We start from the raw sequence: 55,234 nt of genomic DNA on the forward strand, positions 1-55,234 counted from the left end.
GCTTCCCAGGCTCGGCCGGGTGGCGCTGCGCGAGGCGCTGCGCTGGCCCGGCAGGATACTCGGCGCAAGTGTCGCGCGCGAGGCGGAATACTGGTTTCTCACCGTCCAGGTCGACGTGCCGGACCAGCAAGCGCGCCGTTCCCGGACCGCGGATGGGGTCATCGGCGTCGACCTGGGCGTGAGCAGCGCCGCGACCCTGTCGACCGGCGAGAAGATCGCCGCGCCGCGCCCCTTGAAGGCGGCGCTGCGGCGGGTACGCATCCGCAGTCGCCGCCTGTCGCGCAAGCTGAAAGCGGCCAAGGCCGCGGCCGGAATCAAAGGCCGGATCCCGAAGGACACGCGGCTGCCGGTGTCGAACAACCGGACCAGGGCAAGCAAGGCACTGGCGCGCCTGCACGCGCGCATCGCGCGGGTGCGCCACGATTTCCTCCACAAGCTCACTACCCGTCTCTGCCGCGAAAACCAAGCGGTCGTGATCGAGGACCTGAACGTGAAGGGCATGCTGGCCAACGTGCGCCTGTCGCGCGCGATCGCCGACGTCGGTTTCTACGAAATCCGGCGCCAGCTGCAATACAAGGCGCTGCGCTACGGCACGGAGCTGGTGCTGGCGGACCGCTGGTACCCGTCCAGCAAGCTGTGCTCCAGGTGTGGCGCGAAGAACGGCGGTCTCGCCCTGGGCCAGCGCAGCTGGACCTGCGGCGGGTGCGGCGCCGACCACGACCGCGACGTGAACGCCGCGATCAATCTGCAACGGCTCGCCACCGGCGCCCTCGCGGCGGCAAAGGCGCTACCCGTGGCAAGCCAGGCGGTAACGCCGGGCACTGCCGCCGGCCTGGTGCCGGCGGCAGGCGGGAAAGTCACGCCTGTCAGGCACGAGCCCGGTCAGCCGGACGGCTCGGGGCAGGAAGAGAACGGTGCACACTTTTGTCCACCTTTTCGATAGCAGCGGCGGCCGAACCGACAGGGACGGGCACGCTTGTGACAGAGCGAGCATTTCTACCCCCGGGCACTGTTACCATGCCTGATCAGTCAACGGGAGGAGGCCAGCAGTGTTCATCACATCATTCAGGCGGGATGCCATCAAGCGGTCCTGCGTCGCGCTGCTGCTGGGGGCATTGGCAAGTCCGCTCGGCCATGCCTGCTCTGTCCCTCCACGCGAACAGGTCGTGACACCGGAGGAGTTGCTTGCGTTCGCCACCGATGTCTCCGTCGCCAGGGTGGTCCGAGCGACTCCCACGCCGCTTCCCGCGTATGGCGGACGCCAGTCCGTCGAGTACGAGTTCGAGGTTCAGCAGCGCATCCTGGGGCCTGACGAACAAGGATTTGTCCTCATCGGCGCGAAAGGCGAGACGCGGCGCGCAGCTTCATCGAGCGACCATAGCGACCAGGCATTCTGGCAGCGCGGCGGTGGCCGCCTGCACAACGATTCCGATTGCGTCCTGCGGCCGAACTTCGTGGTCGGTGAACACTACCTGGTTTTCCGCGGCAAACCGGCCACCTGGCGCAGCTTCGAGCATATCGAGACCGTGCGCGGCCGGCCCAACCCGGATGACAAGTGGCTGTCGTATGTCGTGGAACAGCTGAAAGGCCGCCAGCAATAAGGTCCGCGTCAGCGGTCGATATACAGCTTGTCGGTCGCGGCTTTCAAGCCGGCCTGCGGCAGGAACTGATCCGAAATCGTCAGGATCGCGTGCAGGTTATTCCTCAGCTTCTCCAGTTCGATGTCGCCCGGTTTCAACGCCGTCTGCAGCAGGTGGATCGCCATGTCCGCCAGCAGCAGGCGCTGTTTCTCGCGCCAGGCTTCCGGATCGTCCCTGGTGGCCGGGTGGTGGAGGTAGCTGTCTTCCACGGCGCCATGGATCTCCCAAGCCATCCGCCTTAGTTCGTTTCTTCGATTGTCATTCATGTCGGCAATACGCTTGAGGACCAGGGCTTATTCTGGCTTAATCGGCAATGGCTGTACATAACAAGAGAAAAGAGACATGCGGCATACCATGCGCGAACCCTTGATCCTCGCGATCGACAACGGCACCCAGAGCGTACGCGCCATCCTGTTCGACCTGCAGGGCGGCATCGTCGCCAAGTCCCAGGTCGCGCTGCTGGACTACACGAGTGCGCATCCCGGCTGGGTCGAGCATGAACCCGAGGCCTTCTGGCAGGCGCTGTGCCAGGCGTGTCAAGCACTGTGGACCCAGCCTGGCGCCGAGCGCGCCCGGATTGCCGGCGTGGCGCTGACGACCCAGCGCGGCACCGTGATCAACCTCGACCGCGAGGGCAGGCCGCTGCGACCCGCCATCACCTGGCTGGACCAGCGCCGCACCGAGACCGTGCCGCCGATCGGCCCGCTGTGGCGCACCGCCTTCAGGCTGGCGCGGGTCGACGGCACCATCGATTACTTCCGCGGCGAAGCCGAGATCAACTGGATCCGCGCGCACCAGCCCGAGGTCTGGCAGGCGACCGATAAATTCCTGCTGCTGTCGGGCTACCTGAACTGGCGCCTGTGCGGGCGCTTCGCCGATTCGTCCGGCTCCCAGGTGGCTTATCTGCCTTTCGACTACCGCCGGCGCAGGTGGGCCGGCCGGCGCGACTGGAAGTGGCAGGCGCTGGCGGTGGAGCCGCACATGCTGCCCGATCTGCAGGAGCCGGGCACGCAGCTGGGCGTGATCGGCGCGCAGGCGGCGCTAGGGACCGGCATCCCGCAAGGCCTGCCGCTGCTGGCCGCCGCCGCCGACAAGGCCTGCGAAGTGATCGGCGCCGGCTGCAGCACGCCCCAGGTGGGCTGCCTGAGCTACGGCACCACGGCCACCATCAACACCACCACCACCCGCTACCTCGAGGTGACGCCCTTCGTGCCGCCGTATCCGGCGGCGATCCCCGGCGCCTACAGTACCGAAGTGCAGGTCTTCCGCGGCTACTGGATGGTCAACTGGTTCAAGGAGCAGTTCGGCCACCACGAGCAGTCGCGCGCGCTGCTGGAAGACGTGGCGCCCGAACGCCTGTTCGACGAGCTGGCGAACGCCGTGCCGCCCGGCTCGATGGGCCTGATGCTGCAGCCCTACTGGACGCCGGGCATCCGGGTGCCGGGGCGTGAGGCCAAGGGCGCCATCATCGGCTTCGGCGACGTGCACACGCGCGCCCACGTCTACCGCGCCATTCTGGAAGGCCTGGCCTATGCGCTGCGCGAGGGGAAGGAGCGGATCGAGCGGCGCGGCGGCGCCCGCATCACTGAACTGCGCGTGTCGGGCGGCGGCTCGCAGAGCGACGCGGCGATGCAGCTCACCGCCGACATCTTCGGCCTGCCGACCGCGCGCCCGCACGTGTACGAGACCTCGGGACTGGGCGCGGCGATCGACGCCGCCGTGGGGCTGGGCCTGTATCCGGATTTCGCGACGGCCATCAAGGCCATGACGCGGGTGGGCCGGGTGTTCGAGCCGATTGCGGCGAACCAGGCGGTCTACGACCGGCTGTACCGCGAGGTTTACCTGAAGATGTACCGCCGGCTGCAGCCGATGTACCGCGACATCGCCAGGATCACCGGCTACCCGCAGCGCTTCTAGCGCGCCAGCGCGCGCTGCATGGCGTCCCAGGTGTAGCCGCCTTCGACCGAGCGTACCTGGTTGCGCCCGGCCGCCTTGGCGTCGTACATGGCGCGGTCGGCGGCCAGGAACAGCGAGTGGATGTCGTCGAACTGGGTCGGCACGAAGGTGGCCGCGCCCACGCTGACGGTGACGAAGTCGGAGGTCGACGAGCGCGGATTCGGCACGCGCAGGCGTTCGATGTCGGCGCGGATCGATTCGGCGATCTTGGCCGCGCCCGGATGCGGGGTATCCGGCAGCAGCAGCACGAATTCTTCGCCGCCATAGCGCGCCGCCAGGTCGGTCGCGCGCAAGGCATGCGCCTGCAGCGAGCCCGCGACCGCCTGCAGGCAGACGTCGCCGGCCGCGTGGCCGAGCAGGTCGTTGTAGAGCTTGAAGTGGTCGACGTCGAGGACGAGCAGCGACAGCGGCCGCGCGGTGCGGATCGCGCGCTGCCATTCCTTCTCGAGGCAGGCGTCGAACTGGCGCCGGTTGGCGATCCCCGTCAGGGGGTCGGCCAGGGCCGCCTGCTGCAGGGCGGTTTCGGAGCGCTTGTGGTGGCTGATGTCGTGCAGCAGGGCGACATAGAGCTGTTCGCCCGCCGCCATCGGCGACAGGTTGAGGTCCATCGGGCGCAGGCTGCCGTCGGCTTGCTGCAGCAGCACCTCGCGCGTGCCGCGGCAGCGCTCCAGCAGGGCGGCGTCGCGCCGGTCGAAATAGGCGGCGTAGTCGTTCGCGGCAGGCTCCGCCAGCAGCGCAGCCAGGGGCCGGCCGGCCAGTTCGGTCTCCTTGCATCCCAGGAAGCGCTCGCTGGCCGGATTGGCATACTGGATACGTCCGTCCGCGCCGACAAGCATCAGGCCTTCGTCCATGCCTTCGACGATCATGCGCAGGCGGCGGGTCTGGCGTTTCTGGTGTTCGCTGCTGGACTGTGTCTGCAGCTGGGAGCGCACGCGCGCCCTGACTTCGGGCAGGCGCACGGGCTTCGAGATGTAGTCGACCGCGCCGTGGTCGAAGCCGGAGACGACATCGTCGGTGGTGCTGCAGCCGCTGATGAAGATGACGGGAATACCGGTCGTTTCCGGATGCGCCTTGATACGGCGGCAGGTTTCGAAACCGTCCATGCCCGGCATCAGGACGTCGAGCAGGATCAGGTCCGGCTGCACGCGCTCGGCCAGCTCGATGGCGCGCTTGCCCGAGTTGGCGACGAAGGTGTGATAGCCCTCGCTGCGCAGCATTTCGTTGAGCATGTCGAGACTGTCCGGCGCATCGTCGACGATCAGGATCGTCGTCTGGCGGACGGGCATCGAAAACGCTGGGCAAGGGGAATTCATACGATCGCTAAGTTGCCGAAAAGTAAGGCTGCGAACGATGATACTCCCATCGGCGTGACTTGTGGATACTATGTTGCCTAATATCCACTTGTCATGACAAAAAAGCAAAACCGCCGGGCAGGCCGGCGGTCTCGAGCAGATGTCAGGGACGGATTACAGCATGTCCTTGATCAGCTTGCCCAGGATGGCGATGCCTTCGCGGATGCGCTCCGGCGGCACGGTCACGAAGGACAGGCGCAGGGTGTTGCTGGCCGGCTCATTCGCATAGAACGGCGCGCCCGGCACGAAGGCCACGCGGGCCGCCAGCGACTGATCGAGCAGTTTCATGGCGTCGATGCTCTTCGGCAGGGTCACCCAGATGAACATGCCGCCTTCCGGCTTGGTCCAGGTCACGCTGCTCGGGAAGTGCTCGGTCATCGCGTCCAGCATCACCTGGCACTGGTCGCCGTACAGCTTGCGAATGGTCGGGATGTGCTGGTCGAGGAAGCCGTCCTTCACCACTTCGTGCACCACCATCTGGGTCAGCTGGGCGGTGTGCAGGTCGGCCGCCTGCTTGGCCAGCTCGAGGCGGCGCACCAGCGGCAGCGGGGCGCAGACGTAGCCGAGGCGGATGCCCGGGGTCAGCACCTTGGAGAAGGAACCCATGTAGATGACGCCGTCCGGGTTCATCGCGACCATCTTCGGCATCGGCTCGCCGCGGTAGGACAGGGCGCCGTAGGGATCGTCCTCGATCAGCGGCACGCCCAGGCGGGCGCAGGTTTCCACCAGTTCCTGGCGGCGTTCGAGCGACAGGCTGCGGCCGGTCGGGTTCTGGAAGTTCGGCAGCGAGTACAGCAGGCGCGCGCCCTTGGCCACGGCGTCGATCGAGCTTGGGACCAGGCCGTGCTCGTCGGTGTCGACCGACTTGAATTCGGGACGGTAAACCGAGAAGGCCTGCAGGGCGCCGAGGTAGCTCGGGGTCTCGACCAGCACACGGCTGCCTTCGTCGATCAGGACCTTGCCCAGCAGGTCGAGTGCCTGCTGCGAGCCCGAGGTCATCAGGATCTGTTCAGGCTGGATGCGGCTGCCTTCCGTGGAGAGCGAGTTGGCAATCCATTCCCGCAGCGGGCCATAGCCATCGGTCGGACCGTACTGCAGCGCGACCTTGCCGGCCTCGCTCAGGACCTTGTCGTACGCTTCTTTCATGCGCTCGACCGGGAAAGTGGCTGGCGACGGCAGGCCACCGGCGAAGGAGATGATCTCCGGACGCTGGGTGATCTTCAGGATTTCGCGGATGAACGAGCTTTGCAGCTGCTGCGCGCGCTCCGAAAACTGCCACTGGATGGGATTTGGATTCTCGATTTTCATGCTCTATCTCACAGGAAGGGACCGCACGGGTAGTGCCGGACCATTATAAGGCACGCGGGTAGGCGGCCTCGGGATGGACCGGGCCGGGTAGGCCCAGCCCGCGATCGGTATTAATTGAACAAATGTTTAGGCAACTTCAACGATCATTTCGATCTCGACGCAGGTGCCGCGCGGCAGCGAGGCGACGCCGAAGGCCGAACGGGCGTGCTTGCCGGCTTCGCCGAAGACTTCGCCGATCAGTTCCGAGCAGCCGTTGGTGACCAGGTGCTGCTCGTTGTATTCCGGGGTCGAGGCGACCAGGCTCATCACCTTGACGATGCGCTTGACGCGGGTCAGGTCGCCGCCGACGGCTTCCTGCAGGGTGCCGATCAGGTCGATCGCGACCGAGCGCGCAGCAAGCTGGCCGTCCGCGGTGGTCTTGTCCTTGCCCAGGATGCCGGTGTTCGGCGAACCGTCGGCGTTCTTGGCGATGTGGCCCGAGATGAACACGAGATTGCCGGTCTGTACGTACATGACGTAGGCGGCAGCCGGGGTGGCCGGTGCAGCCAGGGTGATGTTCAGTTCTTTGAGTTTGTCGTAGACGGACATAATTTTCATGACGTTGCGGTGAAAGAAGCCGGTATTGTACGTCCACCCGGCCGCCTGGAGCGTGTTTTTACTGCTGGCGTACCGCCATCCGGCGTCCGCCGAACACGACGGCGGCCACGGCCAGCGCGAAGGCGACGTTGGCCGGGGTCAGCGCCTCGCCCAGCAGCAGGCTGGCGCCGACCAGGCTCAGGAAGGGCTGCAGCAGCTGCACCTGGCCGACCCGCGCCACGCCGCCCAGGGCCAGGCCGCGGTACCAGAAGAAAAAGCCGATGAACATCGAAAAGGCGGTGACGTAGGCAAACGCCAGCCAGGAGCGGGCGCCGACCGCGCCCAGGGCCGGGACGCCGTAGCAGGCCAGGGCGGCCAGCACCGCCGGCGCCGCCAGCAGCAGGGCCCAGCAGATGGTTTCCGGCCCGCCCAGGCTGCGCGACAGGCGGCCGCCTTCGGCATAGCCGACCGCCGCCGCCATCACGGCGCCGAAGATCAGCAGGTCGGCCAGGTGCAGGCTGCCGCCGCCCTCGACCAGGGCGAAGGCGGCCACCAGGCCGGATCCCAGCAAGGCCATGCCCCAGAAGCCGCGCGAGGGCCGTTCGTAGCCGCGCAAGGCCGCGTACAGTGCGGTGACCAGCGGCAGCACGCCGACCAGCAGGGCGCCGTGCGAGGCCGGCACGCTGCGCAGGGCGATCGAGGTCAGCAGCGGGAAGCCGACGATGCAGCCGGCCGCCACCAGGGCCAGCGGAACCAGGGCGCTGCGCGGCGGCAGGGGTGCGCGGCGCCAGGCCAGCCAGCCAGCCGCCAGCAGGGCGGCCCCGAGTGCGCGGCCGAGCGCGACGAACACGGGGTCGAGCTCGGCGACGGCCATGCGGGTGAACGGGATGGTCAGGCTGAACATCGCCACGCCGAGCAGGCCGAGCAGCATGCCGCAGTTTTCGTCACGGACGGTGGTGGTTGAAACGGCTGCGGGGCTGGCGGTGCGCATGGAAATCCTTGTCGAAATGCTTGCGGCGGTCATGGAGTCAGGTCTATGCTAGCGCTGCGGACCAACACAGTCCCAGTACACTTCGACACTTAATTTCTTCACTGTGATGGTGACATGACCGATACGCCCATCCTGAACCTGGCGCGCGACGCCGGCGAGCCGCTGGCGGACCAGATCGTGCGTGCGCTGGCCGCGCGCATCGACGAGCGCCTGCTGCGCCCCGGCGCGCGGATGCCCTCGATTCGCCGCTTCGCGTCGAGCCACGGCGTGTCGCCGTTCACGGTCGTGGCCAGCTACGACCGGCTGGTGGCGCAGGGCTACCTCGATTCGCGGCGCGGCGCCGGCTTCTTCGTGCGGGAGCGGGTGCGGCCGCAATCCGGGGCCGATACCAGGGCGCCGGCGCCCAGTGCCGCGGCCACCCTCGACGTCGCCTGGCTGATCCGCAGCATGTTCCGCCAGGCCCCGCTCCAGCATTCGCCGGGGGCGGGCGTGCTGCCGGCCGACTGGCTCGACGGCCCCGCGGTAGCCAAGGCCCTGGCCGGCCTGAGCCGGCAGAACAGCGCAGGCTTCCTCGGTTACGGCGCGCCGCAGGGCTTCCTGCCGCTGCGCCAGCAGCTGCAACTGAAACTGGCCGAGTTCGAGATCGAGGCGCCGCCCGAGCAGATCGTGATGACCGTGGGCGTGACCCAGGCGCTCGACCTGGTCGCGCGCGAATTCTGCCGGCCGGGCGATACCATCCTGGTCGACGATCCGGCCTGGTTCCTGATGTTCGGCTCGTTCTCCGCGATGGGCCTGAACGTGGTCGGCGTGCGCCGTCTCGCCGACGGGCCCGACCTGGAGCAGCTGGCCGCGCTGGCGGCCCTGCACCGGCCCTGCCTGTACGTGGTCAATTCGGTGCTGCACAATCCGACCTCGACCTCGCTGTCGGCGGCCAAGGCCTTCCAGGTGCTGCGCCTGGCCGAGCAATTCGGCTTCACGGTGGTGGAAGACGACATCTATGCCGATCTCCACCCCGGGAATGCGACGCGCCTGGCCGCGCTGGACGGGCTGCGCCAGGTGATCTACCTGGGCGGCTTCTCCAAATCGATGGCCCCGAACCTGCGCGTCGGCTTCATCGCGGCATCCGGCGAACGGGCGCAGCGCCTGGCCGACCGCAAGATGCTGGCCACGCTGACCACCAGCGACATCGGCGAACGCGTGGTCTACAAGATCCTGTCCGAAGGCCTCTACCGCAAGCACCTGGACCGGGTGCGCAGCCGGCTCGACGCGGTGCGCCCGAAGGCGCTGCGCCAGCTGGAGGCGCTCGGCCTGCGGCCGGAACCGGCCCCGAGCGCCGGTATGTTCGTCTGGGTCGACGCCGGCCGCGACACCAACGTGGTGGCCGCACGGGCCATGCAGGACGACCTGCTGCTGGCGCCGGGCAGCCTGTTTTCGCCAAACCAGCTGCCGTCGACCCGCATGCGCCTGAACGTCGCGGCGCTGCAGGACGCGGCCACGATCCGCCTGCTTGAACGTGCCCTGGGGGCTTAGGCGCCCGGGCAGTTGCCAGGCATCGCCTTCGCCATCTCGTCCTGGATTTCCTGTGGCGTCATGTCGCGCAGGTGGGTGGCGATGGACCAGCGGTGGCCGAAGGGATCGACCAGCTGGCCGTAGCGGTCGCCCCAGAACGTATTGTCCAGCGGCATCAGCGGCTTGCCGCCGGCCGCCAGTGCGCGTTCCCAGACCGCGTCGGCATCAGGCACGTACAGGTGAATGACCACGGCCGAGCCCTGCAGGGCGAGCGGCCCGCGGCTGCCGTACTCGGGAAAGTCGTCGCACAGCATGAGCACCGAATCGCCGATGCGCAGGCTGGCATGCATGATCTTGCCGCCCGGGCCGGGCATGCGGTCGATTTCGACTGCGCCGAAGGCCTGGCGGTAAAAGTCGATGGCCTTGGCCGCGCCTTCGCAGACCAGGTGCGGGGTGACACTGTGGAAGCCTTCGGGGATGGGACGCACTGCCTGGTTCATGATCGATCTCCTGTATTCGTTGTGGGGTGCTGCTGTCAGGACGACGAACGGGGAGGCCCGGATTCGACAGGCGGCACAATAAAAAGTCCGGCCGCCGCGAATCTTGCCAAAAAGACCCTTGAAATCGGTCTGCCCACCCCTATATGCCTCCGAGTTGAACCACCCACCCATGTTTTTTACGAGGAACAAGATGGCAGTCGCCGAAAAAGAAACCCTTGGCTTCCAGGCAGAAGTAAAACAGCTGTTGCAGCTCATGATCCACTCCTTGTATTCGAACAAGGAGATCTTCCTGCGCGAACTGATCTCGAACGCTTCCGACGCGGCCGACAAGCTGCGCTTCGAGGCGATCAACAACGACGCCCTGTACGGCAACGACCATGAACTGAAGATCAAGGTCAGCTTCGACAAGGATGCGCGCACCCTCACGATTTCGGACAACGGCATCGGCATGAGCCGCGACGAAGTCATCTCGCACCTGGGCACCATCGCCAAGTCGGGCACCAAGGAATTCTTCAGCAAGCTGTCGGGCGACCAGCAGCAGGACGCGGCCCTGATCGGCCAGTTCGGCGTCGGCTTCTACTCGGCCTTCATCGTGGCCGACCGCGTGATCGTGAATACCCGCCGCGCCGGCGCCTTCGCCTCGGAAGGCGTGCGCTGGGAGTCGACCGGCGAGGGCGACTACAGCATCGAATCGATCGAGAAGCCGGGCCGCGGCACCGACGTGATCCTGCACCTGCGCGCCGGCGAGGAAGAGCTGCTGTCGTCCTGGAAGCTGAAATCGATCATCCGCAAGTATTCGGACCACATCTCGCTGCCGATCGTGATGCAGAAGGAAGAGTGGGACGAAGAGAAGAAGCAGACCGTGCTGAAGGACGAGTTCGAGACCGTCAACCAGGCCAGCGCGCTGTGGGCGCGCTCGAAGAGCGACATCACCGAAGAACAGTACAACGAGTTCTACAAGCACGTCTCGCACGACTTCCAGGAACCGCTGGCCTACACCCATAACCGGGTGGAAGGGCGCAGCGAGTACACCCAGCTGCTGTTCGTGCCGGCGCACGCGCCTTTCGACCTGTGGGACCGCAACAAGCGTGCCGGCATCAAGCTGTACGTCAAGCGCGTGTTCATCATGGACGACGCCGAGCAGCTGATGCCGACCTACCTGCGCTTCATCAAGGGCGTGATCGACTCGGCCGACCTGCCGCTCAACGTCTCGCGCGAGATCCTGCAGGAGTCGCGCGACGTGAAGGTGATCCGCGAAGGCTCGACCAAGCGCGTGCTGGGCATGCTGGAAGAGATGGCCAACTCGGAAGAGCAGGCCGGCAAGGACAAGTACGCCACCTTCTGGAAAGAGTTCGGCCAGGTGCTCAAGGAAGGCATCGGCGAGGACGCCACCAACAAGGACCGTATCGCCAAGCTGCTGCGCTTCGCCTCGACCGCCAATGAATCGGACGAGCAGACCGTGTCCTTCGAGGACTACGTCAAGCGCATGAAGGAAGGCCAGGACAAGATCTACTACGTCACCGCCGACAGCTTCAGCGCCGCGAAGAACAGCCCGCACCTGGAGATCTTCCGCAAGAAGGGCGTCGAAGTGCTCCTGATGACGGACCGCGTCGACGAGTGGATGCTGTCCTTCCTGAGCGAGTTCGAGGGCAAGGAACTGGTGTCGGTCGCCAAGGGCGGCCTGGACCTGGGTGCGCTCGAGGACGAAGCCGAGAAGAAGGAGCACCTTGAGGTCGAAGCCGGCTACAAGGAACTGGTCGAGAAGATGAAGGGCGCGCTGGGCGAGAAGGCCAAGGACGTGCGCGTCAGCTTCCGCCTGACCGATTCGCCGGCCTGCCTGGTCGCGGACGAGAACGAATTGTCGGGCAACCTGCTGCGCATGCTGAAGGCGGCCGGCCAGAATGCGCCGGAATCCAAGCCCATCCTCGAGATCAACCCGAACCACCCGCTGGTGACGCGCCTGAAGTACGAGGATGCGGACGGTGGCCGCTTCGCCGACTGGTCGCACATCCTGTTCGACCAGGCCATGCTGGCCGAGGGCGGGAGCCTGAGCGATCCGGCCGCGTTCGTGAAGCGCCTGAACGAGATGCTGCTCGCGACCGCCAAGTAGCGAAGTAAGTAAATGAGCGACCGGGGCCTGTGCCCCGGTTTTCCGCTCAGAGGTGCCGGGTTTCTGCCGGCGGCGTGGTCCAGTTGTCGTTGCGGCCGTCGAGGTAGCGCACCGGTGCGGCGATCAGTTCCGCGGGCGGCAGGTCGTCCAGGCTGGCCAGCACTACCGCGTGGAAAGCGCCCAGCGAGGGCGAGTCGCCGGTGGAGAAGGTATTGATGCCGCAGTTCCCGCAAAAGTAATGGGCGTCGCGGCGCGTGTGGTAGCGGTATTCGCGCAGCGTCTCGGCGCCGGCCAGCAGCCGGAACGCCGCCGAGGGAACTTGCGCCGCCCAGAAGCGCATCTTGCTGCAGATCGTGCAGTTGCACTTGATGGTGCCGGCGCCGAGGTCGATGTCGGCTTCGAATCGCACGCTGCCGCAGTGGCAGCTGCCGTGGTAAGTCTTCATGCTCTGTTGACGCGTTCTGCGGCCGCCCAGGCTTGCGCGCTGATGTCGTAGACCGACACCGTCTGCCCGTGCCAGGTTTCTTCGCCCCGGTAGCGCATGCCGAGACGCTGCATCACTTTGCTGGAGTCCGCGTTGTCCGGATGGCAGATCGCCGCCAGCAGCGGCGCCTTCAGCTCGCCGAAGGCGAAGGCCGCCATGCGGCGCGCCGCTTCCGTCGCATAGCCGCGGCCCCAGCGGTCCGGGCGCAGGCGCCAGCCGATCTCATGCTCGTTGGCGGGATCGTGGCCGAGGTGCTGGATGCAGCCGGCGCCGACCAGTTCTCCACTGTCCTGTTCGATGAAGCTCCACCACGAATGGCCGAACTGTTTCCAGCGGCCCTGGACGCGCGCGATCATGGCCGCCGTTTCCTCGGGCGTCTCGGGCCTGCCCGCGATATAGCGCTGCACCGCCGGATCGGCGTTCAGCACGCGCAGGCCCTCGTAGTGCGCGGGGCAGATGGGTTCCAGGCGCAGGCGTGGCGTAGCCAGGATCGTCATGTCGTGTGTCCGAGCTCGTCGCAGAATTCCTGCAGCAGGCGCTCGCCCTCGGGCCAGGGGCCGTGGCCCGAATCCGCGTTCACGTGGCCGGCGTCGCCGATCTGGATCAGGCGGCTGCCCCAGGCCTGGGCGAAGGCCGCGGCGCGCTCGTTCGAGACATAGGGATCGTCGGTGCTGGCGATGACCAGGCTCGGGAAGGGCAGGGCCTGGAGCGGAATCGGCGCGAAGCCGTTGACCGGCACCGGATAGGTCGGGGCCTCGACGTCGCTCGGCGCCACCAGGAAGGCGCCGGCCACCTTCAGCGGCGAGCCGCTGAGCGCCCAGTGCGCCGCCAGCATGCAGCCGAGGCTGTGCGCGACCAGGATCGGCGCGCCCTTGCAGGCGCCGATCGCGGCATCCAGCTCGGCCACCCATTCGTCGCGGTCCGGGCAGTTCCAGTCGCGGTGCTGGGCCTTGGTCCAGGCAGGATAGCGCCCCTGCCACTGGGTTTGCCAGTGCTCGGGGCCGGAGTTCCACAGGCCTGACAGGATCAGTACGTCGCACTTCATCGCGCCTCCGTTAATGAAAGATCAACGGCGATTGTACGGCGAAAGCGGCGTCAGAGTGCGGTACGCAGCGCGAACAGCTCCGGGAACAGCACCACGTCGAGCATCTTGCGCAGGTAGCTGGCGCCCGAGGTGCCGCCGGTGCCCGTCTTGAAGCCGATGATGCGCTCGACCGTGCTCACGTGGCGGAAGCGCCAGAAGCGGAAGGCGGTCTCCAGGTCGACCAGCTTTTCGGCCAGCTCGTACAGCGCCCAGTGGTGCTCGGTATCCTGGTAGACGCCCAGCCAGGCCGCTTTTACGGTGTCGTCGGCCTCGGTGGGGCGGGTCCAGTCGGTGGCCAGGCGCTCGGGCGCGATTCCGAAGCCGCTGCGTGCCAGCAGCATCACCGCCTCGTCGTAGACCGAAGGCGTATGCAGTTCGCGTTCGAGGACGGCATGCGCCTCGGGCGACTTCTCGTGGACGGCGAGCAGGTTCGCGTTCTTGTTCCCGAGGATGAATTCGAGCTCGCGGTACTGGAAGGACTGGAAGCCCGAGGAAGCGCCCAGGTAGGGACGGATCGCCGTGTACTCGGGCGGCGTCATGGTCGCCAGCACGTCCCAGGCATGCACCAGCTGGTCCATGATGCGCGCCACCCGCGCCAGCATCTTGAAGGCCGGCGGCAGGTTGTCTTCGCGGACGTGGCGGCGCACCGCCTGCAGCTCATGCAGCATCAGCTTGATCCACAACTCGCTGGTCTGGTGCTGGATGATGAACAGCATCTCGTTGTGGTTGGGCGAGCGCGGGTGCTGGGCCGACAGTATCTGGTCCAGGCCCAGGTAGTCGCCGTAGCTCATGGACTCCTTGAAGTCGAGCTTCGCGCCGTGCCACTCCGCCTTGTTGTTGGCTTGGTCGTTCATATGGGCTCCTCAGGTCACTGCGCTGCGTTCGGCCTGGGTATCGTAGGCCTGGTTGTCGAGGATGTCCTTCAGGATCGCCACCGCGTCCCAGACGTCGGCAAAGCTGGTGTAGAGCGGGGTGAAGCCGAAGCGCATGATCTCCGGCTCGCGGTAGTCGCCGATCACGCCGCGCGCAATCAATGCCGCCATCACCGCATAGCCGTGCGGATGGGTGAAGCTGGCCTGGCTGCCGCGCCGTGCATGCTCGCGCGGCGTCACCAGGCCCAGCGGATGGCCTGCGCAGCTGGCTTCGACCAGCTCGATGAACAGGTCGGTCAAAGCCAGCGATTTGGCGCGGATGGCCTCCATGCTGGTCTCTTCGAAGATCTCGAGCCCGCACTCGACCAGGGCCAGCGAGACCACCGGCTGGGTGCCGCACAGGGCGCGCCCGATGCCGTCAACGGCCGCGAAACCGTGTGCCATCGCGAAGGGCTTCGCATGGCTCCACCAGCCGGTGAGTGGATGGGCGAAGGCCGCCTGGTGGCGCTGCGGTACCCAGATGAAGGCCGGCGCGCCGGGTCCGCCGTTCAGGTATTTATAGGTGCAGCCCACGGCGAAGTCGGCTTCCGCCGCCTGCAGGTCGACCGGCACCGCGCCGGCTGAGTGGGCCAGGTCCCAGACCGCCAGCGCGCCGGCCGCGTGGGCATGGCGGGTGAGGGCGGCCATGTCGTGCTGGTAGCCGGTGCGGTAGTTGACGTGGGTGAGCATCAGCACCGCGCAGTCGGCGTCCACGGCGGCGGGAATCTCGTCCACCGAATCGACCAGGCGCACGCGGTAACCGCGTTCCAGCCACTGAACCAGTCCTTCCGCCATATAGATATCGGTCGGGAAGTTGCTGCGTTCGGTGACGATGGTACGGCGTGCGGAACCAGGGCCCTGGGCCTGCAGGTGCAGCGCGGCGGCCAGCGCCTTGAACAGGTTGAGCGAGGTGGTGTCGGTGACCACCACTTCGCCTTCTTTCGCACCGATCAGCGGTGCCAGGCGGTTTCCGAGGCGCTTGGGCAGGTCGAACCAGCCGGCCGTGTTCCAGCTCTTGATCAGGTCCTGGCCCCATTCGCGGGCCACGACGTCCTGGGCGCGCGCCAATGCCGCCTTCGGACGGGCGCCGAGCGAATTGCCGTCCAGGTAGATGAGGCCTGCGGGCAGGTCGAAGCGCTCGCGCAGGGCGCGCAGCGGGTCGCGCTCGTCGCGGGCGACGCAGTCGGCGCGGGTGACGGGTTGATTCACTAAGATGTTCATGCGCTTTCCTTGGCGGGTAGGGCGCGCAGGATGGCGCGCACCGGGCTGGCGTCCATGCCGGCGAATTTCAGGGGCAGGGCGACCAGTTCATAGTCGCCCTCGGGCACCGCGTCCAGCACGATGCCTTCCAGGATGGCCATGCCGCCGGCGCGCACCGCGTGGTGGGCGTCCAGGGTCTTGGAATCCTGCGGGTCGAGCGAGGGCGCGTCGGTGCCGACCAGGATCGCGCCCTTGCTCGCCAGGAGTTCGATGGCGGCCGGGCTGATGGCCGGGAAGGCCGGGTCCCAGGCCTCCTGTGGCGCACTGGCGTAAGTACGCAGCAGCACGCGCGGTGGCATGCCGTCCAGCTTGCCCGCGAGGTGGGCCGGCTCCACCGCCGCCACGCCGAGGCAGTGGATCACGCGGCAGGCGCCGATATACGGGCGCAGGTCGACCTGGTCGATCGACTTGCCGGCCGGGTCGTAATGGCTGGGGGCGTCGGTATGGGCGCCGAGGTGGGTCGTCATGGTCATGCGGCTGACCTGGACCGGGCAGCCGTCCTTGATTTCCCAGGTCGGGGAGGCCTCGAAGGGGGTGTCGCCCGGCCAGACCGGGATGGCAGCCGAGATCGTCGGGCTGATGTCCCAGAGTCGTAAAGATTCCATGCTTGCCTTAAAGGATAGTTGAGGCCTGAAGTTTATTCAGGGCCGCAGTGTAGCAAGTGAACGAAAAAAACTTCAAAAAATTTTCGACAGACCCTCAAGTTCTCCAAACCCCTGCCGTTACCCCTACCAGAAGCGCAGTAAAGGGTCTTGAAAAATATTTTCAAAAAACCCTAAAGTTCTCCCCAGGCGCTCCGTTAAAGGGTAGAGAGGGCAGCAAAAGATTGAAAAAATAGTTTGCGAAAACCCTAAAGTTCTCCCAAAGCTTGACGTAAATCGTAGCAAGCGCACGACAGAAGCAGATTCGGGCGCCACAATTTGGCCCGGAGTGTCAACTTCGCGGCACCTCCCCCAGCCCCTGTTTTCATAGGGGCGCCAGAGTGATCCAGCAGGGTTTGTCAGACAAACTCCTACGGGTCCTGTCCGTCATTCGCGGACGAAAAATACAGAGTTCGTCCAATATCTAAAAAGTTTCCCCACGGTCAGAATCTATCTCATCGGCAACACGCAAGTCGCCGAACCAACGGATACGGAGATAGAAATGACGATGAACGACATGATGGCTGAAATCCGCGACGCAAACCTGAGCTACCTGATGTTGGCCCAGCAGATGATCCGCGCCGACAAAGTCACCGCCATCTTCCGTCTCGGCGTCTCGGCCGACATCGCCGACCTGATCGAGGGCATGAGCAACGCCCAGATCCTGAAGCTGGCAAGCGGCAACATGATGCTGGCCCGTTTCCGCTTCGACGACACCGCCATCCTGTCGATGCTGACCAGCCATACCAAAGAGCGCAGCCTGGCCCAGTCGCACGCCGCCATCCTGATGGCCGGCCAGCCGGTCGAAGAGATCGTATAAAATCCCGCTAGACGCGATCCCGCCGGGATCGCACATCAGTACTAGTGGCGGGAGCAGGGATGAGCAAGAAAAGTGTCGTGTCGGAAGCGCAGGAAATCCAGCTTGCGATCGAACTGATCAACCTGGGAGCGCGCCTCCAGCTGCTCGAAACCGAAGTCTCGCTCTCGCGCGAGCGCCTGCTCAAGCTGTACAAGGAACTCAAGGGCGTCTCTCCGCCCAAGGGCATGCTGCCTTTCTCGACCGACTGGTTCCTGACCTGGCAGCCGAACATCCATTCCTCGCTGTTCATCAACATCCACAACTTCCTGGTCGAACATGCCGGCGCCACCGGCATCCAGGCGGTGATGAAGGCCTATAAACTCTACCTCGAACAGATGCCGCCCGAGCCGGGCGAGGAGCCGCTGCTCTCGCTCACCCGCGCCTGGACCCTGGTGCGCTTCTTCCAGAGCGGCATGCTGGTGCTGGTCCCGTGCCAGAAGTGCCAGGGCAAGTTCATCGTCAATGCGCTCGACCTGAACGCGGATTACCTGTGCGGCCTGTGCCACATGCCTTCGCGTGCCGGCAAGACCCGCAAGGCCAGGGACGCCAAAGAGGCGCAGGACGCCCAGGATGCCAGGGACGCCGCCGCAAGCCAGGGCGTCAACCAGTCTCCGGAGTGAAACCCGCCGTCGCGGCACTGCTGCTGCAGGCCGCCGCCTTTCCCCTGACGCTCGCCCTCACCTGGCTGCTGGCCACGGCCGGCGTTCCGATGTCCTACCTCGGCGTGGCGGTGATCCAGGGCCTCATCGCCGCCGCCCTGAGCTGGTGGCGCGGCCTGGCCAGCTGGTGGCGCGCCATCCAGCTGCTGTTCCCGGCCGCCCTGGCCGGCGCCACCCGGCTGGCGGTCCCGCCACTGGTCTTCCTCGCCATCTTCCTGTTCCTGTTGCTGCTGTACTGGTCCACCTACCGTACCCAGGTGCCGTACTACCCGTCCAACCGGCGCGTATGGGAGGCGGTCGCCGCGCTTGTTCCGGATAGGAATCCGGTGCGCGTGATCGACATCGGCAGCGGCCTGGGCGGCCTGGTGCTGGACCTGGCAGGGCGCCGGCCCGGCATCGAGGCCAGCGGCATCGAGCTGGCGCCGCTGCCCTGGCTGGTGAGCCGGCTGCGCGCGCGCCTGGCCGGCAGCCGCGCGCGCTTCATCCGCGGCGACTACGAAGACCTCGATTTCGCCGACTACGATGTGGTCTTCGCCTACCTGTCTCCGGCCGCCATGGGGGCGCTGTGGCGCAAGGCCGCGCGCGAGATGCGTCCGGGTTCGCTGCTGCTCAGTTACGAATTCGTCATTGACGATCGTTTACCGAACCGTACCGTCTATCCCACAGAGGGTGGCCCGGCCCTGCATATCTGGCACTTTTAGGCGACAAATGGGGGCTTTGTACTTGCCCATGGGCCATTCTCCCGCTAGAGTGGTTCCCTGCATCAACTTTTCCCGAAATCACTTAATTTGAGCATGCCGGTCTAGTCCGGCCTTTCTGGAGCGGAATTCCCTTGTTAGTCATTGTCGGTTACATCATCGTCTGTGCCAGCGTGTTCGGCGGCTTCGTCTGGTCTGGCGGCCACATCGCGTCGCTTTGGCAGCCGCTCGAACTGCTGATGATCGGCGGCGCTGCGATCGGCGCATTCTTTGTCGGTAACACCATGAAGTCGGTGAAGGCGACCGCCAAGGCCTTCCCGACCATCTTCAAGGGCTCCCAGTACACCAAGGACATGTACATGGAGCTGATGGCCCTGCAATTCGACGTGCTGTCGAAGGTGCGCAAGGAAGGCCTGATGTCGATCGAAGGCGACATCGAGGCACCGGAAGCCTCGCCGCTGTTCTCGAAGTACCCGGCGGTGCTGGCCGACCACCACATCATCGAATTCATGACCGACTACCTGCGCCTGATGGTCTCGGGGAACATGGATGCGATGCAGATCGAAAACCTGATGGACAACGAGATCGAGACCCACCACCACGAAGGCGCGATCCCGGCCCACGTGATCGCCAAGGTCGGCGACGGCCTGCCGGCCTTCGGTATCGTGGCGGCGGTGATGGGCGTGGTCCACACGATGGAATCGGTGGGCCTGCCTCCGGCCGAGCTGGGCATCCTGATCGCGAAAGCGCTGGTCGGTACCTTCCTCGGCATCCTGCTGGCCTACGCCTTCGTCTCGCCGCTGGGGAACGTGCTGGAACAGAAGCTGGAAGAGTCGACCAAGATGTTCCAGTGCGTGAAGGTCACCCTGCTGGCCAGCCTGAACGGCTATGCGCCGGCGCTGGCCGTCGAATTCGGCCGCAAGGTGCTGTACTCGACCGAGCGCCCGAGCTTCGCCGAGCTTGAAGAACACATCAAGAAGAAGAAGTAAGCAGGCATGCCGCTCTTGTCCAATCACTTGACGCCGAACGAAGGGAGGAAGCATGGCTGACGAAAACATGCGCCCCATCGTCGTCAAGCGCATCAAGAAGGTCGCCGGCGGCCACCACGGCGGCGCCTGGAAGATCGCCTACGCCGACTTCGTCACTGCGATGATGGCCTTCTTCCTGCTCATGTGGCTGCTCGGCTCGACCGCCAAGGGCGACCTGGAAGGCATCTCGGAATACTTCAAGACCCCGCTCAAGGTGGCGATGGCGGGCGGCTCGGGCGCGGGCGATTCCTCGTCCGTGATCAAGGGCGGCGGCACCGACCTGACCCGCCGCAACGGCCAGGTCAAGAAGGGCGACGTCGACCCGACCTCGAAGACCTACAACCTCGAAGCCGCCAAGGCCCAGGTGGCGAAAGCGGAAGCCGAGCGCCTGCAGTCCCTGAAAACCAAGATCGAATCGGTCATCGAGGTCAACCCGCTGCTCAAGAAGTACAAGAACCAGCTGCTGCTCGACATCACCAGCGAAGGCCTGCGCATCCAGATCGTGGACGAGCAGAACCGCCCGATGTTCGCGCTGGCCAGGGCCGAACTGCAGCCCTACACCAAGGAAATCCTGAATATCATCGGCATGGTGCTCAACGAGGTGCCGAACAAGATCGGCCTGTCGGGCCACACCGACGCCACCCCGTATTTCAGCGACGCCGGCTACAGCAACTGGGAATTGTCGGCCGACCGCGCCAACGCCTCGCGCCGCGAACTGGTACGCGGCGGCCTGGGCGACGACAAGGTGCTGCGCGTGGTGGGCCTGGCCTCGGCCGCCCACCTGGACCGCAAGGACCCGTTCAACCCGATTAACCGGCGCATCAGCATCATCGTGATGAACAAGAAGACCGAGGAGGCCGTCCAGCGCGACGCCGCTTCGCTCGACGTACCGGCGCAACAACCCGCAGCGGCGGCCGGGGCGGTCGCCGCCGCCGGCGCTGCGACCGTCGCACAATGATCCAGGACTGGAGACTGGAATGAAAAGAAAAAAGATCCTCGGATCGCACGTGAAGCGCCTGCTGTCGGGCGTGGCCATCCACGGACGCCGTCACCTGACCGAGGTCGAGACCGACCTCCTGCAGACCGAGCTGCTGCTGGAAGAAGCCATCGACAAGCTGACCAGCAGCTTCATGGCCATCCACACCGCGGTCGGTACGCGCCAGGAAGCGATCAACCGCCTGCTGGCCGGCGAGACCCCGAGCGCGGAAGACAGCGCCCGGCTGTCCGACATGTCGGGCGAGATCGGCCAGCACGTGAACTCGGCCATCACCAGCATGCAGTTCCAGGACATGACCAGCCAGCTGATCGACCGTACGCTGCGCCGCGTGGCCGGCCTGCGCGAATTCCTGGGCACGCTCAGCGAGCACGGCGCCGAGATCGCACCGGAGACCGACAGCGACGAGATCGTCGATCGCCTGGGCAAGGTCAGCATGGCGCTGGCGATCCAGTCGCTCGAACTGCGCAGCATGCTGCGCAAGTCGGTGGAACAGCAGCACCTCGAAAGCGGGGACATCGAACTCTTCTGAGTTCGCTGACCGACCATTCAGCCACTTCATTTCAACCGGAACATACCGGAATAAAACAGCAGGAGCAAAACATGGCAAAAACGATTCTCGCGGTCGACGATTCCAGTTCGCTGCGCCAGATGGTGGCCTTCAGCCTGAAGGCGGCCGGCTACAACGTGGTGGAAGCGGTCGACGGCCAGGATGGCCTCGACAAGGCGAAGCTGCAGAGCGTGGACCTGGTCCTGACCGACCAGAACATGCCGCGCATGGACGGCCTGGCCCTGATCAAGACCCTGCGCACGCTGCCGAACTATGCAAAGACCCCGATCCTGATGCTGACCACCGAATCCTCGGACGAGATGAAGGCCAAGGGTCGCGCCGCCGGCGCCAACGGCTGGCTGGTCAAGCCGTTCGATCCGCAGCGTCTCATCGAAGTGGTCAAAAAGGTCATCGGCTAATGGACGCACCGAAAAACCTACTGCGCGTCGCATTCGCGGTTTTTCGATGCGCCCTGACACCGTAACGCAGCGGGCTTCAGAACGGATTTCATCATGACGATCGACATCAGCCAGTTTTACCAGGTCTTTTTCGACGAGGCAGAGGAACTGCTCGCCGAAATGGAGCGGCTGCTGCTGGGCGTCGACCTGGCATCGCCCGACCCGGAAGACCTGAACGCGATCTTCCGCACCGCGCACTCGGTCAAGGGCGGCGCCTCGACCTTCGGCCTGACCGACATGAGCGAAGTCACGCACGTGCTCGAGTCGCTGCTGGACCGCATCCGCAAGGGCGAGATGGCGCTCACCTCGAACCACGTGGACGCCTTCCTGGCCGCCAAGGACAGCCTCAAGATGCAGCTGGACGGCCACCGCCACGGTGCGGCCGTGGACCGGGAAGCGGTCGCCAACGTGCGCATGGTGCTGCACGACCTGGCCGAGGGACTGGTGCCGCAGGCGCCGGTGGTGGCGCCGTCCTACCTGACGGCGGAAGCCAAGGCACATCACCCCACCGAGGGTGCGCACCGCTACAAGATCGAGCTGCCGGCGGTGGAACCGCGCGACATCACGGCCCTGGTCGACGAGCTGGGCCTGATGGGCCGCGCCAAGGTCACCCCGCTCGACGGCGGCCGCAGCGCCATCATCATCACGACCCACGAGAGCCTGGACGACATCATCGCGATCTGCTCCTTCGTGCTGAACCCGGACGACCTGAAGATCTTCGAGGCGCCCGCGCTCACGCCCGAGCAGCGCGCCATCGAGGCCGCGGAGCGCAAGCGCATCGAGGACGAGCAGGGCTACGGCTTCTTCGACTTCGACGACGAGGGCGCCGCCGCTTCTAGCGAAGACGAGCTGTCCGAGGACGAGCGCGGCTACGGCTTCTTCCAGCCGATCGAACAGATCCGCGCCGCGGCCGGCATCACCAACGAGCCGAAACCGCAGGCTGCCGCGCCGAAGGGCCCGGAGCCGATCGAACTGTCGGAGCTGGCCAGCGAACTGGCCGCCGAGAAGAAGGCGGCCAGGAAGGACCCGCATGCCGAATCGTCCTCGATCCGCGTGTCGGTCGAGAAGGTCGACCAGCTGATCAACCTGATCGGCGAGCTGGTGATCACCAACGCCATGCTCGAGCAGAGGAGCGGCAACCTGGACCCGATGGCGCACGAGCGCCTGCTGAACTCCATCAGCCAGCTCGGACGCAACACGCGCGAGCTGCAGGAAGCCGTCATGTCGATCCGTATGATGCCGATGGACTTCGTGTTCTCGCGCTTCCCGCGCATGGTGCGCGACCTGGCATCGAAGCTCGGCAAGAAGGTCGACTTCATCACCAACGGCGCCGCCACTGAACTGGACAAGGGCCTGATCGAGCGCATCGTCGACCCGTTGACCCACCTGGTGCGCAATTCGATCGACCACGGCATCGAGATGCCGGCGACGCGCGTCGCCGCCGGCAAGTCGGACGCGGGTCGCCTGTTCCTGTCGGCCGGCCACCAGGGCGGTAACATCGTCATCGAAGTCTCGGACGACGGCGGGGGACTGAACCGTGAACGGATCCTGGCCAAGGCGGCCCAGAACGGGCTGCCGGTGTCCGACGACATGAGCGACGAGGAAGTCTGGCAGCTGATCTTCGCGCCGGGCTTCTCGACCGCCGAGCAGGTGACCGACGTCTCCGGCCGCGGGGTCGGCATGGACGTCGTCAAGCGCAATATTGCTTCGATGGGCGGGACGGTCGACATCCGCTCGGCGCGCGGCTTCGGCACCACGATCTCGATCTCGCTGCCCCTGACCCTGGCCATCCTGGACGGCATGTCGATCCGCAGCGGCGAAGAGATCTACATCCTGCCGCTGTCCTTCGTGGTCGAGTCGCTGCAGCCGGCGCCGCAGGACATCCGCGAGATCGCGGGCCGCGGCCAGGTGCTGAAGGTGCGCGGCGAGTACCTGCCGCTGATCCCCCTGTACCAGATGTTCGACATCGCCCCGCGCATTACCGACCCGTCCGAGGGCATCGTGGTGATCCTCGAGACCGAGGGCAAGAAGACCGCGCTGTTCGTCGACGAACTGGTGGGCCAGCAGCAGGTGGTGGTCAAGAACCTGGAAGCGAACTACCGCAAGGTAGCCGGCATCTCGGGCGCCACCATCCTCGGCGACGGCGGCGTCGCCCTGATCCTGGACGTGGCCGCCCTGGTGCGCTCCTCGCGCCAGCTGCTCGACGACCCCGTCGTCTCCAGAAGCCTTTAATACATCTACAACCAAGAGGACGTGACCATGTCTACTGTACAGAACACCAAGCCGGCCGACGGCAGCGCCATCGAAGGCGCGGGCAGCGAGTTCCTGGCCTTCACCCTGGGCTCCGAGGAATACGGCATCGACATCCTCAAGGTGCAGGAGATCCGCGGCTACGAAGCGGTCACCCGCATCGCCAACGCCCCGGAATTCATCAAGGGCGTGATCAACCTGCGTGGCATCATCATCCCGGTGGTGGACATGCGCATCAAGTTCAAGCTGGGCACCCCGGTGTACGACCAGTTCACCGTCGTGATCATCCTGAACATCGGCGGCCGCATCATGGGCATGGTGGTGGACAGCGTCTCGGACGTGACCACGCTCACCCCGGACCAGATCAAGCCGGCCCCGGAAATGGGCACCGCCTTCAACTCGGACTACATGATCGGCCTGGGCACCGTGGACGAGCGCATGCTGATCCTGGTCGACATCGACAAGCTGATGTCGTCCAGCGAGATGGGCCTGATGGACAAGCTGGCAGCATGATGCCGTGGGTGGCCGGCACAGCCGCCACCCACGCACGGCCGGCACGAGCAACGCAAACAGCAACAGCAAGAAAGAGGCAAGGACGTGCCGCAGCAAAGAACCGACACGGTCAAGGAATTCGACTTCACGCGCAGTGATTTCGAGCGGGTCCGCGCGCTGATCTACCAGCGCGCCGGGATCTCGCTGGCCGACAGCAAGCAGGAAATGGTCTACAGCCGCCTGGCGCGGCGCCTGCGCGCCACCGGCATCCAGTCCTTCGTGCGCTACCTCGACGATCTCGAGGCCGGCCGCATGGGGGCCGAATGGGAAGCCTTCACCAATGCGCTGACCACCAACCTGACCTCGTTCTTCCGCGAGGCCCACCACTTCCCGCTGCTGGCCGAGCACCTGGCCGGCCTGCGCGGCAAGGGCGGCGGGCCGTTCACCATCTGGTGTTCGGCCGCCTCCACCGGCGAGGAACCGTATTCGATCGCGATGACCGCCTGCGAGGCCTTCAATACCCTCACGCCGCCGGTGCAGATCGTCGCGACCGACATCGACACCAACGTGCTGGCGGTCGGCGCCAGCGGGGTCTACCCGATGGAGCGCATCGAGAAGGTGGGCCAGGAACGCCTGAAGCGCTTCTTCCTGAAAGGGAAGGGCGCCAACGAAGGCATGGCGCGGGTGCGCCCGGAGCTGCGCCAGCTGGTCAGCTTCCGCCAGCTCAACCTGCTGGCCAACGACTGGCCGGTGGACGGAGCGTTCGATGCGATCTTCTGCCGCAACGTGATGATCTACTTCGACAAGGACACCCAGCGCAAGATCCTGTCCCGCTTCGTGCCCCTGATGAAGCCCCATGCCCTGCTGTTTGCCGGGCATTCCGAAAACTTCCTGTACGTGTCGGATGCGCTGCGCCTGCGCGGCAAGACCGTGTACGAACTCGACCGGGCGGCGCGCCGCTGACCGACATGAACAACCAGTTCGCCACCAACGTCTACTACGACCGCACCTTCGACTGCGACGCCGCCAAGATCCTGCCGGGCGAGTACTACTACACCGGCAAGAACATGCTGATCGTGACCGTGCTCGGTTCCTGCGTGTCGGCCTGCATCCGCGACCGCATCACGGGCCTGGGCGGCATGAACCACTTCATGCTGCCGGACGGCGGCGGCGACGGCGGCAGCCCGGTGTCGGCCTCGATGCGCTACGGGAGCTTCGCGATGGAGATCCTGATCAACGACCTGCTCAAGGCCGGCGCGCGCCGCGAGCATCTGGAGGCCAAGGTATTCGGCGGCGGCGCCGTGCTGCGCGGCTTCACGGCGATGAACGTGGGCGAGCGCAACGCGGCCTTCGTGACCGACTTCCTGAAGACCGAGCGCATCCCCGTGCTGGCCTCCGACCTGAACGACATCTACCCGCGCAAGGTGTACTTCTTCCCCAAGACCGGCAAGGTGCTGGTGAAGAAGCTGATGCAAACCCAAAACGATACGCTGGCAAAACGCGAGCTCGATTACGCCAAGCGACTCAAGGTCGAACCCGTCGGCGGCGACATCGACCTGTTCTGACCAGTTCCGACAAGAAGAAAATGACCTGAAAGAGGCGACTCATGACAATCAAGGTACTGATCGTCGACGACTCTGCGCTGATCCGCAGCGTGATGAGCGAAATCGTCAACTCCCAGCCCGACATGGAAGTGGTGGCCACGGCCCCCGATCCGCTGGTCGCGCGCGACCTGATCAAGCGCCACAACCCCGACGTGCTGACCCTCGACGTCGAGATGCCGAAGATGGACGGCCTCGACTTCCTGGAAAAACTGATGCGCCTGCGCCCGATGCCGGTGCTGATGGTGTCCTCGCTGACCGAGCGCGGCTCCGAGATCACGATGCGCGCGCTGGAACTGGGCGCGGTCGACTTCGTGACCAAGCCGAAGATCTCGATCCAGACCGGGATGCGCGAGTACACCGAGCTGATCGCCGACAAGATCCGCGCCGCCGCGCGCGCCCGCGTCAAGCGCGCGGTCCCGGGCACGGCGCCGGCGCCCCAGCTGTCGGCCCTGCGCAGCCCGCTGATCTCGTCGGAAAAACTGATCATCATCGGCGCCTCCACCGGCGGCACCGAGGCGATCCGCGAATTCCTGATGCAGATGCCCTCGGACTGCCCGGGCATCCTGATCGCCCAGCACATGCCGGAAGGCTTCACCAGCTCCTTCGCCAAGCGCCTCGATTCGCTGTGCAAGATCAGCGTCAAGGAATCCGAGGGCAACGAGCGGGTGCTGCCCGGCCACGCTTACATTGCTCCTGGGCATTCGCACCTCTTGCTGGCCCGTTCCGGCGCCAACTACATGACCCGGATCGAGCAGAGCCCGCCGGTCAACCGGCACCGTCCCTCGGTGGACGTGCTGTTCCGAAGCGCGGCCGAAGCGGCGGGCAAAAATGCCGTTGGTGTTATCCTGACAGGCATGGGGAAGGACGGCGCCGCAGGCATGCTGGACATGCGCAATGCGGGAGCGCACAATTTTGCCCAGGACGAGGCGAGCTGCGTCGTGTTCGGCATGCCGCGCGAGGCGATCGCACTGGGCGCGGCCCACGAAGTCGGCAGCCTGCAGTCCCTGCCGCGCATGGTGCTCGAGCACCTGTCCTCGCAGGGGAGCAGGGCGTTGCGTGTTTGATCCAGCACGCCTTGTATTGATGCCATTTTATCGCCGTACGGCAACAAAAATGCTATTCTGGAGGCTGTTATGCAGTCTTCGCCCAATAAACCAAAGTACAAGATTCAAAACGGAGTAATTCATGGCTGATCCAAAGATGCGTTTTCTGGTTGTTGACGATTTCTCGACGATGCGCCGCATCGTCCGGAATCTGTTGAAGGAACTGGGTTATGCCAATGTCGACGAAGCCGAAGACGGCGTGATGGGCCTGGCCAAGCTGCGCAGCGAGCAATTCGACTTCGTGGTGTCGGACTGGAACATGCCGAACATGGACGGGCTGACCATGCTGCAGAACATCCGTGCCGATCCCGCACTGGCCAAGCTGCCGGTGCTGATGGTGACCGCCGAAGCCAAGAAGGAAAACATCATCGCGGCCGCACAGGCGGGCGCCAGCGGCTATGTGGTCAAGCCGTTTACGGCCGCCACGCTGGACGAGAAGCTGAACAAGATCTTCGAGAAGATGGACAAGGCAGGCTGAGATGATTGAGCAGACTGCTGTCCAGGCCGAAGCCTCCCACGAAGAGGTCCTGGGCCGGATCGGCCACATGACGCGCGCGCTGCACGAAAGCCTGCGCGGCCTCGGCCTCGACAAGCTGATCGAGAAAGCGGCGAGCGACATCCCGGATGCGCGCGACCGCCTCGACTACGTGGCGCGCCTGTCGGAACAGGCCGCCAAGCGCGTGCTGGACGCCACCGATGCCGCCGGCCCGGTGCAGGACGCCATCGAAACGCGCTCGGCCGAGCTCTCGGGCGCATGGCAAGCGCTGCTGGACAAGGGTGCGTCGGAGCTCGAGTGGCGCGCGTTGGCCCAGCGCACGATCGCCGGCCTGGACGAGTCCCGTGCCGGTGCGGTGGCGACCCGTGGCCAGCTGATGGACATCATGATGGCCCAGGATTTCCAGGACCTCACCGGCCAGGTGATCGGCCGCATCACGGGCATCGCCCAGAACCTCGAACAGCAGCTGGTGCAGGTGCTGATCGACTTCGCGCCGAGCGAGATCAAGCGCGAGCTGGACAATGGCCTGCTGAATGGTCCGCAGATCAACCCGGAAGGCAAGAGCGAAGTGGTAGCCGACCAGGGCCAGGTCGACGATCTGCTCGACAGTCTCGGTTTTTGACGGGTCGGTCCGTCGGCGTCCGGGCCGCGTGCTCGTTTTAGTTTCTTCTCCGCGCCCACATGCACCAAACCAACTTCATCGTTCGTGAACCGCTGCTCGACCCGAAGCAGCGCGTCATCGGTTACGAGCTGTCGTGGCAGCACCACGACGGCAAAGTAGCGACCGACCAGGAGCTTGAAGACCTGGTCGGCTTCGTCGCCGAGCACGTCAACCACCCCGAACAAGGCTGGCTGCTGCGCGACAAGATCCTGTTCCTCGACGCGGTGCCCGCGATGCTCTCGACCGATGCGCTGCATGCGCTGCCGCCCGAGCGTACCGTCCTCACCCTCAACATCCGCAGGCTGACCGACCCCGACGTGCGCGCGGCGGTCCAGGCGGTGCGCGCGGGCGGCGTGGGGGTGTCGATCCGCGGGGCCGACCTCAACCTGCTGGGCCGCAACCTGTCGCCCTATGCCTCCTATGTGGAGGTGCAGTTCGCCGGCACCGACGTGGCCAGCCAGGCGCGCACCTATGCCGCCGCCAAGAACGCGGCGGTCCGCATGGTGGGCCGCCCGGTGGCCACCTGGGCCGACTTCGACGCCTGCGCCGCGCTGGGCCTGGACGCTTTCGTGGGCAAGCTGCACCTGACCCCGCGTCCGGGCAATCCGGTCAAGGGCATGAACCCGACCCAGAGCGTGATCCTCCAGCTGATGCAGATGGTGCAGAACAACGAGGACGCGCCCAAGCTCGAGAACGTGCTCAAGCGCGATCCGGCGCTCACCTACAAGCTGCTGAGCTACATCAATTCGGCCGGATTCGGCGCCGCGCGCCAGGTGCAGTCGCTGCGCCAGGCCATCGCCCTGATGGGCTATGCGCCGCTGTACCGCTGGCTGGTGCTGCTGCTGGCCACGGCCAGCTCGAGCGGCTATTCGCCGGTGCTGATGGAAACCGCGGTGGTGCGCGGGCGCTTGGCCGAGCTGCTGGGCCAGAAGGCGCTGCGCGGGGAGTCGGAGAACCTGTTCGTCGCCGGCATGTTCTCCTTGCTCGACCGCCTGCTGGGGCTGCCGATGCTGGAGGTGCTCGAGTCGGTGCAGCTGCCGGAAGAGGTGGTCAGGGCGCTGGTGGCGCGCGAAGGGAAATACGGGCCTTACCTGGCGCTGGCGGAGGCCTGCGAGCTCAATTCCAAGCTGGTGGCCTCGCTGGCGGAGGCGCTCGATATCAGCCCACTGGAGGTCAACAAGGCGCACCTGTCGGCGCTGGCCTGGGCGCAGAGCGTTGCTGCCTGAAGGCGGAAACTAGCGCGCGGCGGCGCGCCGATCCACGGTGCCGGTCGTCACGAAGCGCTCCAGCGTCTGCTGCATCTGCATCGAAATACTCGCGAAGCTGCACCCGATCTGCACCTGTTCTCCCAGCAGGAAGGTGCGGAAGGGCCGCAGCAGGCGCACTTCGAGGTCGGCCATGATGACCAGGTTCGGCCCCAGTTCCAGGCGCACGCCGTCCAGCTTCTTCCCCACGTGCAGCCCGAAGCACTGCTCGGGCGTTGCCCGCATGCCGACGCCGCCCTGCGAGAAATCGTAGAGGGGCAGGTCGATCTGCACGCCTTTGATGCGGAAACTGGCCATGTAGTTGACGCCCACCGGCGTCTCCACGCGGCGCGCGGCGCGCCGGTTCAGCACCAGGCAGGTCGGCGGGAACTCGGCCGCCACGTGCATGCAGTTGTCCGGCGTCGGCTTCCATGACTGGTCGAGCTCGAACTGCAGCTTGGCATTGCCGCCCAGCGAAGCGACCAGGGTGACCTTGCCGGCGGGCGGGCGTTCGCTGCCGGTGAAGTCGAGCACGAAGTGCGGCAGCTCCGGGTCGACCGACTCGACCCGGGCCAGCAACGGCTCGATCCAGCCGGTCGGGAATACCGTGACCGGCTCGCCGGACAGCGACAGGGCCGTGAGCGCCTCGCCGATGTCGAAGGGGTCGCGCATTTCATGGGGCGTGGCGGTGCTGCCGATGCGCTTGAGGGCATCGTCCGCCTTCGGCGGGCCCTTGCGGGTGAGGGGCGAGGTGGTGTCGTTCACGGCGATGCTCAGATTTCCAGGTTGTCGATCAGGCGCGTGTTGCCGAGCTTGGCCGCGGCGAGCACCACCAGCGGCGTGCCCGCTTCCAGGTCGGCAGCGCCGGGAGCCTGCAGGTCGATGCGCTTGCGGATCGAGACGTAGTCGGGCTTCCAGCCGCGTGCGGCCAGGTGCTCCATCGCCTGGCGCTCGACCTCGGCCGGCGTGCGGCCGCCGGCGCGCATCGCTTCGGCGACGGCGTTCAGCTGCTGGTACAGCACCGGTGCTTCAAGCCGCTCCTCGCTCGACAGGTAGCCATTGCGCGAGGACAGGGCCAGGCCGTCCTCGGCGCGGAAGGTCTCGGCGCCGATGATCTCGGTCGGCAGGGCGAACTGGCGTGCCATATTGCGGACGATCATCAGCTGCTGGTAATCCTTCTTGCCGAACACGGCGACGCGCGGCTGCACGCAGGAGAACAGCTTGGTCACCACGGTGCAGACGCCGTCGAAGAAGCCGGGGCGGAACTCGCCTTCCAGCGTGTTGCCGAGGCCTTCGGGCGGGCGCACGCGGTATTCCTGCGGTTCCGGGTACATGTCCTTCTCGGTCGGCGCGAACAGCACGTAGACGCCTTCCTTTTCCAATTTCGCGACGTCGTCCTGGAAGGTGCGCGGATACTTGTCGAAATCCTCGTTCGGGCCGAATTGCAGGCGGTTGACGAAGATCGACGCCACCACCGGGTCGCCATGCCTGCGCGCCAGGCGCATCAGCGAAAGATGGCCTTCGTGCAGGTTGCCCATCGTCGGCACGAAGGCGGTGCGCAGCTGGCCGCGCAGCTGGTCGCGCAGTTCGTCGATGGAGGAGATGATTTTCATGGGGTTGTAATGTACAGATGCAAGAATGAATGTAGCGGCTTTCAAGCCGGGGAATAGGCCAGGCGCACATAGATCGGCGCGAATGGCTCGGCCTGCGTGATCTCGATCAAGGTTTCCTTCGCCAGTTCGAGCATGGCGACAAAGTGTACAACCACTATCGGAACCGTGTGCTGGCCTGCGAAGAGTTCGGAAAATTCGACGAAGCGCTGCGACTGCAGGGTGCGCAGGATGGCCGACATGTGCTCGCGCACCGACAGCTCCTGGCGGCTGATCCGGTGGTGCTGGGTCAGCTTGGCCCGGCGCAGGACGTCGAGCCAGGCGCGCTGCAGGTCCCAGGGGGCGACGTCGGGCAGCGCGGGCGCCAGGCCCTGTTCGACGAACAGCTGCGGGCGCACGAAGTCGCGGCCTTCCTGGGGCAGGGCGCCGAGCGCCAGCGCGGCCGCCTTCATCTGCTCGTAGTCCAGCAGACGCCGCACCAGTTCCGCGCGCGGGTCGCCGACGTCCTCGACCAGGTCGTCCTGCCTTTTGGGAAGCAACATCCTCGACTTGATCTCGATCAGCATTGCTGCCATCAAGAGGTACTCGGCGGCCAGTTCCAGGTTGTGCTGGCGGATCTGCTCGACGTATTCCAGGTATTGCAGGGTCACCTGCGCCATCGGGATGTCGAGGATGTTGAAGTTCTGCTTGCGGATCAGGTAGAGCAGCAGGTCGAGCGGGCCTTCGAAGGCGTCGAGGAAGACCTCGAGCGCATCCGGCGGGATGTACAGGTCGCGCGGCAGGCGCGTCAGCGGCTCGCCGTACAGGCGCGCGATCGTACCCTCGGCCGCTTCGGCGGCCGCGGTGACGTGGGCATCATGCGGGTCGGATCCTGGAGGCGCCCCATCGTGCTGGGGACCGGCCGGCAGCTCGTGCTCGGCCTGCTCGGGCAGCATGGGGGCGCGTCCCTACCTCAGACCTTGGTCTGGTACGGGTAGGCTTGCTGGCGCAGGCGCGACTGCTGGATGCGCTCCTGCTCGTCGAGCGACAGCGGGGCCTTGTCCCACAGCAGGGAACGGCCTTCGACCTGGCGCTCGTCCATGCCGGGGGTCTTGGCCTTGAGCTCCTTGATGAACTTGGTGTGCTCGGATTCGTACAGCGAGTGTTGTTTTGCGAAGAACATAATTTCCAGAAAGTGATAACGAAGAGACCGGGCAGATTCTTCCGCCCCGGCGCCTCCGGGTCAAGTTTACTTGTGCAGTTCGTTCAGCTGGCGGGCGATGATGTCGTGGCTGAGCCACAGCACCGGTGCGATCTTTTCTGAAGCGCCATGGAACATCAGCGGGCCGGCCCCTTCCAGCACCAGGCTGGACAGGTGGTCGGTGATCAGGGCCTTCTTGTCCTTGTGCAGGTCGGTGATGTCTTCCGAGGTGCCGATCATGACGTCCGCCAGTGCCGGGGTGTTGTCCATCGGCCAGGCTTCGAAATTGCGGAATTCGGCGCTGGTAGCGTCGTTGTTGTAGCGTTCGATGGTGTCCAGCAGCGACTGCAGCGACACGCCTTCGTTCAGCAGGTCCTGGCAGATCTGCCATTGCTGGTCGGCCCAGGCGCCGCCGCCTTCCTTCTTCAGCGCGGTCAGGAGCGGGAACAGCGACAGCTCGACGCCGACAAAGATATCCGAGGAATTGGTGCGGATTTCCGGGCAGTTGAACACGGTGGCGTCGATGCCCTGGTTCCAGGCCGCCTGCGCGATCGATTCCAGGCGCATCTTGGCGTAGCCCTGGGTGTAGTTGGTGTAGGTCTGCCAGGTGTACTCGCCGCCGATCAGGATTTCGGTGCCGTGGTAGCCGTAGGCGGTGTAGCGCACTTCGCCGCCGGCCTTCGTGACGCGCTCGCGGATCGCGCTTGATGCGTCGATCAGGTACTTCAGGGTGTTGGCGGTGACTTCGTCGAAGTTCATCAGGATCAGCTTGCCCAGGTCGCTGTCGAGCAGCGCGCGCGAGGATTCGAAGCGCTCGCCGCGGCCCTTGTAGATGCGGTTGGCGATGGCCAGGAAGGCCTTGATCTTCGGGATGCCGCCGGCCATGGTGTGGGCGAAGAAGACGTTCGCACCTTCCGGGATCAGCTTGTCGATCTCGGCCATCGCCTGGGCGGCGGAGGTGGTGAAGCGGCGCACGCCGGCTTCGCGGCAGCGCTCGATCTTTTCCCAGTCCAGCTTGTCGTCCTGCCAGGTCTTGAGTTTGACGTTCGCCAGCAGTTCGGTCGGATTCTGCTCGCCTTCCGGCGCATCCATGTCGAAGCCGGCCATCAGTGGCACGTTGACGATTTTCCCGCCGAGTTTCTCTTCCGCCTCGGCATGCTCTTCCGCGGTCAGGGCGCGCAGGGCGCCGGTTTCGTCGCGGCGGCCGACGGTGATGCCGACGATGCTCATGCCGGCCTTGCGTGCCTCATCGATCAGGCCGTTCACATAGCCACGGCCGAACAGTTCGCCGAACAGGACGAAGACGTCGCCTTTGCGGAACACGTTGGCCTGGGGGATGTGGCGGAGAGGAGTCAATTCGGTCATCTTGTTATCTACCTATTTTTGAATGGTCTGAAGAAGGCCTGCCGGCGAGGGCCGTAGGGGCGCGAGTTTCAGAAAAAACATGCCATTATAACGCCGCAAAAGGGCGGTCCAAACAATTGGGGGAAACAATGCCGGCGGCACTGTTCCCCCCAATTCAGCCAGCCCGGTATCAGCGAATGCGCATACCCGGCTGCGCGCCCGGCATCGGATCCAGCAGGTACAAGCCCGGATTCGCCTTCTCGTCCGCCGCCGACGCACACAGCACCATGCCTTCCGACACGCCGAACTTCATCTTGCGCGGCGCCAGGTTGGCGACCATGACGGTCAGCTTGCCGATCAGGTCTTCCGGCTTGTAGGCCGACTTGATGCCCGAGAACACGTTGCGGTGGCGGCCTTCGCCCACGTCCAGGGTCAGGCGCAACAGCTTGCCGGCGCCTTCGACGTGTTCGCAGTTGACGATCTTCGCCACCCGCAGGTCGATCCTGGTGAAATCGTCGATCGAGATTTCGGGCGCCAGTTCCTCGATGTCGCCCGCGGGCGCAGCTTCTGCCACCGGGGCGGCAGCTGCCGGCGCTGCCGGCTTGTCGAACAGGTTCTCGACCATCTTCGCATCCACGCGCTGCATCAGGTGGCTGTAGGCGCCGATCGTGCGGCCCAGCATGGTTTCGTAGACGGCCGCGCCATGGGTGTCGGCCCAGCTCAGCTCGCCGTCGCCGAGGAATTCGGTGACGCGGGCGGCGATCTGCGGCAGCACCGGCGACAGCATGATGCTCAGCTGGCGGAACAGGATCAGCGCGGTGGTGCAGACGTCGTGCAGTTCAGCTAGCTTGCCCTCGTCCTTGGCCAGCAGCCAGGGCTTGTTCTCGTCCACGTACTGGTTGACGATGTCGGTGATCTCCATGATCTCGCGCATCGCGCGGCCATACTCGCGCGCTTCGAAGGCCGCGGCGATGTTCGCCTGGCGCTCGGCGCCTTCGTGCATCAGGGCCTTGCAGATCCAGCCCTTGGCGGTATCCGACAGGCTGTCGGCCAGCTTGCCCTCGAACTTCTTGGTGATGAAGCCGGCGCAGCGGCTGGCGATGTTGATGTATTTACCGATCAGGTCGCTGTTCACGCGGGCGACGAAGTCCTCGCCGTTGAAGTCCAGGTCTTCGACCTTGGCGTTCAGCTTGAAGGCCAGGTAGTAGCGCAGCCATTCCGGGTTCATGCCCAGCTCGAGGTAGCGCAGCGGCGAGATGCCGGTGCCGCGCGACTTCGACATCTTTTCGTTGTTGACGGTCAAGTGGCCGTGCACCGCGACCTTCAGCTTGTCGATGATCGGGTGCTTCGAGAAGTTCAGCATCGCCGGCCAGAACAGCAGGTGGAAGGACACGATGTCCTTGCCGATGAAGTGGACCTGCTCGGCCGCCGGGTCGTTCAGGAAGGCGTCGTAATCGATGCCTTGCTTGCTGAAATAATTCTTCAGCGAAGCCAGGTAGCCGACCGGGGCGTCCAGCCACACATAGAAGAACTTGCCCGGCGCATCGGGGATCGGGATGCCGAAATAGGGCGCATCGCGCGAAATATCCCAGTCGGCCAGCTTTTCGCCCGACTCGCCCAGCCATTCCGAGACCTTGTTGACCATTTCCGGCTGCAGACGGCCCGGGGTGTTCAGCCATTCCTTCAGGAAGGCGAAGCAGCGCGGGTCGGACAGCTTGAAGAAATACTGTTCCGAAGGCTTGAGGATCGGGGTCGAGCCGGTGAAGACCGAGAACGGGTTGATCAGTTCGGTCGGCTGGTAGGCGGCGCCGCAGACTTCGCAGTTGTCGCCGTACTGGTCCTTGGCGTGGCAGGTCGGGCACTCGCCCTTGATGTTGCGGTCGGCCAGGAACATGCCCTTGACCGGATCGTAGAAGCGGTCGACGGTCTTGGTGACGATCAGGCCTTCCGCCTTGAGCTTGCGGTAGATGCCCTGCGAGAGCTCGACGTTTTCCGGCGAATCGGTGGAATACCAGTTGTCGAAGGCGATGTGGAAGCCGTCCAGGTATTGCGGGCGGCCGGCGGCGATCTTGGCCACGAATTCCTGGGGCGTGATGCCTTCCTTCTCGGCCGCGATCATGATCGGGGTGCCGTGGGTGTCGTCGGCGCAGACGAAGTGCACCTGGCGCTGCTGTCCATTGTCGCGCTGCATTCGCTGGAACCGGACCCAGATGTCGGCCTGGATGTATTCCATCATGTGGCCGATATGGAAGGCAGCGTTGGCGTAGGGCAGGGCGGTGGTGACGAACAGCTTGCGGGTCATGGTGGTCGAAGCGCTTTGGTTATATGGAAAGAAGCATTTTACCAGCGGAAGGCCCCACATGCGCAGGGGCCAGGGCGGGGTTTGCCAAACCAATAAGAAGACCCCCGCGTTTTTTGCTACACTTCGGCCTTATCACTTGGAGAAATACATGAGCATTACTGAGAACGACGTCAAGGCGGCATTGTCGGCAGTTATCGATCCTAACACCGGGAAGGATTTCGTCTCTTCCAAGTCGATCAAGAATCTCAAACTCAGCGGCGCCGACGTCGCGCTGGACGTCGAGCTGGGTTATCCGGCGGCCAGCCAGGTCGCCGCGATCCGCGACAGCGTGGTCGCCGGCCTCAGGGCGCTGCCGGGACTCGGCAACGTAACGGTCAAGGTATACAGCAAGATCCTGTCGCACGCGGTCCAGCGCGGCCTGAAGATCATGCCGAACGTGAAGAACATCATCGCCGTCGCCTCGGGCAAGGGTGGGGTCGGCAAGTCGACCACGGCCGTCAACCTGGCGCTGGCCCTGGCCGCCGAGGGCGCCAGCGTCGGCATCCTCGACGCCGACATCTACGGCCCTTCGCAGCCGATGATGTTGGGGATTAACGGGCGTCCCGAGAGCCGCGACGGCAAGACCATGGAGCCGCTCGAGAACCACGGCGTGCAGGTATCCTCGATCGGCTTCATGATCGATCCGGACGAGCCGATGGTCTGGCGCGGCCCGATGGTCACCGGCGCGCTCCAGCAGCTGCTCGAGCAGACCAACTGGCGCGACCTCGATTACCTGATCGTCGACATGCCGCCGGGGACCGGCGACATCCAGCTGACCCTGTCGCAGAAGGTGCCGGTCACGGGCGCCGTGATCGTCACCACGCCCCAGGACATCGCCCTGCTGGACGCGCGCAAGGGCCTCAAGATGTTCGAGAAGGTCGGTATCCCGATCATCGGCGTGGTCGAGAACATGAGCACCCACATCTGCTCGAACTGCGGCCACCACGAATCGATCTTCGGCGAAGGCGGCGGCGAGAAGATGTGCCGCGACTTCGGCGTCGACTTCCTCGGCAAGCTGCCATTGACCCTGTCGATCCGCGAGCAGACCGATTCCGGCCGCCCGACCGTGGTGGCGGATCCGGACGGCGCCGTGGCCGCGGTCTATAAACAAATCGCGCGCAAGGTCGCCGTCAGGGTGGCCGAGAAGGCGAAGGACATGAGCAGCAAATTCCCGAGCATCGTCGTCAAGAACGACTGAGTTTTTACCAGATGGTCAATTCGCGCCTCGAACGCATGAATGCCCTCGAGGCTGGGGGCCGTCATGGCGAGCTGCTGGCCTTCCTCCAGCAGCTGTACGCGGAGGCTGAACAGTTGCCCGCGCCGGCGCGCACCGAGTATTTCATGACCAACCCTGTTCCTGCGACTGGTCGCCGACCTGATGAATCTGATAAGGAGAACCGCGATCGGCATCGCCGTGCTGCGCGGGCTGGGACGGGAAGCGGAAGCGCAGGCGCTCCGCGCCGCCCTGCTGGGCGGGCTGATCAAAGAAGAGCTGAGGGAGCTGGCGAAACGCGAGCTGGACGAACCCGGAACGATCACCCGCACGCTGGTCGAGCACCAGGTGGCGCAGGAGGAGGCAACCTGAATCTCAGGGGATCCGCGCAGGACGCCCGAACAGGTAGCCCTGCCCGGCCTTGACGCCCAGGCTGCGCAGCACCGCCAGCTCGGCATCCGTCTCGACACCTTCGGCGACCACGGCGCAGCCGGTGTCCCTGGCGAAGCCGGTCAAGGCGGCGGCGAGCGCGCGGCGTCCCGGATCGAGGTCGATCCGGCTGATCAGGCTCTGGTCGAGCTTGATGATGTCGGGCTGCAGCTGGAGGATGTGACGGAAGCTCGCATAGCCCGAACCGGCGTCATCGATCGCCAGTCGGAGGCCGGACCGGCGCAAACGCTCCAGCGCGCCGGACAGGGCTGCATATTCCTCGATCGGGGCATGTTCGGTCACCTCCAGCACCAGCCTGTGCAGATGGACTTCCCGCAGCAAGGCATCCAGCTTGCCGCTCAGGATCGTATGCGGTGAAATGTTCAGGGCGAGGTAGGCCTGGGTGGGAAGGTCGGCAAGCCGGGAAACGGCGAGCTCGATGGCCAGCAATTCGAGTTCGGCTCCCTTTGCCACCTGGTGAGCGTCCGCGAACCATTTATCCGGTCCGCGCTCAGGCGAAACCGGGAAGCGGGCAAGCGCCTCGTAACCGATGACCTCTGCCGTCGCGAGATCGACGATCGGCTGATAGGCGATGTCGATTCTGCGTCCGTGGATGAGCTCGGACAATAGGGCGCAGGTCTTCTCGGTGGCGCGCTCGGCCAGCACCCGCTGTTCCAGCATGATCGCAATCAGGCTGGCGAATCGTCCCATGGCCTCCACCTCCACCTCGCGGATCGTTGAAGACGGCCTGTGGCTATAGCAGCAGAATGTCCCGAACACCGACCCATCGGAGAGCCAGATGGGCACACCCATGTGGCCGCGGATCTGCATGGCTTCCGTGGCACTCAGCCGCTTCAGGACGGGATAGATATGGCTGTCGTCGACGACCGGCGGGATCGTGCCGTTGACGATGTGCTGACAGTAGCTCTCATCCAGCGGATCGGAACGGCCTTCCAGGACCGGCAGTTGGCCATCCATCGCAGCGATGTGCCGGAAGACGCGGCGACCGCCCTTGAACTCGGACACGAATGCCACGTCCATCCGCAGGCAGATGCGTGCCAGGTCGACCGCTGAGTGAATGATGTCGCTGAGTGGTGGTGTCGACTTGTTGTGCACCAGGTCTAGCATGTTGACGGCCTTCGTTCATTGAATCGGGATGCTAAGGGCTGTCCCTCCCAGCATACATCGTCCGCCTTGTGATGGCGATGTGCAGCCACAGTCGCTTTTTACGTGACTTTCTGCTCGAAAATAAGATTACACGAAATTTCCGTGCATACACTCAATGTTGGAGTGAAGTGCACGGGAATCCGATGAGCGACGACAGCAGGCAGCGGTGGCGCGGGCGTTACCTGGACGCGGCTCACCTGTTCGTACCCGCCAGGCTGCGGCACGCCCCCGCCGTGCTGGCGCGGGCCGAGAACGTCGTCAACGCGGCGCTGATGGCGGCCACCGCCGGCCCCCTGTATGCGCTGGCCTACTGGCTGCTCGGCCTGGAACTGGCGGCCGTCGAGATCCTGGCCTGCTGCCTGTTCATGCTGATGGCGCCGCCGGTGCTGCGCCTGAGCGGAAGCATCGCCCTGGCGCGCGAGCTGTTCCTGTGCGCGCTGTTCTTCAATTTCACCTGGCTGACCTGGCACCTGGGCGGCATCCACGCACCCACGGCCAGCTGGCTGATCACGGCGCCGATGGTGGCGATGTTCCTCGGCGGCGTCGGCAGCGGCGTGTTCTGGCTGGCGGCGAGCTGCGTCGCCGCCGCCACGGCCTGGGGCTTGCCGGCCCTCGGCTGGGCCACTCCCGCCATGCCGACCCTCGACATGCCGCTACTGCACCTGATCTGCAACCTGGGCCTGTACGTGGTGGTGCTGGTGTTCGTGCTGCTGTTCGAGCTGACCAAGACCGAAGGCTTCGTCAAGCTGCAGCGTGCCCTGTCGACCATCAACGAACTGGCGATCCGCGACGAGCTTACCGGCAGCCACAACCGCCGCTTCCTGCTCGGCCTGATCGAGCGCGAGAAGGAGCGCAGCGAGGGCGCGTGGACCCGGGCCGCTTCATCCCGCTGGCCGAGGAGACCGGCATGATCGTGCCGATCGGCGACTGGGCGCTGCGCACCGCCTGCCTGCAGAACCGCGCCTGGAGCGCGGCCGGGCTCCCCGAAATCAAGACCGCGGTCAACCTGTCGGCGCGCCAGCTGAAGGAGCCCGGGCTGCCGGCGCGCTGCCTCGACCTCGAGATCACCGAGGGCATGCTGATCGAGGACCTGGTCGCCAACTACGCCCCGATGAACGGCCTGCGCCAGGCCGGCGTCGTGGTCTCGATCGACGATTTCGGCACCGGCTATTCGAGCCTGAACTACCTGTCCGAGCTGCCGGTGGACATCCTGAAGATGGATGGCCTGTTCGTGCGCCGCCTCGGCGCCGGCAGCGGCGCCGGTGCGGCACGCAATCGCCCGTTCGCGATCGCCGAAGCCATCGTGGCGATGGCGCACCGCCTCGGCCTGAGCGTGATCGCCGAGGCGGTCGAGACGCCCGAGCAGCTGGCCGACCTGTGCGCGATGGGCTGCGACGCGGCCCAGGGTTACTTGTTCGCCCGGCCGCTGCCGCCCGCCGACGTCGCCGCACTGCTGGCGCGCCAGGTCGGGACACCCCTGGTGCCGGCCTGAATACCGACCCGATTCACCTGATTTTCTGCCGGAGGACGCCGTGCTGAATGAACCGATTCCCTTTGATCCCGCCCACGACCTGGACGCGCTGGCCGCGTCGGGTGCGCTGGGCGGCAATGTCGCCCTGTTCCGCCAGCCGCGCGGCCCGGACCTGCTGCGCCGCGCCGCGCCGCTCGACGACTGGTGCGCGCTGCGCATGCGGCACGGGGTCTGGCCCTACGGCCGCACGCTGGAGGGGCCGCCGGCGCCGCTGGCCACCGTCGAGGGCGATGGCCTGGCGGCGCGCCAGGGCATCAATTTCGCGTCGCAGGATTACTTGTCGCTTGCCGGCCATCCGGACGTGATCGACGCCGCCATGCGCGTGCTGGCGGAATGCGGCCCGCACAGCGCCGGCTCGGCCATCCTGCTGGGGAACAGCCGCTATTCCGGCGCGCTGGAACACAGCCTCGGCGCGCTGCTGCATTGCCAGCACGTGGTGCTGTTCCCGACCGGCTGGGGCGCGGCCTTCGGCGCGGTGACGGCCCTGGTGCACGGCGGCGACTACGTCCTGATCGACGCCTTGGCGCATGCCTCGCTGCGCCAGGGCGCGGCGGCGGCGACCCGCAACTTGTCGGCGTTCCGCCATCTCGATTGCGACCACCTGCGCGAGCTGCTGGCCGGGATCCGCGCGGTGGACGCCAACGGCGCCATCCTGGTCGTCACCGAAGGCTTGTTCAGCATGGATGCCGACAGCCCGGACCTGCCCCTGACCCAGTACCTGTGCCGCGAGTACGGCGCCACGTTGCTGGTCGACGTGGCGCATGACCTTGGCGCGCTGGGGCCGGGTGGCACCGGCGTGATCGGGGCCCAGGGCATGCTGGGCAAGATCGACATCGTGATGGGGGCCTTTTCCAAGACCTTCGCCTCGAACGGCGGCTTCGTGGCCTGCAACGAGGGCAGCCTGCGGCGCCAGTTGCAGCTGTTCGCCGGCCCGCACATGTTCTCGAACGCCCTGTCGCCGATGCAGGCGGCCACAGTGCTGGAATGCCTGCGCATCGTGGCCGGCAGCGAGGGGGATGTCCTGCGCGCGGACCTGATGCGCAACGCGGTCGAGCTGCGCGCGCTGCTGCAGGAGGAAGGCATGCGCTGCCTCGGCGCGGCGTCGCCGATCGTCCCGCTCTGGACCGGCAGCGAAGCCGCGGTACGGGTGGCCGGCATGCTGCTGGCGCGTGAAGGGGTGTTCGTCAATCCGATGGAGTTCCCGGGCGTGCCGCTGGGCGCGGCGCGCCTGCGCCTGCAGGTGATGGCAAAGCATACGCCGGCCCAGATCCGGCGCGCGGCGAAGATGCTGGCATCGGCGCTGCGGCGCGCACACGATGCGCCGCGGCCGGTGCTGCGCCCATCCGGGGCGGCCTAAGCCCGGCAGGGAAGGGCGGCGCATGCTGCGTGCGCCGCCGGTGGCGGGGTAAAATACCCCTTTTACCTTTTTTGCATCCCGCCATGACCGTCCGCACACGTTTCGCTCCGAGCCCGACCGGCTACCTCCACCTGGGCGGCGCCCGCACCGCGCTGTATTCCTGGGCCTATGCACGCCACTTCGACGGCACCTTCATCCTGCGCATCGAAGACACCGATCTCGAACGCTCGACGCCGGAGGCGGTCCAGGCCATCCTGGACGGCATGCAGTGGCTCGGCCTGGCGCACGACGAAGGCCCGTTCTACCAGATGCAGCGCATGGACCGCTACCGCGAGGTGGTGGCATCGATGCTGGAGCAGGGCACGGCCTACCTGTGCTACTGCTCGCCGGAAGAAGTCGAAGCGATGCGCGAGCGCATGCGCGCAGCGGGCGAGAAGCCGCGCTACGACGGCACCTGGCGCCCGGAGCCGGGCAAGGAGCTCCCGCCGGTACCGGAAGGCGCCAAGCCGGTGGTGCGCTTCAAGAATCCGCTCGACGGCGAAGTCACCTGGGTCGACGTGGTCAAGGGCCCGATCACCATCGCCAACAAGGAACTCGACGACCTCATCATCGCGCGCCCGGACGGCACCCCGACCTACAACTTCTGCGTGTCCGTGGATGACTGGGACATGAAGATCACCCACGTGCTGCGCGGCGACGACCACGTGAACAACACGCCGCGCCAGATCAACATCCTGCGCGCGCTGGGCGCCGAACTGCCGCAGTACGGCCACCTGCCGATGATCCTGGGCGCCGACGGCCAGAAGCTGTCGAAGCGCCACGGCGCGGTCAGCGTGATGCAATATCCGGAGCAGGGCTATTTGCCGGAAGCGATGCTCAATTATCTTGCGCGCCTGGGCTGGAGCCACGGCGACGACGAGATCTTCTCGATGGAGCAGTTCACCGAGTGGTTCAACCTGGAGCACCTGACCGCGTCGGCGGCACAGTTCAATCCGGAAAAGCTGGCCTGGCTGAACAACCATTACATCAAGCAGGCCGACAACGAGCGCCTGGCCGCGCTGGCGCGCCCGGTGCTGGAACGCGAGGGCGCTGCCTTCGAGGGCGCACCGGCGCTGGCGACCGTCATCGCGCTGGTGAAGGACCGCACCAATACCATCAATGAGCTGGCCGATACCGCGATGCTGTTCTACCGCGAGCCGAAGCCGGATGCCGCGCTGCTGGCCCAGCACCTGACGGATGCGGTGCGTCCTGCGCTGGCCGCCTTTGCCGAGCGTTGCAAGGACGTGGAATGGAACAAGGCCGCGATCGCCGCCATGTTCAAGGAAGTCCTTGCCGCGCACGGCCTGAAGATGCCGCAGATCGCGATGCCGCTGCGCCTGATCGTCACCGGCCAGCTGCAGACGCCGGCCATCGATGCGGTGCTGGAATTGTTCGGCCGCGACGTGGTGCTGGCGCGGATAGCCAAGCATCTTTAAGGCCCTGTTTGTGGAGCGCGCATTTTCTGAAAACAGGTATTTGCGAAATGCAAGGCGCTCCGCTATAATGCTCGCACTTCAGCAGCACACGGTACGAAGCAGTAGGCAGTAAGGTACAGTGAAGAGGGGGTATAGCTCAGCTGGGAGAGCGCTTGCATGGCATGCAAGAGGTCAGCGGTTCGATCCCGCTTACCTCCACCAACACTCTGAAGTGCAGTATGGTAGTTCAAGGTCCCCATCGTCTAGAGGCCTAGGACATCACCCTTTCACGGTGAGTACCGGGGTTCGAATCCCCGTGGGGACGCCAGGTTTCTGGCAGCGTGCAACCAGCGGCACGCAGTAGTAGAAGTAAATGCAGTATGTTAGAATGTTGTTTTCCCGTAGGGGGTATAGCTCAGCTGGGAGAGCGCTTGCATGGCATGCAAGAGGTCAGCGGTTCGATCCCGCTTACCTCCACCACGTAGGAAAAACAACAGTTCTGACCGTCCGGGTCCCCATCGTCTAGAGGCCTAGGACATCACCCTTTCACGGTGAGTACCGGGGTTCGAATCCCCGTGGGGACGCCAAGAATTTGGTAAGAGTAGCAGCAGCAAGTACAGTTCAAGGTCCCCATCGTCTAGAGGCCTAGGACATCACCCTTTCACGGTGAGTACCGGGGTTCGAATCCCCGTGGGGACGCCAGCACAAGACCGGAGTAGACCAACGCGCTTGCGCGGAGAGGTGCTCCGGTTTTTCTTTTTGTCCGTCGCTTTTGCGTGATCGACATGCCATCCAATCCAGCTCTGACCCTCGCAATTTTCTGCAAAGTCGTCGACAACTACGGCGACATCGGCATCTGCTGGCGCCTGGCGCGCCAGCTGTGGAACGAACACGGCGTTCAGGTCACGCTGTGGGTCGACGACCTGGCCAGCTTCCGCCGCATCTGTCCGGCGGTCGACGTCGCCGCCGACGCCCAGCAGGTCGAAGGCGTGCAGGTGCGCCACTGGCGCGGCCAGGAGGGGAGCTTCACGCCCGGCGAGGTCGCCGACATCGTCATCGAATTCTTCGCGGTCGATCCGCCGCCCGGCTATGTCGCGGCCATGGCCCAGCGCACGCCGCGCCCGCTGTGGTTCAACCTCGAGGGTTTGACGGCGGAAGAATGGGTGGAAGGCTGCCACCGGCTGCCGTCCATGCACCCGCGCCTGAAGCTGACCAAGCACTTCTTCTTCCCCGGCTTCACGGCCCGCACCGGCGGCCTGCTGCACGAAGCCGGCCTGGACGAGCAGCGCCTGGCCTTCCAGGCCGACCGCGCGGCGATGGCCGGCTTCCTGGCCCGCTTCGGCATGCGCGCGGACGAGATGGATGCGCTCAAGGTGTCGCTGTTCTGTTATCCGCATGCGCCGGCCGCCGAACTCTTGCGTGCGTGGTCGGAAGGTCGCCGGCCTGTGACCTGCCTGGTGCCGGAGGGCGTGGCGGCGGAAGCGATCGGCGCCTTCCTCGGTATCGAAGGGCGCGCAGGCGCCAGCGCCACCCGGGGTGCGCTCACCGTGCGCGTGCTGCCCTTCGTGCCGCAGCCGGACTATGACCGCCTGCTGTGGGCCTGCGACCTGAACTTCGTGCGCGGCGAGGATTCCTTCGTGCGCGCACAATGGGCGGGCCGGCCCTTTGTTTGGCACATTTATCCGCAGGAAGAAAACCTGCACCATAAGAAACTGCGTGCCTTCCTCGGCCGCTATGCACAGGCCGAACACGAGGGGCTCGAGGCACTCAGTACGTTTGCGCTCGGCTGGAATGGCGCGCTCGACATCGGGTCCTGGCCCGCGGCATGGCAGGACTTGCAAGCCGCGCTGCCGCGCATTGTCATTCGTGCAGAAGCATGGCGCAGGGACGTGCTTGCCCATGGTGATTTGACGACGAACCTGCTCGAATTTGCCCGCGCCCTGAGGCTTGCTGCGGAAAATCCGGTATAATGCGCGGTTAGTCTGTAACGAAATACACAGGATCAAACGTAGGCTTCAAGGCTCTCTTCGCTCACCGGCCACCGCTGATTTAATGCAACTTACTTTTTACGTAAAACTACTATGAAATTCGCTAAAGAAATCCGTGTTGGCAACATCATTATGGTCGAAGACAAGCCGTTCATCGTGCTGCGTTCCGACGTGAACGGTTCGAGCCGCACGGGCTTCACCTACAAGTGGAAGATGAAGAATCTTCTGACCAATGCTCCGCTGGAGAACGTGTTCCGCGGCGACGACAAGTTCGACGTGGTCGTGCTGGACAAGAAGCCGGTGACCTACTCGTACTTCGCCGACCCGCTGTATGTCTTCATGGACGAAGAGTACAACCAGTACGAAATCGAAGAAGAGAACATGGGCGACGCCATCAACTACCTGAAAGACGGTATGGAATGCGAAGCCGTGTTCTACGACGGCAAGGCGATCTCGGTCGAACTGCCGACCACCATCGCACGCCTGGTCGTGTACTCGGAGCCGGCCGTCAAGGGCAACACCTCGGGCAACGTCCTGAAGGAAGCCAAGATCGAGAACGCCATCGAAGCCAAGCAGCACACCGTGATGGTGCCGCTGTTCGTCAGCACCGACGACGTCATCGAAATCGACACCCGCACCAACGAATACAAGAAAGTCGTGCGTAACTAAGCACCGGCTCTCTTCGTGGAAAAGACGCTGCCTGCGGGCAGCGTTTTTTTTCGCCGGACCTCCCCGAATTTTGCCGTACTGCTATCCTATTGCTTTCAATAAAAACATTGGGAGACAGGATGGACCGCAGGGATTTCGTACGACTGGGAGTGGCAGCGGGCGCGGTGGCCGGCGCTGCAGGCAGCGCGCAGGCCGCGGCGCCGGACGCCGGCGGCATCCTGGATGCGGGCGTGCGCGAGCAGCAGGAGGCGATGGCGGCGGGCAAGCTCAGCTCGAAGACCCTGGTGACCCGCTATCTCGCGCGCATCGCGGCCATCGACAAGGCCGGGCCGCGCCTGAATGCGGTCATCGAAACCAATCCGGACGCCCTCAGGATTGCGGCCGAGATGGACCGCGAACGCGCGGCCGGCAAGCTGCGCGGACCGCTGCACGGCATTCCGGTCCTGTTGAAAGACAATATCGCCACCGCCGACCGGATGAGCACCAGCGCAGGCTCGCTGGCCCTCGACGGCGTGCGTGCGGTCAAGGACGCGCACATCGTGACGCTGCTGCGCAATGCCGGCGCCGTCATCATCGGCAAGACCAATCTGTCCGAATGGGCGAACATGCGCTCGACCAAGTCGGTCAGCGGCTGGAGCGGCCGTGGCGGCCAGACCAGGAACCCGTATGCGCTCGACCGCAATACCAGCGGCTCCAGCTCGGGCTCGGGCGCGGCCGCGGCGGCCAGTCTGGCCACGCTGACCGTGGGCACCGAGACCGACGGCTCGATCGTCTCGCCTTCTTCCTCGTGCGGCATCGTCGGCCTCAAGCCGACCCTGGGCCTGCTCAGCCGCAGCGGCATCATCCCGATCGCCCATTCGCAGGACACGGCCGGCCCGATGACGCGCAGCGTGGCCGACGCGGCGCTGATGCTGGCCGCCATGGCGGGCCCGGATGCGGATGACAAGGCGACCGCCGACAGCAAGCGCAACATGGGGGACTACGCGGCGGCCCTGCGCACGGATGGGCTCAAGGGCAAGCGCATCGGTGTCGCACGCAATTTCTTCGGCAGCAATGACGCGGTCGACGCCATCATCGAGAAGGAACTGGCGGTGCTGAAGGCACAGGGCGCGACCTTGGTCGACGTCAAGCTGCCGAATGCCGACAAGTACAACGAGAGCGAACTGGAGGTGCTGCTGTACGAATTCGCGCCTGGGCTGGAGGCCTGGCTGAAGAACTATGCGCCGCACGCGCCCGTCAGGAACATGGCCGATGTGATCGCCTTCAACGAGAAGCACGCGGCGCGCGAAATGCCGTATTTCAAGCAGGAACACCTGCTCGCAGCCCAGGCCAAGCCGGGCCTGGATGCGCGCGAATACCGCGAGGCGCTGGCCAATGACTTGCGCTATGCGCGCGACGAAGGCATCGACCAGGTCATGAAGGAGCACAAGCTGGATGCGCTGGTGGCGCCGACCGGCGGTCCGGCCTGGCTCACCGACTATATCAACGGCGACCACTACGGCGGCAGCTTCTCGACCCCGGCCGCGGTGGCGGGCTATCCGCACATCACGGTGCCGGCCGGCTTCACGCGCGGGCTGCCGGTGGGGATCTCCTTCGTGGGCGGCGCCTGGAGCGAGGCAGCCCTGATCGGCATGGCCTATGCCTACGAACAGGCGTCGAAGCGCCGCCGTGCGCCGATGTACCCTGCGAGCATCAACATCAAGCTGTAAGGCCAGGCATCAGCGTCCGGCGCCCTGTTTGGCCTTGGCGAACTGCGGTCCCCACAGCGGGTGGCCCTGTTCGCCGGGCGCCAGGTCGAAGGCCGGATCGAGGCGCAGCGCGCGTTCGAAGGCCTGGCGGCAGGGAACCGGCCGGTTGGTGACGCAGTAGCTGAAGGCCGCGTACTTGAGCGCGCTGACGCGGTTGCGCAGCGAGCCGCCGTTCATGTCGCCGGAATTCAGGCGCTTGATCGCGCCATTGAAGTCGCCGTCGTTGTAGAGGGCGATGCCTTCGCGCAGGGCGATGTCGTCGCGGTCGGAGGCGGGACGTTCAGCGCGCGGGGCGGGGCGCTCGTTGCGCTCGACGCGTTCGGCCCGCGCGCGCGCGCGTTCCTCGCTGCGTCCCTGGGAGCGCGGCGGATCGTTCTTGCCCATGATGGAATTCAGCTGCGAATTCAGCTCGGCGCAGCCGCCGAGCAGCAGCGCGGCGCCGAGCAGGCCGGCGCGTAAGACGGATGGCGGCACTGCGGGATTCACTCGACCTCCTCTTCAGTAAAGTCCAGTTCGATCACCGAGGTGGCGCCCTGGACGGCGTTCACGACCACGGTGTGCTCGGGGAAGTTCGGGTTGACGATGCGGATCGTGTGCTGGCCCGGCGCCAGGACCAGGCGCTTGAGCGGCGGGCTGGCGCCGCGGTCGACGCCGTCGACCTGGACCATGCCCCAGGGTTTGATCATCAGTTTGTAGCTGGCGCCGGCTGCGGCGGGCACCGGCCGGCTCGCCAGCGCCGGCGCGCTTGGCGGCGGGACTGCGGCAGTTGCCGGCGGCGGGATGCCGGCCGGGGCCGTGCCAGGCTGGGCCTCGGGCGCCGCCGCGGCCAGTGCGAACGGGTCGGCGGTGCCGGTCACGCCGGCGGGCGGCGCAGGTTCGGGTGGGGCAGGAGGGGCCGCTTCCTGCCCGGCCGGGGTGTCGCCCGGCAAGGCCAAGGTCACCGTATCGCGTGAATCGGCCTGGTGCAGCAGCGCGAACAGGGCGCCGAGCGCGGCCAGCAGCACGGTGGCCGCGGCCAGCAGCATGAGCCAGCGCTGCAGGCGTCCTTTTTCGGCCACCGGAGCCGGATCATCGAGGAAGGAGGCCGCCGGAGGAGGGGGCGGCGGCGCGGACAGCGGCTGCGCCGGCACGGCCGGGCCGAGCGGCACGATGCCGAGCAGGTTGCGCAGTTGTTCGATGCTGCGGGGGCGCTGTTGCGGGTCGGGCGACAGACAGCGGTCGACCGCGGTGATGAAGGTCTCGCTGTAGTCGTCGCCGCTGCCCGGTGTTCCCGATACGCGTCCCTGCAGCGGCGCGGCCGGCGGATATTCCCTGGTGATCGCGTAATGGACGACCGCCGCGAGGTCATGCATGTCGCCGGCTTCCGACCATTCGGTGCCGACTTCCTGCGAGGGCAGGAGCATGGGATCGCCGGAGTCGAGCACCAGCAAGGTATCCGGGCTGATCGGGCGGTGCGGCATCTGCATCGCGTACTGCAGTTCGAGCGATTGCAGGATCTGGCGGAAGATCCGCCGGCACCAGACCTCGTTGACGAGTTCCTGGTTGAACTCGACCACTTCACGCACGGTCCGGCCGTCGGTCTGCTGTTGCTGGGTTACGGGTGTGCTGGTCATCATGGCATCGAGCCGCGCCCCGACACACAGGAGGCTGTCCAGAATGTGTCCCGGCGCGGTATTTGTATTTTGACAAATAATGCCAGATTTGCCGCGCCGGTGTCGCTGCTGAGCGAAGCGTGCGCAGCTGTTACAACTGCTTACACCTGAAGGAAGCGCATCTTGAAATAGCGCCCCTTGATGGCGCCGAATTCCGGCCCCGGCGCCTGGCGGTCGCGCAGTTTGGCCACCGCCGCGTGGGCGGCGTGGCGGTCGAGCGCGACGTAGCTGGCGAACTCGCCGACGTTGATCTTGCCGACCTGGTCCTTGGTCAGGCCGGCGTCGCCGGTCAGGGCGCCGAGGATGTCGCCCGGGCGCAGCTTGGCTTTCTTGCCGCCGGCGATGTGCAGGGTCAGCATCGGCGCCGGCGCGGCGGCCTCCTGGTGTTCGCCCAGTTCGTCGAGCGGGTGCCATTCGGCCGGCGCGTCCTGGTATTCCTCGATCAGGCGCACCCATTTCTTTTCGTTGGGCGCGGCCAGGGTCAGCGCCAGGCCGCTTTCGCCGGCACGGCCGGTGCGGCCGATGCGGTGCACGTGCACTTCCGGATCCTTCGACACGTCGGCATTGATCACGGTGTCGAGGTTGGCGATGTCGAGGCCGCGCGCGGCGACGTCGGTCGCCACCAGCACCGAGCAGCTGCGGTTGGAGAACAGCACCAGGATCTCGTCGCGCTCCCACTGTTCCAGCTCGCCGTACAGGGCCAGCGCCGAGAAGCCTTGCGCGCGCAGGTGTTCGGCCAGCTCGCGGCAGTGGGCCTTGGTGTTGCAGAAGGCGAGGGTGGAAACGGGCTGGTAATGCTTGAGCAGGCGTGCGACCGCTTCGTCGCGGCCCTCGAAACCGATCTCGAAGAAGCGCTGCTCGATCTTCTCGGCGCTGTGCTGGCTTTCGACCGCCACTTCGAGCGGATCGCGCAGGAAACCGGCGGTGGCGAAGCGGATGTCGTCCGGGTAGGTGGCCGAGAACAGCAGGGTCTGGCGACGTTCCGGGCAGGCGCTCACGATGCCGGCGATCTCGTCGTAGAAGCCCATGTCGGTCATGCGGTCGGCTTCGTCCAGCACCAGGGTCTGCACCTTCGACAGGTCGAGGGTGTGGCGGCCGAGGTGGTCGCGGATGCGGCCCGGGGTGCCGACCACGATGTGGGCGCCGTGCTCGAGCGAGGCGATCTGCGGGCGCATGGCCACGCCGCCGGTCAGGGTCAGGATCTTGACGTTGCCGACGCCGCGCGCGAGGCGCCGCAGTTCGTTCGCCACCTGGTCGGCCAGTTCGCGCGTCGGGCACAGCACCAGGCCCTGTACCGCGAACCAGGCGGGATTGAGCTTGTGCAGCACGCCGATGCCGAAGGCGGCGGTCTTGCCGCTGCCGGTCTTGGCCTGGGCGATCAGGTCGCGTCCTTCCAGCACCGCCGGCAGGGATTCCGCCTGGATCGGCGTCATCCCGTGGTAGCCCAGGGTGGCGAGGTTGGCGAGGAAGCGCGGCGCCAGTGGCAGCGAAGTGAAGGGTTGCGTGTTCATGGTAGTCCAGCCAAAAGGGTTGGCCCGAGGCGAACTACGCTGAGGCCGGCGCCCAGACCGGCAGGCCGGTCAGGTCGAGCTTGTCGTCGCGGCGCCAGACAGGCAGGCCGGACGTATCGGTTTCTTCGAGCAACTCGAGTTGCTCCTGTTTCAGGGAGACGCGGCGCGCCCGCGGGGCGGTGCGCTTCGGTTCGACAACGGGGTCAAGCGGTGCAGCGGGTTCGAAGCCCGGCAGGTCGATTGTCGCGTTGTCTTTCTTGTCTCTCATCAGCTTATAGTGCGCTGCTTTTGCTGCCACAGAAAACAAAAGCCCGGCTGCAAGAGTCGGGCTTTTGTCGGTATTTGGTTGCGGGGACAGGATTTGAACCTGTGACCTTCGGGTTATGAGCCCGACGAGCTGCCAGACTGCTCCACCCCGCGTCTGAGAAAAAGATTATAGCGCGGATCAACAGCCGGCGCAATCAAACAATTACGTCGCGCGCAAACGCCACAGCGAGGTCACTTCTTTCGCGCGCGCCACATGCAGGGGATCGTCGGGGTCGCTCGCCTTGGCGTGGGTCGGACGCACGTCGTGGCGGGCCACGAGCTCGAGCCCGGCATCGGCTATCCAGCCGAGCAGCTGTTCGCGCGGGCGCAGGCCGAGGTGTTCGGCCAGGTCCGACAGGATCAGCCAGCCTTCGCCGCCCGGTTCGAGGTGGGCGGCCAGCCCGCCGAGGAAACCCCTGAGCATGCGGCTGTCGGGATCGTAGATCGCATATTCGATGGCCGAGCTGGGCTTACCGGGCAGCCAGGGCGGATTGCAGACCACCAGGGGCGCACGTCCTTCGGGGAACAGGTCGGCCTGCACGATCTCGACCTGGGCGCCGAGGCCGAGGCGCGCGATGTTCTCGCGTGCACAGCCGAGGGCGCGGGCATCCATGTCGGTTGCGAGCACCTGCATGATGCCGCGCCGGGCCAGCACCGCCGACAGCACGCCGGTGCCGGCGCCGATGTCGAAGGCGCGTTTGGCGCCCTTGGGCAGCGGCGCCTGCGCCACCAGCTCGACGTATTCGCCGCGCACCGGCGAGAACACGCCGTACCAGGGGTGGATGTTGGCATCGAGCGCGGGAATGCGCACGCCCTTGCGGCGCCATTCGTGGGCGCCGATCACGCCCAGCAGTTCGCGCAGCGAGGCGACGTAGGGCGCATCCGCCGGTCCGTAGGCTTCGAGGCAGGCTTCATGCACGTCCGGTGCCCGGCGCAGCGGGATGCCGTGGCCGGCCTCGAAGGGAATCAGGAGCATGGCCAGGGTGCGGGCGCGCTGCAGCTGCTGCAGGCGGTGGCGGTGGAACAGCTCGGTCGGCGTGGCCGGGGCTTTCTGGGCCTTGGCGCGGCGGCTTCGATCGCTCTTGTGTTCGACGCGGCGCACCAGCGCGTTCAGCAGCTGGCGCGCGTTCTGGAAGTCGCCGCGCCAGAGCAGGGCGGTGCCTTCCAGCGACAGCCGGTAGGCGGTGTCGGCATTCATGGTGTCGTCGGCGACGACCACCTTCTTCGGCGCCGGCCAGCCGCTTTCCGAGCGCCACTGTGCGCTGCGCTCGGCGCCGCCCTCGAGCCACGTGATGGCGCTCATCAGTGGTGGTGGTGCCAGTTGCCGTCGGCCGACTCCAGGTAGGACTTGACGGCGTCCGGGCTGCCGGTGGCGTGACGCTTGGGCTCGCCGCATTCGCAGACGCCCAGGTAAGGATGGATGTGCGAGCAGGCCGAGACCTTCTGCAGGGTGACCTTGACCGGTTTGGCGCACTTGGCGCATTTGAAAGTGAGGAAGCGGGCAGGTTTCATATCGGTATGCTGTTGGTTCTCGGGAAGAGCGGCATTCTACACCCGGTCCGTCTAGTCGACCACGACCGCGCTGCTGCCGCCGCCCGCCGGGCGCACCAGTACCTTGGTGGCGATGCGTTCAGTCATTTCCTGCACGTGCGAAATCACGCCCACCTTGCGGCCGAGCGATTGCAGCGCGTCGAGGGCATCCATGGCCACGCCCAGGGTCTCGGTGTCGAGGCTGCCGAAGCCCTCGTCGATGAACAGCGATTCGACCCGCACCCGGTTCGAGGACAGCGAGGCCAGGCCGAGCGCCAGCGCCAGCGACACCAGGAAGGATTCGCCGCCGGACAGGGAATTGACCGAGCGCACTTCGCCGCCCATGTCCTGGTCGCGCACCATCAGCGCCAGCGAGGGCGCGCCGTTGTGGCTGACGCGCTCCAGGCGATAGCGCCGCGCCAGCTGCCCGAGGTGGGCATTGGCGTAGCCGAGCAGCACGTCGAGCGTGAACTGCTGGGCGTAGTTGCGGAATTTCTTGCCGTCGCTGGAACCGATCAGCTCGGACAGCTTGCCCCAGCGCTGTTCTTCGGCCTGCTGGCGTTCGACTTCGGCCAGCACCGCCTGCGCCTGCACGCGCCGGGTGTCGTCCTGGGCGGCGCGCATGCGCAGCTCGGTGGCCAGGTCGTGGGCGCTGCGGCGCTCGGCCGTGAGGGCCTCGACCGCGGCCGCCACCGTCTCGGCGCTCAGGCCGCTTTCCGGCCTGCCTTCGCCGTGGACGGCATGCTGGGCCCGGCGTTCCGCCAGCACGGCGGCCGCATTGGTGACCTGGACGTCGAGCGCGCCCAGCGCCGTGCGTTCCTGGGCCAGCCAGGTGCCGCCGACCGCCAGCAGGCGGCCGAGTTCGGCCGTATCCTCGACCGGGTCGAGCCCCTTGATAAACGCCGACTTGCGGTACTCTTCCAGCCAGTCCGCCAGGGCCGACGCGGCTTTCGCACCATCGCCGTCCAGTTTGGCGATGTGTTCGGTGAGCTGGGCCAGCGCGGTGCGGGCGCTGGCTTCGCGCTGCGCCGCTTCGGCGGCGACCGCCTGGCGCGCCGAGAGGTGGTTGCGCGCGGCGCCCACCGCGGCCTGCAGTTCCTGCTCCACCTCCAGGACCGGGCGGCCGTTCCACAGGGCGACCCGCTGGGCGCGCTTGTCCGTGAGTTCGGTATCGATGCGCTTGAACTCGGCGGCGACCCCGGCGCCGTGGCGGTCGGCCTGGGCGATGCGCTCGAGGGCGCCAGCAACCTCGGCTTCGAGCGTGGCGGCAGCGGCGCTGCTGCGCGTCTGCAGGGCCGTCTGTTCCTGCCATTGTGCGGCTTCCCTGGCGCGCGCCTCGCGCCAGCCGGCCGGATCCTGCCGCCAGGCGTCTTGCCAGCTGTCGCCGCAGGCATCGGCCAGCACCGGGTCGAGCTCGGCCAGCAGTGCCGCCAGCTGGGTGGCGAGGGCGCCCTGCTGGACCGCCATGGCGCGCAGGTCGGTCTGCAGGCGCCCGCCGGTCTCGCGCGCGCCATCCGCGGCCTGGCGCAGGCGCGCATGCTCGAGCTGCGCCTTGTCGTAGGCGGCCTGGGCGGCGTCACGCGCCTGGGCGGCACGGCGCAGTGCGGCGGCCCGGCCTTCCAGCGTTGCCGCGGCGGCGCGCAGGCCGTCTCGGGTCGCGGCGAACCAGGCCGTTCGCAACTCATCAGCCACACCCGCGGCGGGCGCTTCGGCTGCCAGCGGCTGCGCGATCCACTCCGCTTCGAGTTCGTCGAGCACCTTGCGCAGGGTCGTGCGTTCGCGCTCCAGTCCGGCAAGGCGTTCGCTCGCTGCATTCAGTGTGGCGGCTTGGGCAGCCTGGGTGGCTTCGTTGTCGCGTACCCGCGCGCGGCAGTCGCCGACTTCGCTGCGCAGGTTTGCCAGCATGCTGTGCAGCACGTCTTCGCGGCCGTGGTCGCGGTAGGGATGCTGCTCGGAACCGCAGACCGGGCAGGGCGCGTCCTCATGCAGGGTGGCGCGCAATTCTTCCACGCTGGCGGCGCAGGCCAGTTCGGCCGCGGCCAGCGATTTCTCGGCTTGCAGCATGGCCGCCGTGAGGGCCGGGGCCGCCGCGCGCGCTTCGTCGAGCAGGCGGCTGGCGCCGGCGCGGGCCGTGTCGACGCGATCGAGCTCGCTTGCCGTGTCGCTGAATTCCTGGCGCGTGGTGACCAGCGCGGTCCAGGCTTTTTCCGCGGCGGCCAGGCGCTCGCGGCCTGCGTCGAGGGCCTGGCGCTCCTGGTCCAGCGCCTGCGGGTCGGCGGCTTCGAGGGTGGCCATGGCTTCGCGCCGCGCCGTGTCGAGCCCAGCGAGACGGGCGCCGGCATCGTTCAGGGCCAGCATGGCGGCCTGTTCGTGGGCGGCTGCTTCCCGGGCCTGGCGGCTCACCAATGCCAGGGCCGAGGCAGCTGCGGCCTCGGCCGCCACCGACTGCGCGGCCTGGGCCAGCAGCTTGTCCCAGCGCGGCCACTGTGTCGCCATCGGTTCGAGCCGGGCGTGCGCGGCCAGCCAGCCGGCCGCGCGCTCGCGCTGGCCTTTGGCGGCATCGTGTTCCGCCGCTTTGCTCGCATGCACGGCGCGCGCCTGGCGGGCTTCGCCGCGGGCCGCTTCCAGCGCGCCCGCCGCCTGGACATGCGAAGGCGTCAGCGCGCCGATGGCGGCGTCGAGCGCCTTGGCGCCGTCGAGCTGGGGTGCGGCGCCGCGCAGGGCGCCGTCGGCGGCATCGAGCGCGGCCAGCGCGGCGTCGACGTCGAGCACCGCCTGGCGGCGCG

At 66.1% G+C, this 55,234-nt stretch carries 55 protein-coding genes and 6 tRNA genes (1 of these 61 cut by a window edge); 34 read left to right on the plus strand and 27 right to left on the minus strand.

Translation table 11 applies throughout. The annotated features are described in order from the left end of the window. Positions 1–943 (plus strand): RNA-guided endonuclease InsQ/TnpB family protein (locus tag AC56LK_RS16625; RefSeq protein WP_497185605.1); only part of this gene is annotated, 943 nt, incomplete at its 5' end. Positions 944–1,049: 106 nt separating this feature from the next. Beyond that, on the plus strand, positions 1,050–1,601 hold the full coding sequence (locus AC56LK_RS16630; RefSeq protein ID WP_497185606.1) for a hypothetical protein: 552 nt from the start codon (positions 1,050–1,052) through the stop codon (positions 1,599–1,601). An 8-nt stretch (positions 1,602–1,609) separates the two neighbouring features. Here the strand turns inward: AC56LK_RS16630 and AC56LK_RS16635 are convergent, their stop codons facing one another. After that, the gene (locus tag AC56LK_RS16635) at positions 1,610–1,873 is read right to left on the minus strand and encodes a hypothetical protein (RefSeq protein WP_497185607.1); all 264 of its coding nucleotides are present in this window, start codon (positions 1,871–1,873) and stop codon (positions 1,610–1,612) included. A 109-nt stretch (positions 1,874–1,982) separates the two neighbouring features. Here AC56LK_RS16635 and AC56LK_RS16640 point away from each other — a divergent pair, with 109 nt between their 5' ends. After that, positions 1,983–3,557: an FGGY-family carbohydrate kinase gene (locus AC56LK_RS16640; protein ID WP_497185608.1), complete on the plus strand. Its 1,575-nt coding sequence runs from the start codon at positions 1,983–1,985 to the stop codon at positions 3,555–3,557. On the opposite strand, the gene AC56LK_RS16645 is transcribed toward AC56LK_RS16640, so the two are convergent. From AC56LK_RS16645 to AC56LK_RS16660, 4 genes are all read right to left on the minus strand, one after another. Beyond that, the gene (locus tag AC56LK_RS16645) at positions 3,554–4,882 is read right to left on the minus strand and encodes a diguanylate cyclase (protein WP_497185609.1); all 1,329 of its coding nucleotides are present in this window, start codon (positions 4,880–4,882) and stop codon (positions 3,554–3,556) included. The genes AC56LK_RS16640 and AC56LK_RS16645 overlap by 4 nt on opposite strands. Before the next feature lie 180 nt (positions 4,883–5,062). Continuing rightward, on the minus strand, positions 5,063–6,256 hold the full coding sequence (locus tag AC56LK_RS16650; protein WP_497185610.1) for an aminotransferase-like domain-containing protein: 1,194 nt from the start codon (positions 6,254–6,256) through the stop codon (positions 5,063–5,065). A gap of 126 nt (positions 6,257–6,382) precedes the next feature. Then, entirely contained in the window at positions 6,383–6,844 is a 462-nt protein-coding gene (locus AC56LK_RS16655; RefSeq protein WP_497185736.1) for a RidA family protein, read from the minus strand. Positions 6,845–6,911: 67 nt separating this feature from the next. After that, positions 6,912–7,823, minus strand: a complete 912-nt coding sequence (locus AC56LK_RS16660) for a DMT family transporter (RefSeq protein ID WP_497185611.1) — start codon at positions 7,821–7,823, stop codon at positions 6,912–6,914. Between the two features lie 114 nt (positions 7,824–7,937). Here AC56LK_RS16660 and AC56LK_RS16665 point away from each other — a divergent pair, with 114 nt between their 5' ends. Then, a complete protein-coding gene (locus tag AC56LK_RS16665; protein WP_497185612.1) occupies positions 7,938–9,353 on the plus strand; it encodes an aminotransferase-like domain-containing protein in 1,416 nt (471 codons plus the stop codon). Here AC56LK_RS16665 and AC56LK_RS16670 read toward each other — a convergent pair. Then, on the minus strand, positions 9,350–9,832 hold the full coding sequence (locus AC56LK_RS16670; protein WP_497185613.1) for a VOC family protein: 483 nt from the start codon (positions 9,830–9,832) through the stop codon (positions 9,350–9,352). The genes AC56LK_RS16665 and AC56LK_RS16670 overlap by 4 nt on opposite strands. A 190-nt stretch (positions 9,833–10,022) precedes the next feature. On the opposite strand from AC56LK_RS16670, the gene htpG reads away from it, so the two are divergent. After that, entirely contained in the window at positions 10,023–11,942 is a 1,920-nt protein-coding gene (gene htpG / locus AC56LK_RS16675; protein ID WP_497185614.1) for a molecular chaperone HtpG, read from the plus strand. Between the two features lie 46 nt (positions 11,943–11,988). Here htpG and AC56LK_RS16680 read toward each other — a convergent pair whose 3' ends face one another. The 6 genes from AC56LK_RS16680 to kynB are packed head-to-tail and all read right to left on the minus strand — an operon-like array spanning position 11,989 to position 16,286. Continuing rightward, positions 11,989–12,387 carry a GFA family protein gene (locus AC56LK_RS16680; protein ID WP_497185615.1) on the minus strand — a complete coding sequence of 133 codons (399 nt, stop codon included), beginning with the start codon at positions 12,385–12,387 and terminating at the stop codon, positions 11,989–11,991. Next, positions 12,384–12,923, minus strand: coding sequence for a GNAT family N-acetyltransferase (locus tag AC56LK_RS16685; RefSeq protein ID WP_497185616.1), 540 nt, complete (start codon positions 12,921–12,923; stop codon positions 12,384–12,386). The genes AC56LK_RS16680 and AC56LK_RS16685 overlap by 4 nt, the downstream gene beginning before the upstream one ends. Next, positions 12,920–13,471, minus strand: coding sequence for an RBBP9/YdeN family alpha/beta hydrolase (locus AC56LK_RS16690; protein WP_497185617.1), 552 nt, complete (start codon positions 13,469–13,471; stop codon positions 12,920–12,922). Before AC56LK_RS16690 ends, AC56LK_RS16685 begins: the two co-directional genes overlap by 4 nt. Before the next feature lie 50 nt (positions 13,472–13,521). Beyond that, a complete protein-coding gene (gene kynA / locus AC56LK_RS16695) occupies positions 13,522–14,364 on the minus strand; it encodes a tryptophan 2,3-dioxygenase (RefSeq protein WP_497185618.1) in 843 nt (280 codons plus the stop codon). A gap of 9 nt (positions 14,365–14,373) precedes the next feature. Next, positions 14,374–15,642, minus strand: coding sequence for a kynureninase (kynU, locus tag AC56LK_RS16700; RefSeq protein ID WP_497185619.1), 1,269 nt, complete (start codon positions 15,640–15,642; stop codon positions 14,374–14,376). Next, on the minus strand, positions 15,639–16,286 hold the full coding sequence (kynB, locus tag AC56LK_RS16705) for an arylformamidase (RefSeq protein ID WP_497185620.1): 648 nt from the start codon (positions 16,284–16,286) through the stop codon (positions 15,639–15,641). Before kynB ends, kynU begins: the two co-directional genes overlap by 4 nt. A 538-nt stretch (positions 16,287–16,824) precedes the next feature. Between kynB and flhD the strand changes: the two genes are divergently transcribed. From flhD to AC56LK_RS16780, 15 genes are all read left to right on the plus strand, one after another. Beyond that, a complete protein-coding gene (gene flhD, locus AC56LK_RS16710) occupies positions 16,825–17,142 on the plus strand; it encodes a flagellar transcriptional regulator FlhD (RefSeq protein WP_036248842.1) in 318 nt (105 codons plus the stop codon). Positions 17,143–17,201: 59 nt separating this feature from the next. After that, the gene (flhC, locus tag AC56LK_RS16715; protein WP_497185621.1) at positions 17,202–17,801 is read left to right on the plus strand and encodes a flagellar transcriptional regulator FlhC; all 600 of its coding nucleotides are present in this window, start codon (positions 17,202–17,204) and stop codon (positions 17,799–17,801) included. Next, entirely contained in the window at positions 17,798–18,541 is a 744-nt protein-coding gene (locus tag AC56LK_RS16720; protein WP_497185622.1) for a class I SAM-dependent methyltransferase, read from the plus strand. The genes flhC and AC56LK_RS16720 overlap by 4 nt, the downstream gene beginning before the upstream one ends. A 131-nt stretch (positions 18,542–18,672) precedes the next feature. Then, positions 18,673–19,527, plus strand: coding sequence for a flagellar motor stator protein MotA (motA, locus tag AC56LK_RS16725; RefSeq protein ID WP_497185623.1), 855 nt, complete (start codon positions 18,673–18,675; stop codon positions 19,525–19,527). 52 nt (positions 19,528–19,579) lie between these two features. Continuing rightward, positions 19,580–20,524, plus strand: a complete 945-nt coding sequence (motB, locus tag AC56LK_RS16730) for a flagellar motor protein MotB (protein ID WP_497185624.1) — start codon at positions 19,580–19,582, stop codon at positions 20,522–20,524. 19 nt (positions 20,525–20,543) lie between these two features. Beyond that, positions 20,544–21,092 (plus strand): chemotaxis protein, encoded by a 549-nt coding sequence (locus tag AC56LK_RS16735; RefSeq protein WP_497185625.1) that lies wholly within the window; start codon positions 20,544–20,546, stop codon positions 21,090–21,092. A 71-nt stretch (positions 21,093–21,163) separates the two neighbouring features. Then, positions 21,164–21,529, plus strand: a complete 366-nt coding sequence (locus tag AC56LK_RS16740; RefSeq protein WP_436105262.1) for a response regulator — start codon at positions 21,164–21,166, stop codon at positions 21,527–21,529. A 93-nt stretch (positions 21,530–21,622) separates the two neighbouring features. Further along, entirely contained in the window at positions 21,623–23,800 is a 2,178-nt protein-coding gene (gene cheA / locus AC56LK_RS16745; RefSeq protein WP_497185626.1) for a chemotaxis protein CheA, read from the plus strand. A 27-nt stretch (positions 23,801–23,827) separates the two neighbouring features. Next, positions 23,828–24,331 carry a chemotaxis protein CheW gene (locus tag AC56LK_RS16750; protein WP_497185627.1) on the plus strand — a complete coding sequence of 168 codons (504 nt, stop codon included), beginning with the start codon at positions 23,828–23,830 and terminating at the stop codon, positions 24,329–24,331. Between the two features lie 84 nt (positions 24,332–24,415). Beyond that, positions 24,416–25,273, plus strand: coding sequence for a CheR family methyltransferase (locus AC56LK_RS16755; RefSeq protein ID WP_497185628.1), 858 nt, complete (start codon positions 24,416–24,418; stop codon positions 25,271–25,273). A 5-nt stretch (positions 25,274–25,278) separates the two neighbouring features. Further along, on the plus strand, positions 25,279–25,875 hold the full coding sequence (gene cheD, locus AC56LK_RS16760; RefSeq protein ID WP_497185629.1) for a chemoreceptor glutamine deamidase CheD: 597 nt from the start codon (positions 25,279–25,281) through the stop codon (positions 25,873–25,875). Positions 25,876–25,916: 41 nt separating this feature from the next. Further along, positions 25,917–26,978 (plus strand): protein-glutamate methylesterase/protein-glutamine glutaminase, encoded by a 1,062-nt coding sequence (locus tag AC56LK_RS16765; protein ID WP_497185630.1) that lies wholly within the window; start codon positions 25,917–25,919, stop codon positions 26,976–26,978. A 121-nt stretch (positions 26,979–27,099) separates the two neighbouring features. Next, the gene (gene cheY, locus AC56LK_RS16770; RefSeq protein WP_171081109.1) at positions 27,100–27,495 is read left to right on the plus strand and encodes a chemotaxis response regulator CheY; all 396 of its coding nucleotides are present in this window, start codon (positions 27,100–27,102) and stop codon (positions 27,493–27,495) included. A gap of 1 nt (position 27,496) precedes the next feature. After that, the gene (cheZ, locus tag AC56LK_RS16775; RefSeq protein ID WP_497185631.1) at positions 27,497–28,135 is read left to right on the plus strand and encodes a protein phosphatase CheZ; all 639 of its coding nucleotides are present in this window, start codon (positions 27,497–27,499) and stop codon (positions 28,133–28,135) included. Between the two features lie 59 nt (positions 28,136–28,194). After that, positions 28,195–29,400, plus strand: a complete 1,206-nt coding sequence (locus tag AC56LK_RS16780) for an EAL and HDOD domain-containing protein (RefSeq protein ID WP_497185632.1) — start codon at positions 28,195–28,197, stop codon at positions 29,398–29,400. Between the two features lie 9 nt (positions 29,401–29,409). On the opposite strand, the gene AC56LK_RS16785 is transcribed toward AC56LK_RS16780, so the two are convergent. From AC56LK_RS16785 to metG, 6 genes are all read right to left on the minus strand, one after another. Continuing rightward, entirely contained in the window at positions 29,410–30,183 is a 774-nt protein-coding gene (locus tag AC56LK_RS16785) for a flagellar brake protein (RefSeq protein WP_497185633.1), read from the minus strand. An 8-nt stretch (positions 30,184–30,191) separates the two neighbouring features. Next, positions 30,192–31,031: a pantoate--beta-alanine ligase gene (panC, locus tag AC56LK_RS16790; protein ID WP_497185634.1), complete on the minus strand. Its 840-nt coding sequence runs from the start codon at positions 31,029–31,031 to the stop codon at positions 30,192–30,194. A 41-nt stretch (positions 31,032–31,072) separates the two neighbouring features. Then, a complete protein-coding gene (locus AC56LK_RS16795) occupies positions 31,073–31,963 on the minus strand; it encodes a segregation and condensation protein A (protein ID WP_497185635.1) in 891 nt (296 codons plus the stop codon). Between the two features lie 17 nt (positions 31,964–31,980). Next, positions 31,981–32,190: a DUF3460 family protein gene (locus AC56LK_RS16800; protein ID WP_497185636.1), complete on the minus strand. Its 210-nt coding sequence runs from the start codon at positions 32,188–32,190 to the stop codon at positions 31,981–31,983. Between the two features lie 66 nt (positions 32,191–32,256). Continuing rightward, positions 32,257–33,573 carry an enoyl ACP reductase FabMG family protein gene (locus AC56LK_RS16805; RefSeq protein WP_497185637.1) on the minus strand — a complete coding sequence of 439 codons (1,317 nt, stop codon included), beginning with the start codon at positions 33,571–33,573 and terminating at the stop codon, positions 32,257–32,259. A gap of 169 nt (positions 33,574–33,742) precedes the next feature. Beyond that, positions 33,743–35,854 carry a methionine--tRNA ligase gene (metG, locus tag AC56LK_RS16810; RefSeq protein WP_497185638.1) on the minus strand — a complete coding sequence of 704 codons (2,112 nt, stop codon included), beginning with the start codon at positions 35,852–35,854 and terminating at the stop codon, positions 33,743–33,745. Between the two features lie 148 nt (positions 35,855–36,002). On the opposite strand from metG, the gene apbC reads away from it, so the two are divergent. After that, positions 36,003–37,091, plus strand: a complete 1,089-nt coding sequence (apbC, locus tag AC56LK_RS16815) for an iron-sulfur cluster carrier protein ApbC (RefSeq protein WP_497185639.1) — start codon at positions 36,003–36,005, stop codon at positions 37,089–37,091. 180 nt (positions 37,092–37,271) lie between these two features. After that, on the plus strand, positions 37,272–37,478 hold the full coding sequence (locus AC56LK_RS16820) for a hypothetical protein (protein ID WP_497185640.1): 207 nt from the start codon (positions 37,272–37,274) through the stop codon (positions 37,476–37,478). Positions 37,479–37,481: 3 nt separating this feature from the next. Here the strand turns inward: AC56LK_RS16820 and AC56LK_RS16825 are convergent, their stop codons facing one another. Then, complete coding sequence (locus AC56LK_RS16825; RefSeq protein WP_497185641.1) at positions 37,482–38,663, minus strand: sensor domain-containing phosphodiesterase; 1,182 nt, start codon at positions 38,661–38,663, stop codon at positions 37,482–37,484. Positions 38,664–38,845: 182 nt separating this feature from the next. Here AC56LK_RS16825 and AC56LK_RS16830 point away from each other — a divergent pair, with 182 nt between their 5' ends. The 12 genes from AC56LK_RS16830 (at position 38,846) to AC56LK_RS16885 (ending at position 47,410) form a co-directional block, all read left to right on the plus strand. Continuing rightward, on the plus strand, positions 38,846–39,613 hold the full coding sequence (locus tag AC56LK_RS16830; RefSeq protein ID WP_497185642.1) for a hypothetical protein: 768 nt from the start codon (positions 38,846–38,848) through the stop codon (positions 39,611–39,613). Beyond that, a complete protein-coding gene (locus tag AC56LK_RS16835) occupies positions 39,568–40,194 on the plus strand; it encodes an EAL domain-containing protein (RefSeq protein WP_497185643.1) in 627 nt (208 codons plus the stop codon). The genes AC56LK_RS16830 and AC56LK_RS16835 overlap by 46 nt, the downstream gene beginning before the upstream one ends. A 40-nt stretch (positions 40,195–40,234) precedes the next feature. Continuing rightward, on the plus strand, positions 40,235–41,590 hold the full coding sequence (locus tag AC56LK_RS16840; protein ID WP_497185644.1) for an aminotransferase class I/II-fold pyridoxal phosphate-dependent enzyme: 1,356 nt from the start codon (positions 40,235–40,237) through the stop codon (positions 41,588–41,590). Between the two features lie 83 nt (positions 41,591–41,673). Beyond that, entirely contained in the window at positions 41,674–43,065 is a 1,392-nt protein-coding gene (gene gltX / locus AC56LK_RS16845; protein ID WP_497185645.1) for a glutamate--tRNA ligase, read from the plus strand. 125 nt (positions 43,066–43,190) lie between these two features. Continuing rightward, positions 43,191–43,266, plus strand: a tRNA-Ala gene (locus tag AC56LK_RS16850). A gap of 30 nt (positions 43,267–43,296) precedes the next feature. Continuing rightward, positions 43,297–43,372, plus strand: a tRNA-Glu gene (locus tag AC56LK_RS16855). 76 nt (positions 43,373–43,448) lie between these two features. Beyond that, positions 43,449–43,524, plus strand: a tRNA-Ala gene (locus tag AC56LK_RS16860). A gap of 31 nt (positions 43,525–43,555) precedes the next feature. Next, positions 43,556–43,631, plus strand: a tRNA-Glu gene (locus AC56LK_RS16865). A gap of 39 nt (positions 43,632–43,670) precedes the next feature. Beyond that, positions 43,671–43,746 (plus strand) — tRNA-Glu (locus AC56LK_RS16870). Between the two features lie 83 nt (positions 43,747–43,829). After that, positions 43,830–45,014, plus strand: a complete 1,185-nt coding sequence (earP, locus tag AC56LK_RS16875) for an elongation factor P maturation arginine rhamnosyltransferase EarP (RefSeq protein ID WP_497185646.1) — start codon at positions 43,830–43,832, stop codon at positions 45,012–45,014. A 111-nt stretch (positions 45,015–45,125) separates the two neighbouring features. Further along, the gene (locus tag AC56LK_RS16880) at positions 45,126–45,701 is read left to right on the plus strand and encodes an elongation factor P (protein ID WP_027863741.1); all 576 of its coding nucleotides are present in this window, start codon (positions 45,126–45,128) and stop codon (positions 45,699–45,701) included. Between the two features lie 119 nt (positions 45,702–45,820). Continuing rightward, on the plus strand, positions 45,821–47,410 hold the full coding sequence (locus AC56LK_RS16885) for an amidase (protein ID WP_497185647.1): 1,590 nt from the start codon (positions 45,821–45,823) through the stop codon (positions 47,408–47,410). Positions 47,411–47,419: 9 nt separating this feature from the next. Here AC56LK_RS16885 and AC56LK_RS16890 read toward each other — a convergent pair whose 3' ends face one another. The 8 genes from AC56LK_RS16890 to AC56LK_RS16925 all read right to left on the minus strand — a co-directional run. Beyond that, positions 47,420–47,935 (minus strand): TssQ family T6SS-associated lipoprotein, encoded by a 516-nt coding sequence (locus AC56LK_RS16890; RefSeq protein ID WP_497185648.1) that lies wholly within the window; start codon positions 47,933–47,935, stop codon positions 47,420–47,422. Next, positions 47,932–49,062, minus strand: a complete 1,131-nt coding sequence (locus tag AC56LK_RS16895; protein WP_497185649.1) for a serine/threonine-protein kinase — start codon at positions 49,060–49,062, stop codon at positions 47,932–47,934. Before AC56LK_RS16895 ends, AC56LK_RS16890 begins: the two co-directional genes overlap by 4 nt. 140 nt (positions 49,063–49,202) lie before the next feature. Next, positions 49,203–50,612: an ATP-dependent RNA helicase DbpA gene (dbpA, locus tag AC56LK_RS16900; RefSeq protein WP_497185650.1), complete on the minus strand. Its 1,410-nt coding sequence runs from the start codon at positions 50,610–50,612 to the stop codon at positions 49,203–49,205. Positions 50,613–50,646: 34 nt separating this feature from the next. Next, entirely contained in the window at positions 50,647–50,880 is a 234-nt protein-coding gene (locus tag AC56LK_RS16905) for a hypothetical protein (protein WP_497185651.1), read from the minus strand. Positions 50,881–50,955: 75 nt separating this feature from the next. Then, positions 50,956–51,032, minus strand: a tRNA-Met gene (locus AC56LK_RS16910). 49 nt (positions 51,033–51,081) lie between these two features. Then, the gene (locus AC56LK_RS16915; RefSeq protein ID WP_497185652.1) at positions 51,082–52,221 is read right to left on the minus strand and encodes a methyltransferase; all 1,140 of its coding nucleotides are present in this window, start codon (positions 52,219–52,221) and stop codon (positions 51,082–51,084) included. Continuing rightward, entirely contained in the window at positions 52,221–52,430 is a 210-nt protein-coding gene (locus tag AC56LK_RS16920; RefSeq protein ID WP_497185653.1) for a hypothetical protein, read from the minus strand. The genes AC56LK_RS16915 and AC56LK_RS16920 overlap by 1 nt, the downstream gene beginning before the upstream one ends. Positions 52,431–52,481: 51 nt before the next feature. Beyond that, positions 52,482–55,234: the 3' portion of an AAA family ATPase gene (locus tag AC56LK_RS16925; RefSeq protein ID WP_497185654.1), read on the minus strand. 1,021 nt of this gene lie beyond the right edge of the window; only the last 2,753 of its 3,774 coding nucleotides appear in the window; the start codon falls outside the window, past its right edge; it ends in the stop codon at positions 52,482–52,484.

This window comes from Telluria sp. ZB4P36 (assembly GCF_059685865.1).

What these genes read in the sequence shown, in the direction of transcription:
- AC56LK_RS16735 (WP_497185625.1), top strand. Translation starts at nt 20,544, where the DNA reads ATGAAAAGAAAAAAGATCCTCGGATCGCACGTGAAGCGCCTGCTGTCG.
- earP (WP_497185646.1), top strand. Translation starts at nt 43,830, where the DNA reads ATGCCATCCAATCCAGCTCTGACCCTCGCAATTTTCTGCAAAGTCGTC.
- AC56LK_RS16685 (WP_497185616.1), bottom strand. Translation starts at nt 12,923, where the DNA reads ATGACGATCCTGGCTACGCCACGCCTGCGCCTGGAACCCATCTGCCCC.
- AC56LK_RS16670 (WP_497185613.1), bottom strand. Translation starts at nt 9,832, where the DNA reads ATGAACCAGGCAGTGCGTCCCATCCCCGAAGGCTTCCACAGTGTCACC.
- apbC (WP_497185639.1), top strand. Translation starts at nt 36,003, where the DNA reads ATGAGCATTACTGAGAACGACGTCAAGGCGGCATTGTCGGCAGTTATC.
- AC56LK_RS16820 (WP_497185640.1), top strand. Translation starts at nt 37,272, where the DNA reads ATGAATCTGATAAGGAGAACCGCGATCGGCATCGCCGTGCTGCGCGGG.
- cheZ (WP_497185631.1), top strand. Translation starts at nt 27,497, where the DNA reads ATGATTGAGCAGACTGCTGTCCAGGCCGAAGCCTCCCACGAAGAGGTC.
- AC56LK_RS16690 (WP_497185617.1), bottom strand. Translation starts at nt 13,471, where the DNA reads ATGAAGTGCGACGTACTGATCCTGTCAGGCCTGTGGAACTCCGGCCCC.
- AC56LK_RS16665 (WP_497185612.1), top strand. Translation starts at nt 7,938, where the DNA reads ATGACCGATACGCCCATCCTGAACCTGGCGCGCGACGCCGGCGAGCCG.
- metG (WP_497185638.1), bottom strand. Translation starts at nt 35,854, where the DNA reads ATGACCCGCAAGCTGTTCGTCACCACCGCCCTGCCCTACGCCAACGCT.
- AC56LK_RS16825 (WP_497185641.1), bottom strand. Translation starts at nt 38,663, where the DNA reads ATGCTAGACCTGGTGCACAACAAGTCGACACCACCACTCAGCGACATC.
- kynA (WP_497185618.1), bottom strand. Translation starts at nt 14,364, where the DNA reads ATGAACGACCAAGCCAACAACAAGGCGGAGTGGCACGGCGCGAAGCTC.
- kynB (WP_497185620.1), bottom strand. Translation starts at nt 16,286, where the DNA reads ATGGAATCTTTACGACTCTGGGACATCAGCCCGACGATCTCGGCTGCC.
- flhC (WP_497185621.1), top strand. Translation starts at nt 17,202, where the DNA reads ATGAGCAAGAAAAGTGTCGTGTCGGAAGCGCAGGAAATCCAGCTTGCG.
- AC56LK_RS16805 (WP_497185637.1), bottom strand. Translation starts at nt 33,573, where the DNA reads ATGACCGAATTGACTCCTCTCCGCCACATCCCCCAGGCCAACGTGTTC.
- htpG (WP_497185614.1), top strand. Translation starts at nt 10,023, where the DNA reads ATGGCAGTCGCCGAAAAAGAAACCCTTGGCTTCCAGGCAGAAGTAAAA.
- AC56LK_RS16765 (WP_497185630.1), top strand. Translation starts at nt 25,917, where the DNA reads ATGACAATCAAGGTACTGATCGTCGACGACTCTGCGCTGATCCGCAGC.
- AC56LK_RS16905 (WP_497185651.1), bottom strand. Translation starts at nt 50,880, where the DNA reads ATGAGAGACAAGAAAGACAACGCGACAATCGACCTGCCGGGCTTCGAA.
- AC56LK_RS16880 (WP_027863741.1), top strand. Translation starts at nt 45,126, where the DNA reads ATGAAATTCGCTAAAGAAATCCGTGTTGGCAACATCATTATGGTCGAA.
- flhD (WP_036248842.1), top strand. Translation starts at nt 16,825, where the DNA reads ATGACGATGAACGACATGATGGCTGAAATCCGCGACGCAAACCTGAGC.
- dbpA (WP_497185650.1), bottom strand. Translation starts at nt 50,612, where the DNA reads ATGAACACGCAACCCTTCACTTCGCTGCCACTGGCGCCGCGCTTCCTC.
- AC56LK_RS16645 (WP_497185609.1), bottom strand. Translation starts at nt 4,882, where the DNA reads ATGCCCGTCCGCCAGACGACGATCCTGATCGTCGACGATGCGCCGGAC.
- AC56LK_RS16915 (WP_497185652.1), bottom strand. Translation starts at nt 52,221, where the DNA reads ATGAGCGCCATCACGTGGCTCGAGGGCGGCGCCGAGCGCAGCGCACAG.
- AC56LK_RS16680 (WP_497185615.1), bottom strand. Translation starts at nt 12,387, where the DNA reads ATGAAGACTTACCACGGCAGCTGCCACTGCGGCAGCGTGCGATTCGAA.
- AC56LK_RS16740 (WP_436105262.1), top strand. Translation starts at nt 21,164, where the DNA reads ATGGCAAAAACGATTCTCGCGGTCGACGATTCCAGTTCGCTGCGCCAG.
- AC56LK_RS16895 (WP_497185649.1), bottom strand. Translation starts at nt 49,062, where the DNA reads ATGACCAGCACACCCGTAACCCAGCAACAGCAGACCGACGGCCGGACC.
- AC56LK_RS16780 (WP_497185632.1), top strand. Translation starts at nt 28,195, where the DNA reads ATGCACCAAACCAACTTCATCGTTCGTGAACCGCTGCTCGACCCGAAG.
- AC56LK_RS16920 (WP_497185653.1), bottom strand. Translation starts at nt 52,430, where the DNA reads ATGAAACCTGCCCGCTTCCTCACTTTCAAATGCGCCAAGTGCGCCAAA.
- AC56LK_RS16635 (WP_497185607.1), bottom strand. Translation starts at nt 1,873, where the DNA reads ATGGCTTGGGAGATCCATGGCGCCGTGGAAGACAGCTACCTCCACCAC.
- AC56LK_RS16750 (WP_497185627.1), top strand. Translation starts at nt 23,828, where the DNA reads ATGTCTACTGTACAGAACACCAAGCCGGCCGACGGCAGCGCCATCGAA.
- panC (WP_497185634.1), bottom strand. Translation starts at nt 31,031, where the DNA reads ATGAAAATCATCTCCTCCATCGACGAACTGCGCGACCAGCTGCGCGGC.
- AC56LK_RS16660 (WP_497185611.1), bottom strand. Translation starts at nt 7,823, where the DNA reads ATGCGCACCGCCAGCCCCGCAGCCGTTTCAACCACCACCGTCCGTGAC.
- cheD (WP_497185629.1), top strand. Translation starts at nt 25,279, where the DNA reads ATGAACAACCAGTTCGCCACCAACGTCTACTACGACCGCACCTTCGAC.
- gltX (WP_497185645.1), top strand. Translation starts at nt 41,674, where the DNA reads ATGACCGTCCGCACACGTTTCGCTCCGAGCCCGACCGGCTACCTCCAC.
- AC56LK_RS16655 (WP_497185736.1), bottom strand. Translation starts at nt 6,844, where the DNA reads ATGTCCGTCTACGACAAACTCAAAGAACTGAACATCACCCTGGCTGCA.
- cheA (WP_497185626.1), top strand. Translation starts at nt 21,623, where the DNA reads ATGACGATCGACATCAGCCAGTTTTACCAGGTCTTTTTCGACGAGGCA.
- AC56LK_RS16800 (WP_497185636.1), bottom strand. Translation starts at nt 32,190, where the DNA reads ATGTTCTTCGCAAAACAACACTCGCTGTACGAATCCGAGCACACCAAG.
- motB (WP_497185624.1), top strand. Translation starts at nt 19,580, where the DNA reads ATGGCTGACGAAAACATGCGCCCCATCGTCGTCAAGCGCATCAAGAAG.
- AC56LK_RS16885 (WP_497185647.1), top strand. Translation starts at nt 45,821, where the DNA reads ATGGACCGCAGGGATTTCGTACGACTGGGAGTGGCAGCGGGCGCGGTG.
- kynU (WP_497185619.1), bottom strand. Translation starts at nt 15,642, where the DNA reads ATGAACATCTTAGTGAATCAACCCGTCACCCGCGCCGACTGCGTCGCC.
- AC56LK_RS16795 (WP_497185635.1), bottom strand. Translation starts at nt 31,963, where the DNA reads ATGCTGCCCGAGCAGGCCGAGCACGAGCTGCCGGCCGGTCCCCAGCAC.
- AC56LK_RS16650 (WP_497185610.1), bottom strand. Translation starts at nt 6,256, where the DNA reads ATGAAAATCGAGAATCCAAATCCCATCCAGTGGCAGTTTTCGGAGCGC.
- AC56LK_RS16640 (WP_497185608.1), top strand. Translation starts at nt 1,983, where the DNA reads ATGCGGCATACCATGCGCGAACCCTTGATCCTCGCGATCGACAACGGC.
- AC56LK_RS16830 (WP_497185642.1), top strand. Translation starts at nt 38,846, where the DNA reads ATGAGCGACGACAGCAGGCAGCGGTGGCGCGGGCGTTACCTGGACGCG.
- cheY (WP_171081109.1), top strand. Translation starts at nt 27,100, where the DNA reads ATGGCTGATCCAAAGATGCGTTTTCTGGTTGTTGACGATTTCTCGACG.